This window comes from Aneurinibacillus sp. REN35 (assembly GCF_041379945.2).
Taxonomy (GTDB): domain Bacteria; phylum Bacillota; class Bacilli; order Aneurinibacillales; family Aneurinibacillaceae; genus Aneurinibacillus.
Map to the genome: position 1 here is coordinate 1 of NZ_JBFTXJ020000012.1, position 57,671 is coordinate 57,671.

Genomic DNA, 57,671 nt, shown 5'->3' on the forward strand with positions numbered 1-57,671 from the left:
AGATATATTTACTCGCACACATCGAGTGTCACTGTTCAGTTTTCAAGGAACTTATCTTGCGCGCTTTCGCGCTGTGCCGTTTCTCAGCGGCGACTTTATTATCTTATTACACATTCAGATTAATTGCAAGCACTTTTTCAAAAAACTTTTTCGTGCAACGTATAAGATATATTTTTTACAGCGATAATTAACAATTTATCATGTCTAGAAGCAAAATACAACTGTTATTTTACGCCAGTATAATAAAAAGCGGCACAGTATTTACTGACCGCTTTTTCACTCACAATCACATGATTGATCAACTATTTTACGTGCCGCTTTTCAAGCTCCTGAAGCACTGCATCCAGCGAAAGCTTTTGTTCACGCAGCAGGACGAGCAGATGAAACAGCAAGTCAGCCGCTTCATACCTTAATTCATCATGGCTGCGGTTTTTTGCCGCAATAATAACCTCGCTCGCCTCTTCGCCTACCTTCTTCAGAATCTTATCCACGCCTTCTGTAAACAAGTAGGTCGTATATGATCCTTCCGGCATCTCGGCTTCACGCTTGGCAATCAGTGCCTCGAGCTGGTTGAAAATAGCGAAGCGGTCTTCTTCCACTGCCTGACGATCCTCGTTACCGGACAGCAGCGAATCCGTAAAGCAGGAGTATACATTTTTATGACAGGCCGGTCCGTTTGGAATGACCTTTACAACAAGCGCATCACGATCACAGTCATACAAAACATCGATCACCTGCTGGGTATTACCTGATGTTGCTCCTTTATGCCACAGTTCTTGGCGCGATCGGCTCCAAAACCATGTCTCACGCGTTTCCAGTGTTTTCGCTAGCGACTCCTTATTCATATAGGCAAGCGTCAGTACCTCTTTGCTCTGTGCGTCCTGAACAACTGCCGGTAACAGGCCGTTCTCATCGAATGTAATACTCTCCAAATCCATTTATATCGTCTCCTCTACCATACGCATCTCGATGTTTTTATCATGCAGATATTGTTTGACTTCTTTAATGGATGTTTCTTTATAATGAAAGATCGATGCAGCCAGGGCTGCATCTGCTTTGCCCTCCACAAACGCATCATAAAAGTGCTCTTTTGAGCCTGCGCCGCCGGATGCAATCACCGGAATGCGCACCGCTTCCGAAATGGCTCGCGTCAAGGCGAGGGCAAATCCGTCTTTTTGACCGTCGCAGTCCATACTTGTCAAAAGAATCTCACCTGCACCCAGCGCCTCGACCCGTCTGGCCCACTCTACGGCATCCATTCCGGTCGCCTGTCGGCCGCCATGTGTATAGACTTCCCAGCCTTCTCCATTCTCACGCGCCTTGGCATCGATCGCAACGACAACGCACTGACTGCCGAAGACTTCAGCGCCTTCCTGTACAAGCTCTGGTCTTTTCACTGCAGCCGTATTGACCGATACTTTGTCTGCACCTGCGCGTAGAATTCGGCGCATATCATCCACTGTATTAATGCCGCCGCCTACCGTAAAAGGAATGGTCACATTTGCTGCCGTTTCCTCCACTACTTCTACCATGGTCTCCCGTCCTTCATGTGAAGCGGAAATGTCGAGAAACACGAGCTCATCGGCACCTTCTTCGCTATAGCGCTTGGCCAGTTCCACCGGATCACCCGCATCCCGCAGGTTGACGAAGCTAACACCCTTAACGACACGTCCTTCTTTTACATCTAGACAAGGAATGATTCGTTTGGCCAGCATGTCAGATCCCCTCCTGTATGCGCTGCAGCACTTGCGGCAGCTGAACGCGATCCGTATACAGCGCCTTTCCGACAATAGCGCCGCCCACTCCCTCCGCTGCATAGCGCGCCAGCTCTACGATATCCTGTTCGACGCTTACACCGCCGGATGCGATGACATCCTTGCCTGTAGCCCGGGCTAATTGCACAATGGCCTCTGTGTTCGGTCCTTCCAGCGTACCGTCACGCGATATATCTGTATAAATAAAGGTTTCCGCTCCCTTGGCAATCAGCACCTTTGCCAGTTCTTCCGCCGTCACTTCTGATGTCGTCAGCCAGCCGTGCGTTGCCACGTAGCCATTCCTCGCATCAATACCAATCGCAACCTTATCTCCATACTTCGCTAACACCTGCTCGGTAAACGGCTGATCCTGAATCGCGGCCGTACCAAGGATAACCCGGCTGACACCGCCCTCGATATACCGATCAATGTCTTCCATGCGCCGCAGCCCGCCGCCGATCTGTACGGGCACATCCAGTGCACGTGCAATATCCAATACGATGCCATTATTCACAGGCTGTCCTGCCTTGGCACCGTCCAAATCAACGAGGTGAATCCACTCGGCTCCCTGCACGGCCCACTGCTTCGCCATCTCCACAGGTGAATCGCCGTACACCGTCTCCTGATTGTAATCGCCCTGCAGCAGGCGGACGCATTTTCCGCCGCGAATGTCGATTGCAGGATACACAATAAAACTCATCTCTCTACTCCCTCTCCATCGATCTATCGTTTTGTTGACGCCGTCTCACATAACTTCGCAAAGTTCTCCAGCAGCTGCATGCCAACCGTTCCGCTTTTCTCCGGATGGAACTGCATACCGTACACATTTCCCCGGCCGACAATGCCCGGTACTTCCTGATGATAATCAGCCGTGGCCAGAAGCACCGGACGGTTTTCTTCTGTAGGCTGGAGAAAATACGAGTGAACGAAATACACGTATCCTTCCTCCACCCCGGAAAAAATGCGGTTCTTCTGTAAAAAGTCCAGCCGATTCCAGCCCATATGCGGAATTTTATAATCGCCGGAGAAGCGAAGCACCCGTCCCGGAAGAATGCCCAGACCTTCATGCTCGCCGTGCTCCGTACTGCTGGCAAACAACAGCTGCATCCCAAGACAGATGCCGAGCAGCGGCTTCCCACTGGCCGCAAATTGACGGATCGGCTCCTCCAGGCCGCGCTCTTTGAGGTTCTTCATCGCATCGCCGAACGCGCCAACGCCGGGAAGAATCGCGCCTTCCGCCTGATTTAACGCTTCCTCATCCGATACGAATGCATACTCATAGCCGAGCCGCTCCACCGCTTTGCTTACGCTGTGAAGATTGCCCATTCCATAGTCGATAATCGCAATCATGTTTACAACATCCCTTTCGTTGACGGGACCCCTTTCACCCGCGGGTCAATCATCGTCGCTTCATCCAGTGCACGGCCCAGCGCTTTAAACACCGCTTCGATCATATGGTGCGTATTGTGTCCGTAATGCACAATAATATGAAGGGTAATGCGTGCTTCAAGTGCCAGCTTCCAGAAAAACTCATGGAAGAGCTCCACCGGGAAGTTTCCTACATTCGCGGAGGGAAATTCGGCACGGTATTCAAGATGCGGCCGGTTGCTGATATCGACGATTACCTGACCGAGCGCTTCGTCCATCGGCACAAATACGCTACTGTAGCGTTTGATGCCTTTTTTGTCACCAAGCGCTTCACGGAACGCCTGTCCAAGACAGATGGCGATGTCCTCTACCGTATGATGGTAATCGATCTCGATATCGCCTTTTGCCTGTACATGTAAATCAAATTGTCCATGCTTCGTGAACAAATCAAGCATATGATCAAGGAAGGGAACATCGGTTGCAAGCTCTGTTTTCCCCTCGCCATCTACATTAAATCGAAGCTGAATATCCGTTTCATTCGTTTTGCGTGCAATCGATGCTGTTCTCATTGCCTGTTATCCTCCTGTTTCCGTTCGTTATCTAAACGGACCGCAATGGCCCGTGCATGCGCTTCTAACCCTTCCTGACGGGCGAGCGCAACGATTTTATCTCCATGTGCCAGCAAATCCTGAAGGCTGTATGAGATGAGGCTTGATTTTTTCAGGAAATCATCCACATTTAGCGGCGAGGAGAAGCGCGCCGTACCATTGGTAGGCAGCACATGATTCGGCCCAGCAAAATAATCGCCAACAGGCTCCGAGCTGTAGGCACCAAGGAAAATTGCGCCCGCATTTTTAATCTGTCCAAGGTAGGCCATCGGGTCCTCTACCATCACCTCAAGGTGCTCTGGTGCCAGGCGGTTGACAACATCCAATGCCTCAGCCATGTCTTCGACAATGCAAATCGCCCCGTGATTACGAACAGAAGCCTCCGCGATATCTCTGCGCGGCAGGGAAGCAAGCTGTGCCTCCACTTCCTGCTGCACGGCCTGCGCCAGCTCCCGGCAGGTTGTCACCAGAACGGCCGAAGCCAGCATGTCGTGCTCAGCCTGTGAAAGCAGATCAGCGGCCACATAAACCGGATTGGCGGTTTGATCTGCCAATACGACGATCTCGCTCGGACCTGCGACCATATCAATATCGACCAGACCGAACACCTCACGCTTTGCCAGCGCCACATAAATATTGCCCGGCCCCACAATTTTATCGACAGGCTTAATCGTTTCCGTTCCATATGTCAGCGCCGCAATCGCCTGTGCGCCCCCTACTTTATACACTTCCGATACACCCAGCTCATCCGCGGCAGCCAATACACCTGGATTGACTTTCCCATCCTTGCCGGGAGGCGTTACCATCACGATTTCTTCCACGCCAGCCACTTGTGCAGGAATGGCATTCATCAGCACCGAGGATGGGTACGCTGCCGTTCCGCCCGGCACATACAAGCCTACGCGCTGCAGCGGGCGAATCAACTGCCCGAGCATCGTCCCCGATTCCCGGGTCGTCATCCATGATTGACGCATCTGTCGGCTGTGATAATCGCGGATGTTTGCCGCGGCTTCCCGAATCGCTGCAAGCACGGTCGGATCCAACTCTTCAAACGCCTGACGAAATTCCCCTTCCGTCACCCGCATGGAATCCAGTTGGATGCGATCAAATTGCTCGGTAAAGCGAAGCACCGCTGCATCCCCTTCTTTTTTTACCGCCTGTAAAATCTCCAGCACCACAGCACGCTGCGTTTCCGTTCCCGCTTCCACATCGCGGCGGGTCGAAAAATTCGCGGCTTCCACAATCTTCATCATGACTTACCTCTCCTCTACAATCGAAGCGAATTTCTCGTATATGTAATCCACTGCTTCATTCTTCATCCGATAGCTTACCCGGTTGGCAATCAGTCGGGTTGTAATCGGCATAATTTCTTCCAATTCTACCAGACCGTTTTCTTTTAACGTGCGTCCTGTGGAGACAATATCGACGATCCGGTCCGCCAGGCCGATGAGCGGAGCCAATTCAATGGAGCCGTTGAGCTTAATGACCTCCACCTGCTGGCCCTGTTCACGAAAATATTTGGAGGCAACGCGCGGATACTTGGTAGCGACGCGCGGCGCAGCCGTGCCGGACGGCTTCCAGTCAGGCAGCCCTGCCACGGAGATGCGGCAGCGGCTGATCTGCAGATCGAGCAGTTCATAGACATTTCGGCCCTCTTCCAGCAGCACATCTTTTCCGACAACGCCAATATCGGCCACTCCATACTCCACATAGGTCGGTACATCGGTCGGCTTGGCAAGAATGAAGTCCAGATTGGCTTCCGGAACCGGCACGATCAGCTTGCGCGAATCATCAAATTCTGGGGGAAGCGGAACGCCGGCTTTGCGCAACAGATCGGCCGCTTCTTCAAAGATTCGTCCCTTTGGCATTGCAATGATGAGCTTTTCCTGTGCATTTACTGCCATGTCGCTTCCTCCCCTGTCATATCGATAACTTCAGCATATTGCGAAAAATCAACCTGGTTTGATTCTTCCTTCCGCTGCGTGATCACGACCGTATTGTCCTGCGCACGCAAAGCTCTGGCCTTCTCCAGCGCTGCGCTGCGCTGTTCTGCGCGGTATAAAATAAGAAACCGCCTTGCCTTCTCCATCTGATAGTCTGCCGCCTCCAGCAGGCTGTCCATCTGTATCGCGAACCCGGTCGCAGGACACGGGCGTCCGAACTGTGCCAGCAGCCCGTCATAACGGCCACCGGTGCATATGGAGAAGCCCTGATTCGCCGCATAGCCCTCAAATAAAATACCTGTGTAATAATCAAGATTGCTCAGCAGATTCAAGTCTAGCAGTACATATTGATCCACCTGGTAGGCTTCCAGCGCCTCCCACAGCTCACGCAGATTGCGAACCGCTTTGCGTGCCTGACCGTTCACTGTTATGGCTTCAGCGCGCTCTAACAATTCCTTGCCTCCGCGCAGCTTGAGCAGCTCGCATAAGCGGGACGTCCCTTCCTCGGACAGTCCCAGCCCGTGCACATACTGGCGGAACCCTACGTAATCCCGGTTATACAAATATTCCTTGAGCTTCTCACAGTCATCTTTCTCTTCTACGATCTCTTCTAATAATCCTTCTAAAAATCCGATATGTCCAACCGCAATCTTGAACACGGAAACACCGGCCGCCTTCAGCACGGACACTGCCAGCGCAATCGCCTCAGCATCGGCATCCACCGACGCCTGGCCGATGCACTCGATCCCAAGCTGCGTAAACTCGGCATTGCGGCCCGCTTCATTTTTCTGTGCTCGGAATACATTGGCCGTGTACATGAGGCGCAGCGGCAGCGGCTCCTCCTTCATCAGCGAAGAAGCGACCCGGGCAATCGGCGCCGTCATATCGGGACGAAGCACCACCGTCTTCCCCTCGCTGTCCAGCAATTTAAACAATCTATTATCAAGCGTGGCGCTCGCAGCGCCGACGGTATCATAGTACTCAAGAGTCGGTGTACTAATTTCACGGTAGCCCCACTGCTGCATGCAGCCTTTGACCTGGCCCTCCAGCCAGCGCTGCTCTTCCAGCACATCAGGTAGAATATCCCGCATGCCCAACGGCTTCTCAAACCCCAACGGTTTTGACATCCTGCTTTCCACTCCTCGTCTTATCCTTTACTATGGTAGAGAACTAAAGGATTTTCTTGTTGAATGTAGTCTAACACTCCCATTCTTATCCGTCAACCACTTCTGTTAAACCGTTAAAATTGTAAGCGCTATCTCTTTTTGCATAAAAAAAGCGAACCGGTTTCATACCGATTCGCTCGTGTTTTCATGCTTCTACTCCGATAGATTGCCCGCCTGTCTGATAATGCGCATGGGGTTACCGCCAACAAAGGCGCCTGCCGGCACATCAGCATTGACAAGAGTCGCCGCCGAGACGACCGCACCGTCACCGATCGTCACGCCGGGCAGAACTGTAGAATTGGCGCCGATCATTACGCCGGAGCCGATCTTCACATCACCTAGACGATACTCCTCTATCAAATACTCATGCGCAAGAATGGTTGTATTATAACCAATGATGCTGTTTGAGCCGATCGAAATGCGTTCCGGAAACATCGTATCCATCATCACCATTAAGGCTACGGCTGTATTTTCGCCCACCTTCATGCCAAGAAAGGTGCGGTACATCCAGTTCTTCAGCGGCATCCAGGGCGTATAGCGCGCAAGCTGCACGACAGCAAAGCATTTCACTACTTTCCAGAAACTTATTGTCTTATACAATTGCCATAATGAATTCGCTCCCTGAACCGGATACCGCTCCGTCTGTCGTTTTGCCATAACCCACCCCTTACGACTGACGAATCGGCTGCTTCACAATCTGAATCAGATCGCTCATATCATTCAGCAAATAGGTCGGGTCAAATGTGGATAAAAAGGACGCGCCCTTCAAGCTCCAGGCCACACCTGCTGACGAGATGCCCGCATTGTGTGCGGCTTGAATGTCGTACTGGCTATCTCCTACCATCAGGGTACGTGCCGGGTCTGCTCCCAGCGCCCGCATGGCTTTCTCCACCGGCTCCGGATGCGGCTTATGATTCTCTGTATCCTGATAGGAGACGAACGTATCCATGTACTTATCCAGACCAAACAAGCGCAAGCCCATCTCCGCTGTTTTCCGCTGCTTGGTCGTTACAATGCCCATCTTGATGTCCATCGCAGCCAGCTGCTCGATCGTCTCCAGCACACGCGGAAACTCTTCCACCAGCTCGTCATGCACCTGTTCATTATGTGCGCGGTATACCTGAACCAGCTCTTCCGAACGATCCGGTCCGAACAGATCCATCTGGTCATAAAGGGGCTTGCCCATATGAGGAATGATATCTTCACGCGTATACTTACCTGGATAAAACTTCTCCAGCGTATACATAAAGGACGTTAAAATCAAATTATTCGTATCAATCAGCGTACCATCAAGGTCAAACAATACATATTGGTAACGATGCATGGAACCCCTTCTTTCTTTCTATAAAATCTCTTTTTCCTAGCCTTCCCCATACCGTTTCTTTGCAACGCCTGTTTTTCTCAATACCACCATCATGACGAGAGCAAGCGCGATCAGAACAAGGCTGATTACCTGTGCAATGCGCAGCGTGTCCGTAAGCATTAAACTATCTGTCCGCAGCCCTTCTACAAAAAACCGTCCGATGGAATACCAAATCACGTAGCTGAGGAACAGATCCCCACGGCGCAGTGCGACGACACGACGAATCGTAATCAGCAGAAGGACGCCCAGCAGATTCCATAACGATTCATACAAGAACGTCGGATGATAGTAGGAATACGTATTCGTAAGTGGATCAAGAATGTACATCTGATCAATGATAAACTGTGGCAGATGCAGGCTCTGCAGAAACTCCAAACTTACCGGTCCACCGTGCGCTTCCTGATTCATAAAATTGCCCCAGCGGCCAATTGCTTGTCCGATCAGCAGGCTGGGCGCAACAATATCAGCAATCCGCCAGAAGGAAACCTTTTTCACACGCGAATAAATGTATGCGGTTAATACCGAGGCAATTAACGCCCCGTGAATGGCGATGCCCCCCTGCCAGATCGCAATAATCTCACCGGGATGCGAGCTGTAATACTCATCCCAGCGGAAGACCACATAATAGATGCGAGCCCCGATAATTGCTGCGGGGACTGCATACATCACCACATCCATAATCGTTTCCGGGTCCATGCCGACCCGCTTCGCTTCGCGCAGCGCCATTAATAACCCAACGAGCGCTGCCGTTCCAAGAATAATCCCGTACCAGTGTATAGATAAAGGCCCCAGCTGCAGGGCGATCGGATCCAATGCCTTTGGCATATTCAAAAACCCCCTCGTTAGATGTCTTCGACTGCGTCTTCAATTGTATCGGTCAGTTTTTTGCTGAAGACGACCGCAGCGTTATAGCCCATGCGCTTCAGGCGGAAGTTCATGGATGCAACCTCGACAATCACCGCAAGATTTCGACCCGGACGTACTGGAATGGTAATCTGAGGCACTTCCGTATCCATAATTTTTATTTTTTCATCGTCCAATCCAAGACGATCATACATCTTATTCGGGTCCCAAATTTCGAGACGAATGACGAGCGAAATTCGCTTATAATTGCGAATCGCACCCGCGCCAAACAATGTCATGACGTTAATAATGCCGACGCCGCGAATCTCAAGCAAATGCTGAATGAGCTCCGGCGCGCTTCCGATCAGTTGATTCTCCTGCGTCTGGCGGATCTCCACCGCATCATCTGCCACCAGACGATGCCCGCGCTTCACCAGCTCCAGCGCTGTCTCGCTTTTTCCGATAGAGCTCTGACCGACAAGCAGCACACCAACCCCATATACGTCTACCAATACACCATGCATTGTCGTCGTTGGTGCAAGGCGGCCTTCCAAATATGTAGTAAGCTTACTTGACAGCTTTGTTGTTGGAAGAGGGGAGGTTAATACCGGAATGCCGCGTTCTTCAGCCAGATCAAGCAGCTCAGCGGGTGCTTCACACCCATGTGCAACACAAATGCATGGGGTCGCTTCTAGCAAAAGCTTATCGATCCGTTCCATGCGCTCCGGTGCGCTCAATGCCTCATAGAAGCTCAATTCTGTCTTACCGAGAAGTTGAACGCGCTCGGACGCGTAGAATTCAAAATAACCAGCAATCTCAAGCCCCGGACGGCTAATGTCGCTTACGGTAACTTCACGGCGTAATCCAGACTTGCCGCCCGCCACTTTCAGTTGAAAATGGTTAACAATGTCGCGTACATGGGTCTTTTTCAAACCTTCCACCCTTTCTCTCTAAAATCATACCTTATTGTATCATATCGCTTGTGTCATGTTGAAAGAAAGAGCAAGTGATTGAAGCAAATCATCACGCCTACAAAAATAAAGAGACGGCTCATCGCCGCCTCTTTACAGGACCGCATGTATACCAGCCCTGCGTTAGTTGCTATTTCAATAGATCATGACTGTATCTGCAGCCGAGCCTCCGAGCGCTTACGGTCGCGCTCAAGTACAGGGGCCAAGTATTGTCCTGTATACGATTCATCTACTTTCACGACATCCTCTGGCGCGCCTTCAGCTACGATCATCCCACCACGGCTGCCCCCATCAGGACCTAAATCAATGATATGGTCAGCAGTCTTAATCACATCAAGATTATGCTCAATCACCAGGACACTATCTCCCGCTTCCACCAGACGCTGGAGAACTTTGAGCAGACGATCAATGTCATCGATATGCAGCCCCGTTGTCGGCTCATCAAGAATATACAGCGTCTTACCATTGCTGCGACGGTATAACTCGGATGCCAGCTTCACACGCTGGGCTTCTCCGCCTGAGAGCGTCGTAGCCGGTTGACCTAATGTAATATAGCCAAGACCTACATCATACAGCGTCTGAAGCTTGCGCTGTATGCGCGGAATATGCTTAAAGAATTCTAATGCATACTCCACTGTCATCTCCAATACGTCAGAGATATTCTTGCCTTTATAACGCACTTCAAGCGTCTCGCGGTTATAACGTTTGCCATGACATACCTCACAAGGCACGTACACATCCGGCAGGAAGTGCATCTCAATCTTAATAATTCCATCGCCCCGACACGCTTCACAACGACCGCCCTTTACATTAAAGCTGAAACGTCCCTTTTGATAGCCGCGCATTTTCGCTTCATTCGTCTGCGCGAACAAATCACGGATATCATCAAATACACCGGTATAGGTAGCCGGATTGGAACGCGGTGTACGTCCGATAGGAGATTGGTCGATGTCAATCACTTTATCAAGGTGCTCAATCCCCTCAAGCTTGCGGAACGCCCCCGGCTTCTGCTTTGACTTGTGCAATTCGCGAGCAAGCGACTTATGCAGAATCTCGTTAATGAGTGTTGACTTCCCAGAACCGGATACCCCTGTCACACACGTAAAGACACCGAGCGGGACTTTGAGCGTCACGTTACGAAGGTTATTTTCTTTGGCTCCCACAATTTTGACCCATTTGCCGTTCGGTTGGCGACGGTCGAGCGGCACGGGAATGAACTTGCGGCCGCTCAAGTACTGGCCGGTCAATGAATTCTCATCGTTCATTATTTCCTTAGGCGTACCTTTTGCGACAATCTTGCCTCCATGTACACCGGCGCCTGGCCCAATATCGATAATGTAATCCGCTGCAAACATCGTATCTTCATCATGCTCGACGACAATCAATGTATTACCCAGATCACGCATATGCTCCAATGTCTTGATGAGACGGGCATTATCCCGCTGATGCAGCCCTATGCTTGGCTCATCAAGAATATAGAGCACGCCCATGAGGCTTGAGCCAATCTGTGTAGCCAAACGAATCCGCTGCGCCTCTCCGCCAGACAACGTCCCGGCCGCACGACTCATCGTCAAATAATCCAAACCGACATCAACAAGGAATTGCAGACGTGCTTGGATTTCTTTTAGAATCAAGCGGGCGATCTGCACTTCCTTCTCTGTCAGCTTGAGCTGATCGAAGAATTCATGCGCCTCGGTAATCGAGAGGTCTGTTACATACGCTATGTTTTGTTCGTTAATCGTTACCGCTAATGCTTCTGCGCGAAGACGATGCCCCTTACAGGTCGGGCATTTCTTCTGACTCATGTATTGCTCCAACTGCTGACGCACATAATCCGATCCGGTCTCCCGGTAGCGCCGCGCTACGTTATTGACCACGCCTTCGAATGTCATGTGCGTATCCCGCACGGTCGAGCTGAAATCACTCTTATAGCGGAAGTGGAGTTTTTCTTTGCCGCTGCCATATAAAAGCACGTGCTGCTGCTCATCCGTTAGCTCTTCAAACGGCGCGTCCAGATCAATTTTGTAATGCTTAGCTACACTGGCAAGAATTTGTTCATAATAATTCGATGTGGAGCTGTTCCACGGATCAAGCGCTCCTTCGTTCACGCTCTTGGAACGATCGGGTACGATAAGATCCGGGTCGACTTCAAGCTGACTGCCCAGCCCATCACACTTCGAACACGCGCCAAACGGGCTATTAAATGAAAACAAACGCGGTTCAAGCTCTTGTATACTAAAGCCGCAGACTGGGCAGGCAAGATTCTGACTGAACAGAAGTTCTTCCTCTCCCATAATATCAACAAGCACACGGCCCTCTGCTAAACGTAACGCGGTCTCTAGCGAATCGGCCAGACGGCTTTGGATGCCATCCTTTACTACAATTCGGTCAATGACAACTTCGATAGAGTGCTTCTTGTTCTTCTCAAGCTTAATCTCTTCTGATAGATCTCGCACATCACCATTCACACGAACACGTACATAGCCCTGTGTGCGAATCTCTTCAAGCAGCTTGACATGCTCGCCTTTGCGTCCTTGTACAAGCGGAGCTAGAATTTGCAGACGCGTCTTTTCCGGATAAGCTAGAATACGGTCCACCATCTGTTCTACCGTCTGAGCGGTAATCTCTACCCCGTGCTCCGGACAATGCGGCCGGCCGATGCGCGCAAAAAGCAGGCGAAGATAATCATAGATCTCCGTCACCGTACCAACTGTCGAGCGCGGATTACGGCTCGTCGTCTTCTGATCAATCGAAATGGCAGGAGACAGACCTTCGATCGAATCGACATCCGGCTTATCCATCTGTCCTAGAAACTGGCGTGCATACGCGGACAGCGACTCAACGTAACGCCGCTGCCCTTCCGCATAAATCGTATCAAATGCCAATGAAGATTTCCCTGAACCGGACAGGCCGGTCAGCACGACAAACTTATCGCGTGGAATCGTAATATCTATGTTTTTTAAGTTATGGGCGCGCGCGCCCTTAATTGTAATATTTTCGCGGCTCATTCCTTCTTCATCCTTCCGCTTTCATCTCAAGAATTACATCACGCAGCTCAGCCGCACGTTCAAAGTTCAGCGCGCGGGCCGCTTCCTTCATTTCGTCTTCAAGACGCAGGATTACTTCCTTCTTCTCTTTCTTGCTCAGCTTGCTATACGCCTTCTGCGGCAAGTATTCTTCCTGTTCCTCAGCCGCCTTCGTCGCCTCGATGACCTCGCGCACCGCCTTACGGATAGTCTGCGGCGTAATCCCATGCTGCTCGTTATATGCCTCCTGCCGCTCACGCCGACGGGTAGTCTCCTCAATTGCACGTTCGATTGAATGCGTCATTTTATCCGCATACATAATAACATGACCATTAGCGTTACGCGCTGCTCGGCCGATCGTCTGAATTAATGAACGCTCATTGCGCAGGAATCCTTCCTTATCCGCATCGAGAATCGCGACAAGCGACACTTCAGGTATATCTAACCCTTCCCGTAAAAGATTAATCCCAATCAACACATCAAATGTCCCTACCCGTAAATCACGAATGATCTGCATTCGTTCGATCGTTTTAATGTCAGAATGCAGATACCGAACCTTGATGCCGACTTCCTTCAGGTAATCGGTCAAGTCCTCGGACATTTTCTTTGTCAGTGTTGTAACAAGCACGCGCTCTCCCTTGGCGATCCGGTCATTGATCTCACCGAGCAGGTCATCAATTTGACCTTTTGATGGGCGGACATCAAGCGTCGGATCGAGAAGTCCTGTCGGGCGAATCACCTGTTCGACGAAATCAGGAGCCTGCTCAAGCTCATACGGACCCGGTGTTGCGGATACGTATACGATTTGCTTGATATGCTTCTCAAACTCCGCGAACCTAAGCGGGCGGTTGTCCGCAGCCGAAGGCAGACGAAAGCCATGCTCGATCAGCATGTCCTTACGGGCTTTATCCCCGTTATACATCCCGCGAATCTGCGGCAGTGTAATATGCGACTCATCCACCATAATCATAAAATCATCTGGAAAATAGTCGAGCAGCGTATATGGTGTCGCTCCTGCAGGCAGGCCGGTCAGATGGCGTGAATAGTTCTCCACACCAGAGCAGTAGCCCATCTCCTGCAGCATCTCTAGATCGTAGCGCGTACGCTGCTCAAGCCGCTGCGCTTCCAATAACTTGTCATTCTCTTTTAAATAAGCGAGACGCTCTTCCAATTCCGCTTCAATACTTTTGACGGCCCTCTCCATCTTATCCTGCCCCGTCACAAAGTGAGAGGCCGGGAAGATGGCAACATGCTCCCGTTCAGCCAGCACTTCACCGGTCAAGACATCAATCTCCGTTATGCGATCAATCTCATCGCCGAAAAACTCAACACGAACCGCATGCTCGCTGTTAGACGCCGGAAAGATCTCTACAACGTCGCCACGCACCCGAAATGTGCCGCGCACAAAATTAATATCATTACGATCGTATTGAATATCGATCAGTTTGCGCAGCACATCATCACGATTCTTCTCCATTCCCCGCCGCAATGATAAAAGCAGGGAACCGTATTCTGTCGGCGAACCCAAGCCATATATGCAAGATACACTCGCAACAATAATGACATCGTTGCGCTCAAACAACGCACTGGTCGCTGAATGGCGCAGTTTATCGATCTCTTCATTGATGCTGGCATCCTTCTCGATGTACGTATCTGAGTGTGGAATGTAAGCCTCGGGCTGATAGTAATCATAGTAACTTACGAAGTATTCGACCGCATTATTGGGGAAAAACTCTTTAAACTCACTAGTAAGCTGTGCGGCGAGTGTCTTGTTGTGGGCAATCACAAGCGTTGGCTTCTGTACTTTGTTGATTACATGGGCCATCGTGAACGTCTTACCCGTTCCGGTCGCCCCAAGCAGTGTCTGATGCTTCTTCCCATTCAAAATCCCTTCTGACAACTTCTTTATAGCGGTAGGCTGATCCCCCTGTGGTTGATACTCAGAGACCAACTCAAATGTACTCTTCAGCTTTTCCAAGGTTTCACCTTTCCTTCGTCAGTATGCTGCATTTCATTATATCACAATCACATATACGAACATATGCTTTCCATAATTTTTTTCGAACGTAAGTTCTCTCAATACAAGTCACTCTTTTCTGTATACCCATTTACGTGCCGATGCACTACAAAAAACGCTGCTGACCCTATTCGTCAGCAGCGTTTTATCGTCGTTTCTTAGTCGTTTCTTCATTCTGTAAGATTAATTCCACGAATCCAGCGATATCCTGCATAGGTTCCGGCAAGTCCGCTTACTACACCAAGCAGAATAACGGGAAGCGGCTGGTAGGGTCCGTTGAAGGCGGCCATCATAATGCCTAGCGTAGCAATTGCCCCAACCCATATGTTCAGCGACACGCGGGAAATGATTGCGGCGAGAATAAATGGAACGATCAGCGCGATAACATATTTTATGATCATAATGATACATCCTTTCCCTGCTCGAGGGGCATGTCATTGGATCCAGCGTTACGGCTTGTCCGGATTTTGCGGAACAATCCAAACAACTTCCGGTATCCGAGTTCCACATACTCATTTGCCGAAGCATCAGGGGCAACAATCAATCCTAGCTGATGATGATCTCCTTGGTATACCGAACGCTGGACATATTTGATATGTCCTTCTTTATTCATTACTTCCATTTTACAAAAAGCCGATTGCTGCTGCAATGCAGGGTAAATCTCTTCTTTTCCATTGATTTCGTTACCGTTAATCCGCATGATTACATCACCAGTAACAATTTCCATCTCATCCGCCGGGCTGCCAGGCACGACGGCTAATACGCGCACCCCTCTCTTCAACTGAACGTAGAGCGGTGTATGCACGCGGCGCTGCCATTCGCCATAAATACGCAATCCTTCATGTCCAAGCAGCGCTATTACTCCACCGAGTACAGCGATAGGCAGCCATAAGGTACCGAGATAAGCTAGAAGCAATAAGCCGACACCAAGCCAGATAATCACCTTTCCTGCCCGCTGTGCTTTATCATGTGGTGTAGACAATACAGCCAAATCCGCATACCCCATCACCGAGGGAACAGGAAGAAGACTTAAGCCTGCGACTCCTGCATAGAACAGCGGCCATAGACTTGAGTCACCCGGCATGTAAACCGCTGCGCTCGATGCGTCACCCACAATGAATACGCCGACTGGAATCAACCAATATTTCTGGATTTCATACCCGCCGACCACACGCCCGCGTTCGCTTTTGATAAGTACAGGAGATAATCCCTGCTTAGGTACAAGCCGCACAAGCAGACCTTCAGCGATATGCAGCACTGCCACAAGAGCAAGAATCGCCGGAATATCAACCGACTGAAGCCAACCAAGTACCTTCTGCCCAATCCCGCTTATGTTCGCTGAGGGGATGAGCTTTGAAAGTGTCGAAAGCACGATCAGCAGACCACCGCTATAAGCAAAAGACAAAAAGCGAATATGCACCAAAGCCAGCACAGCGCTTAGTCCCCACAACAACAGCACATCATGATACGAAGGCGCCACACCTAGAGCAAGCAGCAGAACAGATGCCGCAATTCCGGCCGCCGCCCCGAATAATAACGCTCGCACCAGCTCTCCCGCTCCCGAAGTAATCCGCGCATGAAACAGCTTACGCTCCTGTATGATCTGCTTTCGGTAGGCCCATAATAACAGCAACGCAAATACATACAGCGCCGGGCTTATCAAAAACTTTGGTATAAGTAGTAATAGATCAACGATAAATCCTGACCAATCCTTCATCTCTATCCTCCCGATCAAAAAATCGAGCAATCAACACGCCTATATCCTCTCTTCTTCATCATAGCCACTATCAAAAGAAAAAACCACAGCATAAAGGCCGTGGTTGTATAATTCGATAAAATATGAGGTGAACCCTGCTTTTTTTCTAATTTGCTTCCCTGGATATTACTTCAAGCGCAGCTTGGAGCTGTAAATCATTTTTTGGATCTTGTATGCGTTTAATTAGCTCTTCTTGCATTGCGCCTGCTGTAGCCTTATCCACCTTTCCGGTGACCGAAAGCTGGTGCAGACTCTGGAATGCCTTGACCGCCGTCTCGGTACGGCTATCGAAGTATCCATCCGTCCTTCCCGGCGGCTGGCCTATACCTTTAAGAATTAATTGAAGATTCTTCACATCCGAGCCGTTCATATCACGTGTAAGCTCTGTTTTAGTAGGCAGCGGAGCCGCATTGAAATAATCGGGCTGCTCAATCTTTACATCCGGAGCGATCCCTTTCTTATGAATCCAGGTTCCGTCCGGTGTTAGCCATTTTGCGACCGTAATCTTAAGCTGGCTGTCATCTTCAAGCGGCATCGTATTCTGTACCGTGCCTTTACCAAATGAGTTGATGCCAACCACTTTAGAGCCGCTGCCCTGCAGTGCCGCAGCAAGAATCTCAGACGCGCTGGCGCTGCCTTTATCCGTTAATACAACAACCGGATATTTGACATCACCTTTTTCAGAGCGGAATACTTCTTTCTTGCCATCGCTATATTGCACCTGTAGAATAATGCCTTTGTTTGGTACAATCTGATTTCCAATCTCCACTACCGAATCCAACAGCCCGCCAGGATTTCCCCGCACATCAATAAGAAGCCCGTTGATATTCTGCTGCTCTAGCTTCTTTAATTCTGTGGAAAAGTGCTTGGCCGTATTCTCGGAAAACTGTGTAATCTCCAGCTTTCCATATTTCTTACCATTCTTCTCCATCGTCTCTCCGTATACGGTCTCGATTGGAATATTATCACGTACAACCGTTACATGCATAGGCTCTGATAAGCCTGGACGAATAATTTCAAGCTCTGCCTTCGTGCCTTTCGGTCCACGGATATGCATGACAGCATCGCTTAGACTTAGCCCCTGCAGACTCTTATTATTGACCTTAAGAATTTGGTCTTCCGGACGAAGCCCGGCTTTCTCAGCCGGCGAGCCTTTGAACGGAGATACGATCGTCACCTTCTCATTTTTAAGTGTAACTTCCGCTCCGATCCCTTCAAAGGTCGATTGCAGCGACGAATTGAAATCTTTTGTTTCCTTCTGATTCATATAATCAGAAAACGGATCATCTAGTGTCTTGACCATGCCTTCGATTGCGCCATCCACCAGTTCCGTTTTTCCTTTTTTCTCAAGCGCTGCATTGTCTATCATTTGATACGCTTCATATATTTTGGCTAAATCAGGGTTCTGATTTGCAGCCTGTTTCTGTGCGTCCTGTCCCTGCGGCGTATTCTTCTGCGAACCTGAAGCCTGTCCAAGAAACTTCTGGGCCGCAAGCGTAACAATGCTCGTAGAGACAATCAGCAGCAAAACAATAATCGTAAGCGTACGGCGTTTTATATACAAATACAAACACCACCTTTATACACAAGATACGGGAAGCGGGCATACCTTACGCCGTCCACTTCTAGTTCATCACTATATTTATGAGGCAAGCTGTCAGATTAGAAGCAGAAAAGCGAACCTAGCCACCACGCTTAGCACATTGCCTTTCCTTATCTATCTCTTCCATATTTATCCTCATTTTATTCATATATAACATAGGACGGATATATCAAAGATATATCCGTCGCTAACGTCATTAAAAGAAAGACAAAGGATTCACTTTTTGTCCATTCTTAATTACTGTCAGATGCAGGTGCGGTCCGGTCGAGCGGCCCGTTGAACCCACTTCTGCAATTTTTTGTCCGGCACTTACCTTCTGCCCTTCTGATACAACAATACCACCATGGCGAATATGCGCATACAATGTGCTCAAACCGTTACCATGATAAATCACTACCGTATTCCCATACCCGTTCATGTAGCCGGTAGAAGCTACCACACCATCCGCCGTCGCATAGATCGGCGTGCCTTGTGGCGCTGCTATATCCGTTCCATCATGGAACTTTCTTGTATGAAGAATCGGGTGTATCCGGTACCCGTAAGACGAAGACAGACGCCCGCCTGCGATCGGCTTCACGAATTGTCCGCCTGAATACTGAGGGTCCGGCGCCCAGCTTCCCGCATCGGAAGAGGATGCAGCAGCCGCGCGTCGCGCTTCTTCTTCCGCTCGGCGCTGTTCATCTATCTTCTGCTGTAGCTGATTGACCAATTCAAGCGATGCTTTTTCCTGATCTTCTTTAATCTCCAGCAATTCGCCCTCTTTTGTCCGAAGCTCATTAAGGATACGTTCACGCTCTTGCTTCTGTGCATCAAGCTTAGCTGCAAGCTGCTGCGCTTCTGCCTGCATGGATTTTAAGCTTTTGAGCTGGTCTTCAATTTGTTTTTTCTTCTCCGCGATGATATCACGATCGCGCTTATTATCTTCGAGAATGGTTACATCCTGATCCACAATTGATTTTACAGCGTCTAGACGTTCAAGAAAGTCGCTGAAGTCCTGTGAGCCTAGAAGTACTTCAATATATGAGATATCGCCCGCTTCATAAATCGCAGACACCCTTGTTTTCAACAGCTTGTCACGCTTCTGTACGCGAATAATCGCTTCTTGAAGCTGTTTGGCGGCTTCTTTTAATTCAGCCGTTGTTTTTTCGATTTGCTTGTTCAGCTCTTCGATTTTGGCCTGTGTTTCGTTCATTTTCAAATCAATGCTCATAATGTCTTCTTTGGTTGACTGCTGCTGATTTTGAATGCTATTGATCTGCTGATTAATTGAGCTAATCTTGCCCTTTGCCGCTTCGCTTTCTTTTTTGATTCTTTCAATTTCCTTTTGTACATTTGATACTTGATCAGCCTGGCTGACCGCCGGAGTAATTCCGGTAAATAAAATAGTAGCTGCTAGCGGAATCAGGAACTTTTTCGCCATCTTTTCCTCCCCAGACCCTCTTAATTTTTTATATGCGTAAGAACCGACGTACGGACATTAAGCTTCCCCAGATACCGATGAATGCGCCGATCCCAAGCAGAATAAGAGAAACCTGGAATGCAAGCGGATAGACCGGGAGTAAATCTAAGAAATAAAGGGCGAGCTGCTGTTGAACGAAATCGATCAAATAGCCGTACCCTACTGTTAAAATAATAATTGGTAGAATCGCACCCATAACACCCATCAAGGCTCCCTCAACAAAGAAAGGCCAACGGATAAATCCATTCGTGGCACCTACAAGCTTCATAATCTCGATCTCTCGCCGACGTGCAACAATGGTCAGCTTAATCGTATTGGCGATTAAGAACATCGCAGTGAATGCCAGTGCGATAATAAATGCAACAATCACAAAGCGTACTACGTCTGTAATTGCGAATAGTTTTTGTGTCGTCTGCTCAGCGTAATTAACCTTCTTCACACCGTCGACTGCTTGAATCTTCTTGGCTAGCGCTCCGGTTTGCTGCGGTGTCTTTGCTTTGACGATAAATGAATCAGGCAGCGGGTTCTCTTTTTCTAACCCATTGAACAGCGTACCCTTCTCACCAAAGCTCTTCTTTAAATTCTGAAGCCCTTCCGCTTTTGGAACAAACGTTACTTCAGCGGCTTCAGATAGCTTATTAAGCTGTTCTTCCACTCTTTTTGCCGTCGCCTGATCAGCCGTTACGTCAAGCGAGACACGGATCTCTACCTGCTTTTCTACGGTCTGGACAAGGTGCTGAATATTCATTGCCAACATTAAAAAGACGCCGAGAATTAACAGTGTGATCGTCACGGCACTAACCGAGGCAAAGGTCATCCAACCGTTCCGGCCCAAATTCTTAAATCCTTCGCGCAGATGGCGGGATATAGTGCTACTCTTCATAGCCATACTCCCCTCTCTGCTCATCGCGAACAATTCGTCCGGCTTCAATCGCAATGACGCGCTTGCGTACACTGTTTACGATGTCTTTATTGTGTGTTGCCATAATAATAGTTGTCCCGCGTCGATTAATTTCAAGCAGCGTCTGCATAATATCCATCGACGTATCCGGATCTAGATTCCCGGTAGGCTCATCGGCGATAATCAAATCAGGATTGTTTACAATCGCACGAGCAATCGCCACACGCTGCTGTTCTCCTCCGGATAGCTGTTCAGGTAATGAACGTGCTTTATGCTTTAAGCGAACAAGATCTAGCACTTCCATCACACGCGGTTTAATCTCTTTCTTCGATGCTTCAATAACTTCCATCGCAAATGCAACATTTTCATAGACTGTCAAGCGCGGAAGCAGCTTAAAATCCTGGAATACAACACCGATCTTGCGGCGCATATACGGGATTTGCTTTTCCTTCAATCGGCTAATATGCGAGCCGTTGATGACAATCTGACCCTTCGACGACTTTTCTTCTCGATACATCAGTTTAATAAAAGTTGACTTTCCCGCACCACTTGGACCGACTACATAGACAAATTCACCGTCTTTGATATAAACATCAATTCCCTGGAGTGCTACGGTTCCGTTCGGATACGTTTTCCATACATCCTGCATTTCTATCAAATACATCACCCAAACTACATTGTTTTATATTATTTCCTTGGAAATGACATCATTCAACAATAAACACCCTATCTATTATACCACTTGTCGAGCAAAACGCATGAATAATAGCACATTATTTTCGACAATTTTCTAGCAAAAAAAACATCCCCTTCCTGTGAAAGGGGATGATCTTACCGATAATCATTATTTCTTTCATATCCTGCCAGATCGTCTGGTTTATATCACAACGCGGCAGTCTATTAACTTTCTATACATATTTCTTCTAGAAGAGCTGGACGTCAATTTTTTGCAGATGATCGTCTATCCATTGCTGTGTGTGTGCAAGCTCAACAGATGCATTGGCAATCTGAATCTCCACCTGATTTTTGGCCGTACCACCCAGTACATTACGGGCATTAACCACATTTTGCGGATCAAGGGCAGTATAGATGTCGTCTTCAAAAAGCTCCGAGAACTGCTTGTACTCATCAAGGCTCATATCAAGCAGGTATTTGCCCTGCTCAATGCAGTACAGTACGCTCTTACCTACAACCTCATGCGCTTGGCGGAACGGCATACCCTTGCCTACCAGATAATCGGCAAGGTCTGTCGCATTCGAGAAGTCCTGGGCTACAGCTTGACGCATATTCTCTTTCTTAACCTTCATCGTACGAATCATTGGAGCGAACAGGGACAGCGCACCATGCAGTGTCGCCACCGTATCGAACATGCCTTCTTTATCTTCCTGCATATCCTTGTTATATGCGAGCGGCAAGCCCTTCAACACAGTAAGAAGTCCGACTAGATTACCGTAGACACGTCCTGTTTTTCCGCGCACCAATTCCGCCACATCCGGATTTTTCTTCTGCGGCATGATGCTTGATCCAGTACAGAAGGCATCATCTAACTCAACAAAGTTGAACTCGTCACTCATCCACAGAATCAACTCTTCGCATAGACGCGAGAGATGGGTCATAAGAAGCGAGGAGTTGGACAGGAATTCCACGATAAAATCACGGTCGCTCACCGCATCAAGACTGTTGGTGTATATTTTGTCGAATTTTAGCTGTTCTGCTACATATGCACGGTCAATTGGAAATGTTGTGCCTGCCAAAGCGCCTGCACCAAGCGGCAGTACATTGATACGCTTCCAGCTATCCATCAACCGCTCCGCATCACGCTGAAGCATGGCATAGTACGCCATCAAGTGATGCGCAAAGAGAATCGGCTGTGCTCTCTGCATATGCGTATAGCCTGGTAAAATCGTATCCGTATTAGCCTGTGCCTGTTCAAGCAGCGCCTCTTGCACTTTGGCTACCAGTTCCGTAATCTCAACGACGCGCGCGCGAAGATACAGGTGCATATCGGTTGCTACCTGATCATTACGACTGCGTCCGGTATGCAGCTTCCCACCAACCGGTCCGACCTGCTCAAGCAGGAGGCGCTCCACATTCATATGTACGTCTTCATTTTCTACTGTAAATTCTACATCTCCGGCTTCGATCATCGCTGCAACCTTTTTTAGCCCCTCGGCAATGGTTGCCGCTTCTTCTTCACCGATGATGCCGCACTTACCGAGCATAGACACATGGGCAAGGCTTCCTGTAATGTCTTCTCTCCATAGCTGCTGGTCGAATTGAATCGATGCTGTATATTCTTCTACAAGCTTATCTGTCGCTTTGGTGAACCTTCCGCCCCATAGCTTCATAAAATGCAGGCGCTTCCCCGCGCGATACCGAACCGCGAAGGAAAGCGCCTCCCTCCTCTCTCTTACTGCTTTTCAGTTTCTTCTATAATATAGACCGCAGTCATACTTACGCTTGCTCAACAGCTTCTTTCTTATCGATCACAACCGTTTTTGGCGTATGATCCAATTGATCTTTATTTGTTTGAACGAATACTTTTGTCTGCAGACCCCACAGTTTAACGAATCCAATCGCTGCTTGGTGATCGAATGTATCTTCGGCGCTGTAGGTTGCTAAGTTCTCATCATACAGAGATGATGCTGATTTTCTGCCGACAACAATCGCATGGCCTTTGAACAGCTTCACGCGGATCGTGCCTGTTACGAATTTTTGCGTCTCTTCCACAAATGCTTTAAGCGCATCTGTAATCGGTGAGAACCACAGTCCTTCATAGATAACCTGCGAGATTTTTTGCTCAACGATCGGCTTGAATTGCGCTACTTCACGCGGCTGCGTCAAAAACTCCAACTCGCGGTGTGCCAAAATCAGCGTAATCGCACCCGGTGCTTCATATACTTCGCGGGATTTGATGCCCACAAGACGATTCTCCACATGATCAATACGACCAACCCCATGCTTACCTGCGATTTGGTTAAGCTCAAGGATTAAAGTGGACAGGTTCATCTGCTTACCGTTTAAAGCGACCGGCTTGCCCTGTACGAATTCGATCTCAATCTCTTCCGGTGTATCCGGCGTATCTTCAAGATGGTTTGTGAGGTCATATGCGCCTTTTGGCGGTTCGTTCCACGGGTTCTCCAATTCTCCACACTCGCACGCACGGCCCCATAGGTTCTGGTCGATGCTGTATGGATTATCAAGATTCACCGGGATCGGAATATTGTGCTCCTGTGCATATTTAATCTCTTCGTCGCGGCTCATGCCCCATTCACGTACAGGCGCCACGATTTTAAGATCAGGATTCAGAGCCGTAATAGAGACGTCAAAGCGTACTTGATCGTTTCCTTTACCTGTGCAGCCATGCGCTACCGCTACCGCACCTTCTTCTGTTGCGATGTCAACTAGCACCTTCGCGATCAGCGGACGAGAGAGCGCAGATACAACCGGATATTTACCTTCGTACATTGCATTGGCTTTCAATGCCGGTAAAACAAATTCATCCGCAAACAAATCTTTCGCATCCACAACGTAGGATTTAATCGCTCCAACCTGGATTGCCTTGTCGCGTATGAAATCCAGATCCTTTCCTTCACCAACGTCTAGAGCTACTGCAATTACGTCATAATTATATGTTTCTTGAAGCCATTTAATCGCTACTGATGTATCTAAACCGCCTGAATAGGCCAGAACCACTTTTTCTTTTGCCATAATGTAAATCCTTCCCTTCGTGCCTCGCACACAATTTATTCTCTATGCAACATTATGCATCTTTATTAATAAAAATTCAATACCCTTTTTGAAAAAAATTTGTTGGCAGACAAAAAAGGCGTCTTAGCTTTTTTCTCCTTCATCTTCTGATTCGATCAGCTTCTGCATGGCACGTGCATCAACATCAATTACCAGGTCGGCTGCATCTTCTTTCATAGAAGAAGACATCTGCCCTAGCCGCCGATTGACTTCACCAAACAACGTACCCGATTCATACTCTCCCTGCTCATCACACATACCGGCAGCGACCCCGGTCAGAATTTCGATGCCCTCTTCAATCGTGCGGACCTGCCAGATATGGAATTGTCCCGCTGCGGCTGCTTCTACAATCTCTGGACGCAGCATTAAATTCTTTACATTTTGGTGCGGAATGATGACACCTTGCTCCCCGTTTAAGCCAAGCGCTTTGCAAACGGCAAAAAACCCCTCAATTTTTTCATTTACGCCGCCAATCGGCTGAATCTCACCAAACTGATTAACAGAGCCTGTTACCGCAATTCCCTGCTTGATCGGAATGTCGGATAGAGAGGACAGAAGCGCATACAGCTCTGTGCTGGACGCACTGTCTCCATCAATCATGCTGTATGTTTGCTCAAAAGTAATGCTGGCCGATAACGGCAGCGGTTTATCCCGGGCGAACTTCCCAGCTAAGTACCCACTTAAGATAAGCAGTCCTTTATGATGGAACTGCCCGCTCAGCGATGTCTCCCGCTCAATATTGATAATCCCCTGACGGCCGATGAACGTGCGCGCGGTTATACGATGCGGCTGGCCGAATGTATAATCTCCTGTCTGCAGCACCGCCAATCCGTTGATTTGGCCTATTTTCTCACCTATTACATCGACCATAATCGTGCCTTCTTCTATCAGCTCACGCATCTTCTCATCCATACGATTCGCCCGGTATTCCTGCTCGGCCAGCGCCTGATATACATGAGTGGCTTCTACAATCACCGCGCCCTCTTCTTCCGCCCAGAAGCTTGCCTCGACAAGAAGACGGGTTAGGTTATGGAAATCGGTTGTAAGCTTACGCTGATCACCTGCGAGCCGCGCACTATGATCCAAGAGCGCAGCCAGCGCGCTGCGATGAAACGGCAATAGGTTCTGTTTGTCTCCGTAGCTGCGGACAAATGCCGCAAATGCATGATAATGCTGTTCGTTCTTTTTCATATCGGTGTCGAACTCTACTTTTACCTTGAACAACTTCGGAAAATCTTCATCCAATTCCGACAATACATGATAGATATACGGGCTTCCAAGCAGAATGACCTTCACTTCAAGCGGAATCGGCGCAGGCTTAAGGCTGCTTGTTGCAATCAGCCCGTGCTCTTCCGATACGTTCTCAATGCGCATGCTGCCTGTCTTAAGCATCCGCTTCAGGACATGCCAGGACAGTGGATTACGCATTAGCTCAGCAATCTGCACGATAAGATACCCGCCATTCGCTGTATGTAGCGCACCGGGTTTAATCATCGTAAAGTCCGTCGTCATCGCTCCGAACGTGCTGCGATATTCCACTCGGCCAAATAAATTATAATAGGTCGGATTGCTTTCAAACACGACCGGCGCACCTACCGCCAGGCTATTGTCTACGAACAGATTAACCTTATAGCGCCTAAGCCCCTCTTCCTCGCTGTGCTGCAACAGACGCGCCATCGGATTTGCTTCCTCGGAATTCTCCTTGAAAAAATGGTGATTCTCAATCACATCTTCTTCATATGCCTGCAGGTACTGTCGTACTTTCTCGTCCGTATAAAGCGCTGTAACCGGCGCAAATATGTGCTGTAGAATGTGACGTACTGAATCTTTATCTAAACGGGCAACCTCCTGCTCCGCTTCCTTCTCCAACAGTTGAATCTGTCGTACCGAATCCGCTACCTCCTGCTCTAGACGCTTGCTCTTCTCCTTAATCTCCTGGCGGGATACATCCGGCAGACGGCTATATTCTTCGTTGCTGATCGGCTTGCCAAATAGGAGCGGAATGGTTGCAATGCCGCCTTCCGGGGTTCGCTCAAGCGAGAAATGCAACTCACGCGCCAGCTCATCCATTCGCTTCCATACTTCCTGCGCTCTTTTCTCAAAATTTCGCATAATAAAGCGACGGTGCTCCTGATAATCATCGCTTGCAAATGCAGCGCGGATCTCCCGCTCAACCGTGCGCAAAAGCTCGTCCATTGTTGTCTTGAACGATTTGCCTTCTCCTGCGGGAAACGATAGCGCTAACGGCCGATCCGGGTGCAAAAAGTTATATACATAACACCAATCATCCGGCGCAGATCCTCCTTCTGCTGCCTGTTTTGCTTTTGCCCGCGTATATGTTGTACGTCCGGTACCCGGAGGCCCCGCAACGTAGAGGTTATACCCTGCCTTTTTAACCTTCAGTCCGAATTCCATGGCTCGTACAGCACGGTCCTGACCGATGATTCCGTCCTGGAGCGGCTCGATCTGCGCCGTTGTTTCACAAGGAAACGCTTCCGGCGGTGTCGTTACACGCAGCTTGTCTAACGGTACTTTTCTTTTCTGTATGTCTTCATTTCCTACTCGTTTGAACATTTCAGCTCATCCCTTCCGGCGTGCACGTTTATCCTCTCCATCATAATAGATCAGATCAAAAACCTCTACACATGTTTCTGCGCTGTACGTTATCGTAGAACAAAAAAAAACAAAACCGATAATTCTTCCAACTGTCTATGGGAATTTGTCCCCTATTGACAGAAACTTCACTTTATTACTTTCCGCCCTTTCAGTAGATGGGATTTTTAGCCGATATGTATAGTAGCATGTTCAACTGTATAATCATTCTCATGACATATTTTCGAAAAAAAACCAAAGCGAGGAACACCCTCATGAAAACGATAGAAGAAATATGGACAGAAACACTGGAACTTCTACAGAAAAAAATGTCGCGTTCTAGCTTCGAAACATGGATTAAAGGTCTTAGCATCCAGAAGTTCGATACAAAAAAGCGAACGGTAACCATCAATGCCGAAAATGAATTCACCCGTCAATGGTTGGAGACTCGCCTCAAGCATATTCTTGAAGATGCCATTCACGAAGTGACGGGAGAGCCGTATGCGATTTCTTTTGCCGTGCGGGTAAAAACATTTATGCGCTATAGTATGGAGCAGGTGCCGACCCGCGTCGATCCACATGAAGAACACGCTCGCCAAAACAGCGACATGCTGCAGCAGATACTAAAAGAGCTGCAATCCCTGCACCAGCGCTTCGATCGTATGGAGACGGAGCTTACCGACATCAGAAAAGAAATCAAGGCAGCCAACAAACCGACCAAAATTCCACGGCCGCTGCAATAAACTCAATGGATTCCATATTTATTATAGAATTAAAGATATGTTACACTATAACCAGGCAACTGATTCTGAAGTGAAGGGAGCCGGTATGGTGAGTCTGAACAGCGAAGGCAGCATACTGAAGAAGAATTATGTACATGAAGTAGCTGTCTATTTAAAAGAACAGAACGAAGAACTTGGAAAGAAGATCCTTGCCAAAACAATCAAACAGATGGATTTAGAACTTCAAAATAAAGATGAACAAATTCATGAAGGAAGCTTTTCTAAGCTGATCGAACAGATTGGAAGCTCACTCTTATCTACAACAGATGAGCCTATCACTAATCATGGAAACTACGATACACAGAACTACTTTTTTCAGCGGGGCGTCGCGCTAAAAGATACGGTCGCTATTCTCTCCGAATTCCGCCTGTGTCTATTCGATGAAGTGGATCGGTTTATAACCAAGATGGATATTTCCAAAGAAGACATCCTCTTTATTTATCGTCGCATCACCCGGACATTCGATAACACCCTAAAAGCGACCACAGTTCAATTCAGCAAACTTCGTGATGACATCCTGAAAGAGTCGATGAACGCTCTAGCTGCACCCATCGTTCCTATCCAGCAAGGAAAAGCAGTACTCCCACTTATCGGTCACATTGACACATATCGGGCCAATCATATTATGAACACCATAATCCCAAAAGTAGCCGAGATGAAAATTAATTGTCTAATTATCGACTTCTCCGGTATCCAGGTAATCGATTCATTCGTAACAAGCCACTTGTTCAAAATTACAGCTACGCTTCGCCTGCTCGGCATTAAGGCGATGATTACAGGGATTCGCCCTGTATTGGCCGAGACTGCCGTGCGGATTGGCATTGACCTATCTGATATCGAAACATTTGCTACCGTACAACAAGCACTGGAGAGCATTGAAAAAGAAAAGCCTGTCGAGCGTTAACCTTGTTCGGCTCCTTATAAAGAACACCCCCGGCTCAATTGGAGTCGGGGGTGTTGTCTATTAGAGTCTATTTCATTAATGCGACCAGAATCGCTTTCTGTGCATGCAGACGATTCTCTGATTGATCGAATACGACAGAACGCGATCCATCAATAACGCCAGCCGATACTTCTTCACCACGATGCGCAGGAAGACAATGCATAAAGAGTGCATCCGGATGGGCCTTTGCCATCAATGCTTCATTCACCTCAAAACCTGCGAACTTCTGCAAACGTTCCTGCTGCTCTGCTTCCTGCCCCATGCTTGCCCATACATCCGTATAGACGATATCGGCGTTCGCCACCGCTTCTATCGGGTCGTTCGTGACAAGTACAGATACACCCGTTTCTTCAGCGAATTTCTTCGTCATCTCTGTAACACCGGCATCCGGCATATAGCCGCTCGGAGATGCAACGGCAACATGCATCCCCACTTTTGCAGCGCCGATCATTAAGGAATGAGTCATGTTATTGCCATCCCCCACATAAGCCAGCTTCAGGCCTTCAAGGCTTCCTTTATGCTCAATGATGGTCTGGAAATCAGCCATAACCTGACATGGATGCTGCAGGTCCGTCAATCCGTTAATGATCGGAATTGATGCGTGTTCTGCCAGTTCTTTGACCATCTCGTCTGAGAACGTACGAATCATGATGCCATCAATATAACGGGAGAGCACCTGCGCTGTATCCGGAATCGGCTCACCGCGTCCAATCTGCAAATCACGGCCGCTCATAAACATCGCCATACCGCCCAACTGGTACATGCCAACCTCAAAGGATACGCGCGTACGGGTCGATGCTTTATCAAAAATCATGCCCAGCGTCTTACCGGCTAGGTGCGGATGTGCAATGCCCTGTTTTTGCTCTTCTTTCAGCGTTGCGGCCAGATCCAGCAAATACAAAATTTCATCCTTTGTATAATCGGAGAGACACAGAAAGTCTCTTCCCTTTAATTGGTGTGTAATGACCATCTATTTCACAAGCTCCTTTCGTTTTGCGGCTTGCAGGTATTCGCCAAGATCTACCACATCGCCTGCCTCATATCCATGTACAGCAAGATAAGAAGCGAATGTATCAAGGAACGTAAAGCACGGAATATTGAGCGCAAGAGCCAACTGCCGCAATTCAAATCCAAGACGGCCGCGCTTATTGCCGAGCGTCGGCGTATTAACGAACGCTTTAATCGAACGGCTAGCGCAGATCGCCTTTGCCTGCTCCTGTGTTTCAATAATTTCTTTAACGTCTACCCCATGTTCTGTAAGGAGGGCGGCTGTTCTCGGTGTAGCGATGATCTGTATGTCCAACTCTTTAAGCGTATGGATATGCGGGATAAACGGCTCCTTATCCTGATCCGATAACGAAAGGAGAATCGTATCGCCTTTGATCAGCCAATCGCAGATGCCTTCCTTCCAAGCAATGGCCTTAGCGATTGCTTCCTCAACCGAATGACTTAGCCCGATGACTTCGCCGGTTGATTTCATCTCCGGCCCAAGGGCTGGATCAACCCCATTTAGCTTAATGGTAGAGAAGACAGGACCTTTTACTGCATAGAATGGAATGCGTGGCAAAATGCCTGTACCATATCCCATATCTGTAAGCTTCTCGCCCATCTGCGCCCGCGTGGCCAGTGCAACCATTGGCACTCCAGTCACCTTGCTGACAATCGGAACCGTCCGAGAGGCGCGCGGATTCACTTCTAATACATAGATCGTGCCTTCCGTGTCGATAACCAACTGAATATTAATGAGTCCGGATGCCTTCATTTCTCTAGCGATTAAAGCGGCGCTTGCGCCAATCTCTTCACGCTGCGCATCTGTAAGCTCCGGTGAAGGAAAGATCGCCATACTATCCCCTGAATGGACGCCCGCACGCTCAATATGCTGGAAGATCCCAGGTATTAGAATATTTTCTCCATCGCAAATCGCATCCACTTCCACTTCCATACCTGACACGTATTTATCAATCAAAAGCGGGAACAGCGCACCGGAAGATGTATACCGGTTCCAGTCTGCAAAGTATTGATCCAGCTCTTCCGGGTTGTTCAGCACAGCCATGCCTCGACCACCGATTACATAGGATGGGCGAATCAGCACTGGATAGCCCAATTCCTCAGCGACAAGATGCGCACCCTGCTGACTGTTGACACCCTGCCCCGGAATATGCGGGATGTTGAGCTTACGCAGCATCTGATAGAATAGCTCGCGGTCTTCAACCATGTCGATCGCATCAACTGATGTGCCGTATACATGTACACCGGCCTTTTGCAGTTTATCTGCTAGGTTGATTGCCGTCTGGCCGCCGAACTGTACCATTACGCCGTCCACCTGTTCCTTTTCAATTACATTCAATACATCTTCAAGCGCCAGCGGTTCAAAGTACAACTGATCTGCTGTGTTGTAATCGGTTGATACCGTCTCTGGATTGTTGTTGATGACGACAGCTGAGATTCCGTGCTTGCGCAGTGCTTTGGCTGCATGCACCGAGCAGTAGTCGAACTCAATCCCTTGACCGATACGGATCGGGCCGGAACCAAGTACAAGCACTTTCTTGCCGTCCTTCTGTACAGGTACCTCATCGCGTCCCTGCCATGTTGAATAATAATACGGTGTTGCAGCAACAAATTCAGCCGCACATGTATCGACCAGCTTATAAGCCGGAACTATGCCCCATTCCTTCAATCCGGCACGCACTTCCTCGAAACTAACTCCGCATAGGCTTGCAATCGTGCTGTCAGCGAACCCGCGCAGCTTCACTTCTTTTAGAAGCTCAGGAGTCATCTTACTCCAGCGCACATCTTTTAATGTATTTTCCAATGTAATGATGCGGGCGAGTGCGTGTAAGAAGAAGCGGTCAATCGCTGTCTTCGCATGCAGCTCCTCCACACTCATACCACGGCGCAGCGCTTCGGCAATGTAGAAAATACGCTGATCGGTCGCATCGACCAATTCCTGCTCCATTTCCTCTTCAGTCGCATCCTTGATATAGGACATCTCAAGATGATGAGCGCCGATTTCCAAGGAACGAATGCCCTTGAGCAGTGCGCCTTCAAGCGTACGGTCAATCGACATAACCTCGCCGGTCGCCTTCATCTGCGTGCCGAGCGTACGGTCCGCATGCGGGAACTTATCGAACGGCCAGCGTGGAATTTTGGCGACGACATAATCAATCGCCGGTTCAAAGCTTGCATACGTGTAGCCTGTAATGGGATTCACTACTTCGTCTAGATGATAGCCGAGCGCAAGCTTCGCCGCAGTGCGGGCAATCGGATATCCGGTGGCCTTGGAAGCGAGTGCTGATGAACGGCTCACACGCGGATTCACCTCGATAAGATAATACTGATCACTGTGCGGGTCTAATGCATACTGTATGTTACAGCCGCCAACCACACCCAGCTCACGAATGACCTTGCAGGCAACCGAGCGCAGCATCTGATATTGGCGATCGGTTAATGTTTGCGAAGGCGCGAACACGATGGAGTCACCTGTATGAACGCCCACCGGGTCAAAATTCTCCATATTACATACGATGATGCACGTATCGTTTGCATCACGCATTACTTCATATTCGATTTCTTTCCAGCCTTTAATGCTGCGTTCTATAAGAACTTGGTGAATCGGACTGGCATTCAATCCACGCTTTGTCACAGTACGCAATTCCTCTTCATCGTTGGCAAAGCCGCCACCTGCACCACCAAGCGTATAAGCTGGACGGACGATAACCGGATAACCGATCGAAGCGGCAAAGGTTACCGCATCCTCTACGGTGTTCACCGTCTCGCTCTCGGGAATCGGCTCACCGATCTCCTGCATCATCCGCTTGAATTCTTCCCGATCCTCACCGCGGATAATCGTATCAAGCGGTGTGCCGAGCAGCTTCACATCATACTTCTCTAGCACCCCTGCTTTTGATAACTCCACCGCCAGATTCAGGCCAGTCTGTCCGCCAAGCGTAGGCAGCACACCATCCGGGCGCTCTTTAGCAATAATTTTCTCTACCGCTTCCACTGTCAGCGGCTCCATATAAATACGATCCGCTACTTCCTCATCCGTCATGATGGTAGCCGGATTATTATTCACAAGAATGACTTCGACGCCTTCTTCACGCAGCGCTAGGCAAGCCTGAGCACCAGCGTAGTCAAATTCGGCCGCCTGCCCGATAATGATCGGACCGGAGCCCAGTACGAGTACTTTATTAATATCGGGCAATTTAGGCATAGCTCTTCTCTCCTGTTACCTGGCATTGTTGAATAAATTCAGCGAATAAGTAGCCCGTATCCTGCGGGCCAGCATGCGCTTCTGGGTGGAACTGCACAGATGCAATCGGCAGCGTCGTATGACGTACGCCTTCAACCGATTTGTCATTTACATTGCGAAAGGTCAGCTCTAACGGCGTCTTTGCCAGCGAATCTTCCTTCACGACATAGCCATGGTTTTGCGACGTAAGATAGACTTTTCCGGTGCGCATATCTTTAACCGGATGGTTGCTGCCCCGGTGTCCGTATGGCAGTCGCTCCGTATCGCAACCAAAAATAAGCGAGATCAACTGATGACCAAGACAGATGCCCATCGTCGGATAGCTTTCAATGATTTTCTTAAGTTCTCCAAGCTGCGGAGTGATCGCCTTGGGATCTCCAGGCCCATTGGACAGAAATACGCCGTCAGGTTCAATGGCCGCAACCTCATTGTATGTTACGTCATACGGCAGCACACTTACTCGACAGCCGCCGTCCACTAAGTGCTGTAGGATTGATTTTTTATATCCGTAATCAATCAATGCTATATGAGGTCCCTTATTTTTCATGCCGTATTTCTCGATACTGGCTACTGATACACCCGGCACTACATGGCCAGCCGGCTGCGGCGTAAAGTCCGCGAGCTTTTCTTTGTCTGTCGTCAGCAAGCCGTATACTTCGCCGTGTGTACGTACGATATGCGTAATGGCGCGTGTATCAATGCCAGATAAGCCGCCGATCCCATGCATTTCGGCAATTTCGGCCAGCGAACGGGTGCCTTCGTAGTGGCTCGGTTGCTGACACAGATCCCCCACTAGAAGCGCTCTGCAAGCAGGCTTCATACTCTCATAATCCCGCTCATTGATGCCGTAATTACCGATTAACGGATACGTAAACGTGATGATCTGACCGGCGTATGACGGGTCTGACAGCACTTCTTGATAGCCCGTCATCCCTGTATTAAATACGACTTCTCCCGTGCAATCCTGCACGCTGCCAAACCACTCGCCTTCAAATATGTCGCCTGTATTCAATACGAGGTATCCTTTCATCCCTTCCACTCCTTTATGCTAAAAAACTGAAACCATTCTGGCTCTGCAATACTACACCGCTTGCGTTACTTCATACAGTACTGTAGATAGCGTCTGCACCGCGTGATCTATCTCTTCTTCCGTAATGGTAAATGGCGGAAGAAGTCGCAACACATTCGGTCCTGCCTGCAGCAGCAAGACACCCTGCTTGCGCATGGCGGCAACCACCGAAGAAGCTTCCATCGTAAGCTCGATACCAATCATCAGGCCTCTGCCGCGCACGCTGATAATCTCACTATGCTGTGCTGCCAATTCATTCAATTTATTTGTGAAATACGCGCCCCGCTCTTCTACCTGGGCGAGATAATTTTCTTCCTTCATTGTCTCCAATGTAGCAAGTGCTGCCGAACAAGCCAGCGGATTGCCGCCGAATGTCGTCCCATGCGTACCCGGGCCGAACGCTTCAGCCAATGCTTCCTTACCGACAATAGCCCCGATTGGAAAACCGCTGCCAAGCCCTTTGGCGATCGTAATAATATCCGGTTCCATATCATAATGTTGATAGGCAAACCATGCGCCCGTACGACCGATACCGGTCTGTACCTCATCAACAATCAACAGGAGATCATGTGCTGCACACAGTTCTTTGATATGGGCGACAAAGCCTTTGTCTGCCGGATGTACGCCGCCTTCACCTTGTATCATCTCTAGCATGATGGCACATGTTCTATCCGTGATGGCCGCACCGAGCGCCTCTTTATCATTATACGGTACTGTAATGAACCCCTCTGGCAGCGGATCAAACCCGTCCTTGACTTTCGCCTGTCCGGTCGCTGTAAGCGTTGCGAGTGTCCGTCCGTGAAACGACTGCGCAAACGTAATGATTTCATATCGTTTTTGCTGCTTGACCTTCTGCATATAACGCCGGGCCAGCTTAATCGCGGCTTCATTCGCTTCAGCACCGCTGTTGCAGAAGAAGGCCCGATTGCCGCATGTAAGTGAAGTCAGCACCTCCGCCAGCTTTTCCTGCACAGGAATCTCAAATAAATTCGAGCAGTGCCACAGCGTATCAAGCTGCTCCTGCACTTTTGCTTTTACCTGCTGCGGAACATTGCCAAGCGACGTAACCGCAATGCCTGCAACAAGGTCGAGGTAGCGGTTGCCCGCTTCATCCCATAGATAGCTGCCTTCTCCTTTTACGATACGAATCGGCCAGCGACCGTAATTCGGAAATAAGTGACTCATTGTGCACTCACTCTGCCTTTCCTCACAATTTTGGTACCAACAGCTTCACCAGCCGCCACCCGTGTAAGAATGCCCGGTTCATATCCATTAATAATCAGCACCTCTTCTACTGCGTGGTTGAGCGCATCCAGTGCCGCCCGTACCTTCGGAATCATGCCGCCATAGATTACACCATCTGCGATCAGTTCGTTGATTTGGAATTCATCAAGCTCTGACAGCACTTCCTTTGTTCCATTGTTATCCTGCATTACACCCGGCACATCCGTAACCATAATCAGCCGCTTCGTGCCAACCGCACCCGCTACAGCACCAGCCGCAGTATCGGCGTTAATGTTATAGATCTGTCCTTCTACATCCATGCCAAGCGGTGCAATGACCGGAATAAAGCCTGATTGACTAAGCGCAGTGATTAACGTGGGATCTACCAGCCGAATCTCTCCTACATATCCGAGATACTTCGGTCCCTGCACCACAGTAATGGTCGCTCCATCGATGCCGCTAATACCAGCGGCACGTCCACCCGCTGCTTGAATACGGCTGACCACCTGCTTATTCGTCTGCCCAATCAGCACCATCTGCGCTACCTGCAGCGTCGCGGTATCCGTCACGCGGAGGCCGTCTACGAATCTAGGCTCAATCCCCATCTGTGTAAGTGTTGCCGAGATAGCCGGTCCGCCCCCGTGTACGATTGTCACGACCTCTCCTCTCTTCTGCAGCGCTGCTATATCTTCAAAAAAAGAGGCGGGCAGATTCTCTAGTGTGCTGCCGCCGCATTTAATTACCAGCTGGTTTGCCATTCTCTCTCCCTCTTTTCACGTATGGTATGTACGTTTACGGATACACCGGGGTAAATGCAAGACCTGTCGTCTCCGGAAGTCCGAACATGAGATTCATATTCTGTACCGCTTGCCCTGCAGCACCTTTCACCACATTATCAATGACCGTGAGTACAATGACCCGGTTAACTCTCTCATCCACATGCCAGGCAATGTCACAATAATTTGAGCCGTATACTTCTTTGGTCTTCGGGTACGCGCCCGGACGAAGCCTTACAAATGGCTTTCCTTCATATGCTTTCGCAAATGCCTCACCGATCTTCTTCGCATCCGCACCCGGGCGAAGTGCTGCATATGCCGTTGTGAGAATCCCCCGATTCATCGGTACAAGATGAGGTGTAAAAGAAATCAGCGCCTCTTTGCCTGTGAGTTGGGTTAGCGTCTGCTCAATCTCCGGAGTATGTTGGTGTTTTCCTACTTTATAAGCGGAGATACTCTCGTTTACTTCACAGAAATGAGTCCCGAGCGAAGCGCCTCGGCCTGCACCGGTTACACCCGACTTCGCATCTACAATGATAGAAGTTCCCTCAATTACATCTTCTTGTAAAAGCGGCAGCAAACTAAGCAGCGTCGCTGTCGGATAACACCCTGGGTTTGCCAGCAGATTCGTCTGTGCGATCGATTCTGCATTCCATTCCGTTAGACCGTATACAGCCTGATCAATGTACGATTGTGCTGCCGTTTCCTTACCGTACCATGCCGTGTACAATTCCGGTGTAGCAAGTCGGAAGTCACCGGATACATCAATCACTTTTAACGTACCATCCAAAAGTTGTGGGACGAGCTTACCGCTTACGCCCGATGGGGTGGCGATAAATACTACATCCGCTTCGGCTTTTATGCGTTCGCAATCGATCTCTGCCAATTCATCTGTAAAAATATGTGTAAGGTGCGGATATACATCCTGCATCGTCTTGCCGGTTTGTGAATTTGAATATACAGCTGCAATATGTGCTTCGGGGTGTGTAAGCAGCAAGCGAACAAGCTCAACTCCACTGTATCCCGTTGCTCCGATAATGGATATATTCACGTTCGTAGCCTCCATTTTTCCTGTCTCCATTAAGTTATGAATTATTATACGTCTTGAGGAATAATAATTCAATAGTCTTTTTGCATACCTATGCACCTGTTTGTTTATTTCATAAAAAAAGAGCATATCCGCCTCATACGGAAATGCTCTCGTTCAGTAGTATGACATCTGCATTATTTCTTCGTGATTAACCAATCGGCTAAAACCTTCGCATCAGCTTCGCTGACCAGACCGCCTGGCATGCCGTTTCTTCCTTTAACAATAATCGTCTTAATCTCATCAGCGCTTTTATATTTACTGCCAACCTTTGTCAGATCAGGGCCAACACCGCCCTCCAGGTTCTGACCATGACAGGAAATACATTTCCCCTGGTAGATCGCCTGTGCGTCCTTCTTCTCGCCGCTCGGTGTACCGCCAGCCTGCTCACCCTGCTGCGCCGGCTGCTCTGCTGCGCCACCCTGTTCTTTCTTTGCTGTGCCGCAGCCAGCAGCCAGCATAAGCACAAGCAGCATACTGCCTATGATAGTTGTCCATTTCTTCATAGAAAAAACCTCCCTTGATCATGTCGCATGTCACATGCTTAGTATGATCAAGAGAGGGGAGTTTCATAACTATCCTAGAGCAGTTCTTTCGCTTTAGCGGCAATATTCTCGGCTGTTAGGCCGTATTTTTGCAGCAGCTCATCCGGCGTACCGGATTCACCAAATGTATCTTCCACGCCGACACGGCGAAGCTTGGCCGGATGCTTCTCACACAGCACTTCCGCCACAGCCGCACCCAATCCACCGTAGATATTGCACTCTTCTGCCGTAACAATTCCTTTGGTTTCCTGTGCAGCTTTAATAATGATTTCTTCATCAATCGGCTTGATGGTCGCCATGTTGATTACGCGTGCTGCGATGCCTTCCTGAGCCAGCAATTCAGCCGCTTCTACTGCAATATGTACCATCACACCGGTAGCAATGATTGCAACATCATTTCCTTCACGAATTTGCACACCTTTACCGATCTGAAATTCGTACGTATCATCAAATAACACCGGCACGCTCGGACGTCCCATCCGAATATACATCGGCCCATATGTATTCGCTGCCGCATGAATGGCCTTCTTCGTCTCTGTCGCATCTGCTGGCATAATTACCGTCATGTTCGGAATCGCACGCATTAACGCAACGTCTTCGACTGCCTGATGCGAAGCACCGTCTTCACCAAGCGTTAGTCCCTGATGTGTAACCGCAATTTTCACATTGAGATTCGGGTAGCACACAGAGTTGCGAATCATATCTGCTACACGCAGCGAACCAAACAGCGCGAAGGTGCTTGCAAACGGAATTTTACCGCAGGTCGCCATGCCTGCTGCCATGCCGATCATATTCGCTTCCGCAATCCCTACGTCAAAGAAACGCTCCGGAAACACTTTGCCAAAATCCGCTGTCTTCGTAGACTTTGCCAGATCGGCATCAAGTACGACAATGTCCGGATTCTCATGCCCCAATTCAACAAGAGCCTGTCCGTAGGCATCACGCGTTGCGATTTTCTTTACCGTTGTCTTCTCCATTATTGTGCTCCCCCTTGTGCGCGCAGTTCCGTAAGCGCTTGTTCCAACTGCTCGGCATTCGGCGCCGTACCGTGCCAGCCGCATGCGTTCTCCATATACGATACGCCTTTACCTTTTACCGTATGGGCGACGATGAACGTTGGCTGGCCTTTCACCGCTTTCGCTTCTTCAAACGCTGCGATGATTTCTTCCAGATTATGTCCATCAATCTCGATCACATGCCAGTTGAATGCGCGGAACTTATCAGCAATCGGGCCAACATTCATGATATCTTCTACGTTCCCATCGATTTGCAGATGGTTATAATCAAGAATCGCCACAAGGTTATCGAGCTTGTAATGTCCTGCCGCCATTGCAGCTTCCCATACCATGCCTTCCTGAATCTCCCCGTCGCCAAGCAGCGTATACACCCGGTAGTCACGCTGATCTAAACGACCCGCAAGTGCCATACCATTCGCTGCGGACAGTCCCTGTCCGAGTGAACCGGTGCTTTGTTCCACACCTGGCAGCATCTTTTTGCTCGGATGTCCCTGCAGGCGCGAATTGATTTTACGGAATGTAGCCAGCTCTTCTTTGGGCAGATAGCCTTTCTCAGCTAGCGCCGCGTACAATACCGGACTCGCATGTCCTTTACTTAGAACAAAACGGTCACGATCCGGGTCATTCACCTTGTCGGCTCCTACGTTCATCTCATGAAAATACAGTACGGCTAAGATATCAGCCGCTGAAAGCGAGCCGCCCGGATGGCCGGAATTAGCTGCTGCCACCATTTTTACGATTTCCTGACGCATATTGTTCGCATGCTGTGCAAGCGATGCGATTGTCTCCTCTGCAATTGCCGTCATTCTCTTGCCTCCATCTACCCAAGTTTTTATATAGACATCTCTTTGCACAGTTTTTGTCCCTATCGCAAAAAGAACGCCGATATGTCGTATGTAATCCTATCAAGCATCCGCTAACTGTGACGGAAGCCTTCGCCAAGCACCTCATTCGCATCGCTTACGATAACGAAGGCTGCCGGGTCAATTCGCTTCACAATCGTTTTGAGCCGAGCGAGTTGGTTCTGTGCCACGACACACATTAATACGGGCCGCTCTTCGTCCGTATAGCCGCCATGCGCGGCCAGACGCGTCACGCCCCGGTCCATCTCATACAAAATCGCATCACGAATTTCATCTCGCTGATTCGAAATAATAAATGCCATCTTCGCATAGCCAAGTCCCACCTGTACTGCGTCAATGGTCTTCCCGGTAATATAGAGCGTAATGAGGGCATACAGCGCCTTCTCCGGGCCGAATACAAAAGCCGCAGTCAGTACTACCAACCCGTCAATAGCAAGCACAGCCACACCCAGACTGAATCCAAGATAGCGATGCAGAATTTGTGCCAGCAGATCCGTTCCTCCGGTCGATGCGCCCGCTCGAAACACAAGACCAATTCCTACACCGACACCAACACCCCCATATAACGCCGCTAGCAGCGGTTCATGGGTAATCGTCTGCCAATTCTCTGTCATAAGAACGAACAACGGCAGCACAAATGTGCCGTACAAGGTCTTCACTCCAAATTGACGGCCCAACACAAAAAAACCGATAATAACGAACAAAAAATTAAGCACCCACTGCGTATATGCCGGACGAATGCCGAACAAATAGCCTGTGATAATGCTAATGCCGCTCACACCACCTGAAGCAATCTGAAACGAGTTCAAAAACAGATTGAATGCCACAGCGACGCAAAATGCGCCTGCCGTAAGCAGAACATACTGTTTGATTCCTGTTATCCATGCAGGAGGCTTTGTATGAGTCGTTGCTGTTCTCTGGCGCATGTCCACTCATTCGCTTTCCTAATAAGGATGTCATGCATATACATCATTCATAGATGGAAAAAAGACGCGCTGGCATCTTCCTCCATCTATGCATGATAACTCTTAGCACTTGCACGAAGACACATACGTTTATGATTCTGTCGAATGACCCAACTGCTGGCGCAGATACGCATCAATAAACGGTGTCAATTCACCATCCATAACAGCCTGCACATTCCCTGTTTCATGATTTGTGCGATGGTCCTTTACCATACTGTATGGATGGAATACATAGGAGCGGATCTGGCTGCCCCAGCCGATCTCTTTTTGCTCACCGCGCAGCTTCGCGGCTTCCTCTTCCTGCTCCTGAATTTTGCGCTCATATAATTTGGAGCGCAACATCTTCATCGCCTTCTCGCGGTTTTTGATCTGCGAGCGTTCCGTCTGACAGGTCACGACAACACCGGTCGGCGTATGCGTAATCCGCACGGCCGAATCGGTCGTATTGACGTGCTGTCCGCCTGCCCCGCTGGAGCGGTACGTATCGATCTTTAAGTCATCCGGCTTGATATCAATCTCAATATCATCGTCAATCTCAGGTACGACATCACACGACACAAACGACGTATGACGGCGGCCCGACGAATCGAACGGAGAGATGCGCACCAGACGATGCACACCCTTCTCCGCCTTCAGATAGCCGTATGCGTTATGGCCTTTGATCAACAGCGTGACGCTTTTTACACCGGCTTCCTCACCCGGCAGATAATCAAGCGTCTCCACCTTGAAATTCTGCTTCTCCGCCCAGCGGGTATACATACGCAGTAGCATATCCGCCCAATCCTGCGATTCGGTACCACCCGCACCTGGATGAAGCTCAAGGATCGCATTTTTCTTATCGTACGGCTGGCTTAACAGAAGCTGCAGCTCATACTCATTAAGACGCTGCTGCAGCGCTGTCGTTGCCTCCACAATATCGGGAATGAGCGACTCCTCCGCCTCTTCGGCGTACAGGTCCATCATCACTTCAATATCTTCGTACTCGGACTCCATCTCTTCAATGGCTGTCACCGCATCTTTTAGCGCATTCACTTCACCGATGATTACCTGTGCCGCGTCATTATCGTCCCAGAAATTCGGTGCTGCCATCTTTTCTTCTAAGGCCGCAATTTGCTTTTGCTTGCCAGGGAAGTCAAAGAGACCCCCTGATCTCCGCCAATCGCTTGCCGATGGCTGTCATGTGCTGCTTTGCTTCCGTTAGTGGCATGCTCTATTCCTCCTGGCCGCAGCAGTTCTTATACTTCTTCCCGCTGCCGCAGTAGCACGGATCATTGCGGCCAATTTTCGGCTCTTGGCGGCGTACCGGCTTCTTCGGTGCAGGTTCGCCGGAATCCGTCGGTGCCATCGCCTGACCCTTTGCTACTTCCTGACGCTCCAGATTGCTGCCGATATTTGCTTTCATAATATATGTCGCGACTTCTTCTTCGATGCTCGCGATCATCTGATTGAACATCTCATAGCCTTCCATCTGATACTCACGCAGCGGATCGGTCTGGCCGTAAGCACGCAGGTGAATTCCCTGACGGAACTGATCCATCGCATCGATGTGATCCATCCACTTGCTGTCCACAGCGCGCAGCACGACAACCTTCTCGAACTCGCGGAAGTCTTGTTCTTCCATTAATTCTTCCCGCTCCGTATACAGCTTCTCTACAAGGTTGCGGAACACTTCCACAATCTCTTCGCGGTCCTTGCCCCAGATCTCTTTCTTATCAAGCTGACCTTCAAAGAGGAATGAACCGTTGCAGTGATTGAGGAGCGCATCGAGATCCCATTCCTCTTCCACCACTTCATCTGGGCAGTGAATGTCAATCAGACGCTCCACATGCGACATGATCATGCCGATGACTACATCGCGCAGCGAATCAGACTCCAGCACTTCACGACGCTGCTTATAGATTACCGTACGCTGCTGATTCATTACATCATCATACTGCAGGACGACGCGGCGCATATCGAAGTTCGCACCCTCTACGCGCTTCTGGGAGGATTCAATCGCACGAGATACCATCTTACTCTCGATTGGCATATCTTCTTCCATACCAAGACGGTCCATCATGCCCATGATATTCTCGGAGCCGAATTTGCGCATCAGCTCATCCTCAAGTGAAATAAAGAACTGCGAAGAACCCGGGTCCCCTTGACGTCCAGCACGACCGCGCAGCTGATTATCAATGCGGCGGCTCTCATGGCGCTCCGTACCGATAATATGCAGACCGCCAAGTTCGGCGACACCCTCGCCCAATTTAATGTCCGTACCACGGCCCGCCATATTAGTTGCAATCGTAACTGCGCCGCGCTGACCGGCCATGGAGACAATCTCTGCCTCACGGTCATGCTGCTTGGCATTCAGTACTTCATGGCGGATGCCTTTCTTCCGCAGATGGGCTGAGATGAGCTCTGATTTTTCAATAGAGGTCGTACCTACAAGCACCGGACGGCCTTCTTTATGATGCTTCTCCACATCTTCGACCACGGCACGGTATTTGCCGCGTTCTGATTTATAGATCGCATCCGGCTTATCTTCACGGATAACCGGTTTATTGGTTGGGATTACGATAACATACAGTCCATAGATCTTCTGGAATTCTTCTTCCTCTGTCTTCGCTGTACCTGTCATACCACCCAGTTTCTTATACATACGGAAGTAGTTCTGCAGTGTAATCGTCGCAAGCGTCATGCTCTCGTTCTGTACCTGCAGGCCTTCCTTCGCTTCAATCGCCTGATGCAGACCGTCGCTATAGCGGCGTCCCTGCATGAGACGACCGGTAAATTCATCGACAATAATGACCTCACCGTTGTCCACCACATAGTCCGTATCACGCTTCATCATCACACGTGCCTTCAGTGCAATATTGACATGGTGGTTGAGCAGAATATGCTCGGTATCATACAGATTATCGATATTAAATGCACGCTCAACTTCAGCCACACCTTTTTCAGTAAGTGCCGCCGAGTTCGCTTTAATATCAATCGTATAATGCTCTTCTTCTTTTAAACGCGTCACAAAGCGGGCAGCGACATGATACAGTTCAGTCGATTTTTCCGCTTCTCCTGAGATAATCAGCGGGGTACGCGCTTCATCGACAAGAATACTGTCCACCTCATCGACAATACAATAACTCAACGGGCGCTGTACCATCTGTTCTTTATACAGCACCATATTGTCACGCAGGTAATCGAAGCCAAATTCGTTGTTCGTACCGTACGTAATATCGGCGGCATACGCTGCGCGCTTCTCATCCGGCGACATTCCGTTTAAGTTCACTGCCCAGCTTAGTCCGAGGAAGTTATAGATCTGACCCATTTCCTCAGCATCACGTGCCGCCAAATATTCATTGACGGTAATGACATGCACACCATTCCCAGCGAGCGCATTCAAATAAACCGGCAGCGTTGCCACCAGCGTCTTTCCTTCACCGGTACGCATCTCAGCAATCTTGCCTTCATGCAGCACCATACCACCGATTAACTGCACATCATAGTGGCGCATGCTAAGTACACGGCGACCGGCTTCGCGGCAGACCGCGAACGCTTCATACATGATATCATCCAACGTCTCGCCTTTTGCGAGCCGCTCTCTAAACTGTTCGGTTTTATCGCGCAGTTGTTCATCTGTCAACGCCTGCATTTGCGGTTCCAACGCATTAATCTTCTCGACACGCTTGTACAGCTTCTTTACATCGCGTTCGTTGGAATCGCCTATCATCTTTTTCAGTATTCCTAGCATCGGGTATCCAATCCCCTTCCAATCTTCACTCTTCCTTGCTAGTTGAACGGTTGGTCCGCTCTAAATTTTAATTTTAACAGTATCATAAGGGGTTGACAAGAAATATAGAATATTATGGGGAGGCATAGATCATACCAAATATTCACTGTCTGCACATACCCTATCTCATGCAAAAAAAGGCGCCCGAGAGCGCCTTTCATCTGCATCTATACAGTTGTTACACATTCTCCGGCTCAATTAAGCCAAAACGTCCGTCTTTACGGCGATAGACAACATTCACTTCTTCCGTCTCTGCGTTGCTGAACACGAAGAAATTATGGCCTAACATGTCCATCTGCAGCACGGCTTCCTCTGCGTCCATTGGCTTTAAATTGAAGCGCTTCGTCTTCACGATATGGATGGAGTCATCTTCCTCCACCGGCGCTTCTGCACTTTCGATGATTGGTTCCGCATCCACAAACATAGCGCCCTGTTGGCGATATTTGCGATTCACCTTCGTTTTATGCTTACGAATCTGGCGCTCTAACTTCTCAACGACCAGATCAATTGCCGCATACATATCGCTGTTCGTATCTTCAGCGCGAAGAATCACTCCCGGCATCGGGATCGTCACTTCTACTGTATGTTCGCCGCGCAGCACGCGGAGCGTTACATTGCAGGAGAATGAGGAAGTATTCTCAAAGTAGCGCTCGAGGCGACCGATTTTTTTCTCTACATAGTCTCGGAGTGCAGGAGTTACTTCGATATTTTCACCACGGGTGTTGTATTGCATATGGATACTCCTCCTTTCATCTATATCTATATATTCCCCTTTCTCGACTGATAATCCTTCTTTATCCGACATTTTTTTACCATCTTTTGCGAACTTTTTGTGACGTTGCGGCAGCACAGTATAGACCAAAGCTTCATCATACTGCCTGTATCTACAATAAAGCATCAAACTACCGTCAAAAAATCAACTACAAAAACAGCTATCAGAATATGGTATAAATAAGAATAAGGAAGATTTTACAAAGGGGGAATAGAAGATGACGCTTGTGCCTACATCTTATGAGCTCATTGGGCGCATCCTACATACAGACATATACAATGAAAAGGGAACGCTGCTGCTGGGCGCAGGCAAAATGCTCACTGCCAAAGACATTGATGCGATGCTCATCAACGGCGTATTTGAAATTGCGGTCAAAGGAGCAGCCGAGCCGTCAATACCAATCGATAACATCGCCCCGCCACTCCTGCAGGAAATCGATCAAGCATGGAGTTATGCGCCGGAAATGGCTGTGATCTATAAGGAAACGTTATCAGGTATCAAAAGCCTGCTTGAAGAAGCACAGAATGGAGCCCAACCTAACGTACAGGACATCGTAGCCCGCTTCTCCCCTCTTCTGACCCACGCCTTAGAGAACCGGTACGTTTTCCATCCGCTTCACACACTTAAAGGCAAAGATGAATATACGTACCGCCACAGCATCAACACCGGCCTTCTCTCAGGTCTCATCGCGCGCCTGCTCGGTTTGCCGGATGCGGTATGCATGGAAGTCGGTGTCGCCGGATTGTTCCATGATATCGGCAAACTGGAGATTTCCGATGATATTCTTAACAAGCCTACAGAATTAAATGAAGCGGAACGAGAACACATGCACCGTCATACACAATACGGATATGCCCTGCTGCGCAAAATCCCTAATCTTCCCCGATCCTTTGCTGATGTCGCCCTGCTTCATCACGAGCGGCTCGATGGATCTGGCTATCCGTTTGGACTGAAGCATGAGAATATTCCACTGTCGGTTCAGATCGTATCAGTAGCAGATAAGTTCGATGCACTTGCATCCGATCGTGTATATAAGGCGAAGGTGTCACCCTTCGAAGCGGCTGCTGTGCTATGGAGTGCTCAATTTGCCGGAAGGATGAATCCTGCTGTCGTCACACCGTTCGTGACATATATTCTAGAGTCATATGTGAGTTCGCGGGTGCGCTTATCGAACGGAGAGGAAGGCGTAATTGTGCGGTATAGTCTGCAAGATCCGTTGCGCCCGCTCGTGCGGATGGACAGTGGAGACTTTCTTGAATTGGATAGAATGAGGGAGATTATAATTACTGAAGTGCTCTAACAATTTTTAGGTAATACTGAAAAACCCCTGAGGAAATTTCCCTCAGGGGTGTAATTATCATTCGTTGTATGTGGATCTACCTTGATTCCATTACTTGGAAAGGTGATGCATATTACAACTTAATAACGTTTGCTGCTTGAGGTCCACGAGCGCCTTCAACGATTTCGAATTCAACGCTTTGTCCTTCTTCAAGCGATTTGAAACCTTCGGATTGAATAGCAGAGAAGTGTACGAATACGTCGTCTCCATCTTCGCGTTCGATGAAACCATAACCTTTTTCAGCATTAAACCATTTTACTTTACCTTGCATCAAATACATCCCTTTCCGTCAATAAAATATGAGAACATGTTATCGTGTTATCGTGGTTCCCACATCTAGAATATACCACTACATTCAAGGACAAGTCAAATTAAATCAGTCGACGAAACCGGCAGTTATTCGACAATTGCGAAAAGAGTGCTTCTTTCCTAATCCGTTGCAAATCGCTTCTCTAGATACGCCACAAAGCGCGAAATGATGAGGGTAAGGATCAGATATACCACCGCCATCGTGAGGTACGATTCCCAACGGGCAAAGGTTGATTTCGCTGTCGCATAGCCTGCATAAGCAAGCTCCGGTGCCGCAATAACCGCAAGCAGTGACGAGTCCTTGAGAAGTGCGATGAATTCATTGCCGAGCGGCGGAATCATCCGCTTAAATGCCTGAGGCAGGATGACATGGCGCATTGCTTGTCCACTGTCCATCCCCAGCGAACGCGCCGCTTCCATCTGACCACGATCAATGGATTGAATCCCTGCTCGGAAAATCTCCGCGATATAGGCCCCTGCATTCAGGGAAAGCGCCACAAAACCTGAAAACACAGCGGATGGCGGCTCACCACCTATAAACAATGCCCAAAGCTCCGGAATGGCCGCAAAGTGAATCAATAGAATCTGCACAAACAGCGGTGTGCCTCGAAACACAGTTATGTATGCTACGGACGGCCAGCGCACCAACGGATTTTTCGATAAACGTCCGAGCCCAAAAATCAATCCTAGAATCGTTCCTACAAAGACCCCAACAGAGGTGAAAAGAATCGTATATCCTACACCGCGGATAAACATCTCACGGTATTCGTAAATGACACTCCAATCCAATACGTCCACAGCCTTTCTTTGTCACTTTCCTATGCTACCAATGTAAACAGGCGAAAAGTGCGCGGGAACTTGTCCGCGCACCCTCTTTATGCATAACGTATTCATTATACCGGATAAACATACGGATGCCTAGTTCTTTTTTCGACTTTCTTTATTTTTAGCTCACCCGCTTCTTCTCACCTTATTCCTTATTTCTTCTCTTCACCAAAATATTGCTTGAAGATCTCATCATACTTACCGTTTTCTTTAATTGTCTTCAGCCCTTTATTGATTTCCTCTACTAGCTGCGTATTGCCTTTCTTCACCATTAAGCCATACTGTTCAGGCACAACGTTCGGATCTTTTACCGTCTTATAGCCTGCCTTGCCGGAATTCTTAAGGAAATCATTCAGTACCGCATTATCAGCTACTACCGCATCAACACGCTGGGCATACAGCTCTTCTACTGCGGATGGCGTATCATCAAAGCCTTTAAGTTTTGCATTGCCTTTGCCTAAGACCTTCTCGGCAAGAGCCGCACCTGTCGTACCACTCTGTACCCCAACACGCATATCCTTAATATCTTCAATCTTCGTCACATTGGCGCTCTCCGGTACCATAATCAACTGGAAGGCATCAAAGTACGGATCAGAGAAATCATATTTCTTCTTGCGCTCATCATTGATCGTAATGGCAGAGATTCCGATATCACGCTTGCCTTTATCGATGTCTTCAAAAAGCGGGTCCCAACCTGCATGCTCAATCTGTAATTCCCAACCATTCACTTCTGCAATCGCCTTTACGATATCCATATCAAAGCCCACCGGCTTGCCATCCGGTCCCTGCTTCTCAAACGGCGGGTATGCCGCATCTGTACCGACCTTGAGAACCTTCTTCTCGCCGCCGGAAGCCGCCTCCTTGCCCGCTTCCGCCTGCCCGCTTGCAGGCTTGCTTGCTCCCTTATCTCCGCCCCCGCATGCCGCGACCATGACGGCAAGCAGCACTAGCATGAACGCAGATAAAAGCGCTTTCATCTGTTTTTGCTTTTGCATCGTGTCCAGTGTCCCCCTTTTGTCCATTTGTTTGTAGATAATAATGTTTGATTTAATTATAAGGAGTGAACTAGGCAAATACAATTAAAAAATATAAGAATTAATAGAATTTTTATAGTTATTTTATTCCTTTATCGCTTTACCGCAAAATATTAAAGGGATAAATACCCAAAAGAAAAGCCCGAGAAAGTCGAGGAATGACTTTACTCGGGCGTTAATGATAGATCGTAAGTTTAGCCTTTGAGAAGCTGCAGAATGCCCTGCGGCAGTTGGTTAGCCTGTGCAAGCATCGCGGTTGCTGATTGGTTAATGATATTGAGCTTCGTGAACTCGGTCATCTCTTTCGCCATGTCTGCATCGCGGATGCGGGACTCGGCGGCTGTCAGGTTTTCGTTCGCCTGCGTGATGTTGTTTACGGTGTGCTCCATACGATTCTGGTATGCACCAAGCTTAGAGCGAACTTCAGATACTTTGTCGATGGCGCTGTCGATGATCGCAATCGCATTGGAAGCCGACGTTTCATCTGTCAGCTTGAACTTGTCAATCCCAAGTGCCTTTGTACGGATATCTCCGATGCCAAGCGAAACAATCTCGCCTGCATTCGTACCGATCTGGAAGGTTACGGATGAATCGGACAGTGTTTGACGAACATCAATATTTAGAGCCGTTTCCCCATTGGAGAGGACGCCTGTGCCAAATGAGATGCCTGTTCCTTTTAATTCAACAAACTTCCGATCATTATCGACAAATTGATGGGCGATGATTTTGTCATTACTATCTTTTAAAATGACGCTAGTCCGATCAAGCTCACCAATTTTAAACGAATGGTACGGAATTTCCGGTGTAGTCGGCAGGACACCACCACGCTTCACATATCCGGAAAGGGAGTTAGTAAAGTCAACAGTAAGTCCAATGCTTTTATTATTAGCATCTTTAAAATCGATCGTCGGTTGTCCAAAAACTACATCTGTAGCTGAAGCAATGGCTGCTCCACCAGTTTTAGGTACTACATTTAACGTATATGTCGTCTCTTGAGTAAATTTACCCGAAGTTGTTGGTGCAGTAATCCCTAAATCAGTCGTTGTACCAAGCGAGCTCCCTGTTGGACCATTTCCTGCTGCATTTAAAAGATATACTTTGTCATCTGTGTCATCTACCCAATAATGTCCATCTTCCAACTTAGAGTCTGTTAAATCTACTCCAGCATCATTGTCTTTATCACTTACTTGAGCCGTCAATTCTACCTTATAATCTCCCGTTTCCAAAGTCGTATCAGGAGAAATTAAAAAGTTCTCTAAGCCAGTTTTATACGTATCATCAATCTTACTCATATCAAGGACTTTACTTTTTGTAACGACAGACATGCTGTAAATATCCTGCGGCAGCACGCTCGCTGCGTCTACCTTAATATCTTTTAGTCCTTTACCACCTGTAGAATACGTGACATTGCCATATAATGAACGAATATCTGCATTCTCAGACAGGCTGCCATTCAGCAGCTTCTTCGTATTGAACTGTGTATCATTTCCTACACGATCAATTTGTTCACGAAGCTGATTAATCTCATCCTGAATAACGCCGCGATCCACTTCCGTTAATGTACCGTTCGCAGCCTGGACAGCCAGCTCTCGCATACGGGACAGCATATCATGCACTTCTCCAAGTGCACCCTCCGCTGTCTGAATCAGTGAAATCCCATCCATCGCATTCTTCTCTGCCTGCTGCAGGCCACGGATCTGACCGCGCATTTTTTCGGAGATCGCAAGACCCGCCGCATCATCGGCGGCACGGTTAATACGCAGACCGGACGATAATTTCTCCAATGCTTTCCCTGTTGCAAATTGGTTTTTGCTAAGCTTCGAATATGCATTGAGCGCTTGAATATTATGATTGATACGCATGTATATTCACTCCTTCTTTCCCCAGTTATCTATTTTTTCAAATGAACTTCTTGTTTTTCCATCTCATAGTGATAGACCTCGTGCTCCATTTCACGCTGCTGATACGGGTTCATTCTTACAGTTGGCTTGCGAACCGGAGTCGACAGAGGCGCTGTGGTTGATGTCACTGACTCGCTTGCTTGTGGTGCATTGCTAGTGTTCGTATTCCCTCTCTGCTCTTTGTCCTGCGCAGCACGCTCCATAGCCGTCGTCCATGCATCATCGAGAATGCGGACCAGACGCCGCACCTCTCTAAGAATATCTATATCTTTTTTTAGATTCGCTTCGCAAATTCTATCAAATAAATACTTATATAGAAGCTCTAGCTGATCCGCCAGCACGCCTGCTTCATATTTAATCCCAAATCCTAAGCGGGTCAGAATCTCATTACAGTGCTGCAGCACCTGATTCGCTTCTAGATAGCGACGCTGCGGCAGCAGCATAATCGCTGCGTCCAGCTTTTCAAGCATCTTCTTATACAACAATGATGTGATTAATTCGGGCCTGTCATGAATATCGCTCAATTCCACATTCTGCGGAGTTAGGATATCGTCCATTACGATTCCTCCCAGGTTATAGCCACAATTTCTTTGCTACTCTAAATATCGGCTATTTGCGCCAAATATTAAGTTAAAAACTGAAAAAAACGTCATTCTTCTTATGAATTATTCTATATTTCGAATGCTTTGCAGCAAATCATCCAAGCTGATATCTTCTTCCTCTTCTTCGGACTCCCCGTCCCAGTACGGCGTCTGCCTAAGCGTCCGCAGGTTCTCTACAGGAGAGACAGGCATAGGGGGAGCACCCACGCTGGCCCGTCGGACGAGCAGCAGCACTTCTGCGACTACCTGGTATAGCTGAGGCGGCACATTACTGCCCAGATCTAGATTCAGCAGGTTTTCAAGCAGCAGGCCATCCTCCTGCATCGGAATATCGTGCTCCTTCGCCTTCGCAATGATCTTCTCTGCCACCGCTCCGCGCCCTTGCGCGACAATTGTCGGCGCTTTGTCATTCTCCTTGTCATAACGAATGACCGCAACCTGCGAAGGCTTGTCTCCCTTCTGCGGCCGGCGCTGAATATGTTTGTACATCATATCGAGAAATCCAATCCTTCCTGTCCGGATTGCTGAATCGCACGACTTCTGGCGAGCGCCGTGTCCACGGTCGGCACTTCCTGTACACTTGCCTGTTTTTCCTGTCCAATCGGAGTAAATGTCACGCCATTCATCCGATACCCCATCTGCTGCAGCGCCTCCTCCATCTGTGGAACATACGGTCTAAACACCTCATCTACCTGCGGATGATCGTTCTGTACGCGAATCGTCATCTCCCGATTCACTACCATCACCGATACACCTGTCTCACCGAACTTCGGCGTATCAAGGAAAAAGAATAAGCTGCAGTTCTCCCAATCCATTTGCTGTCCATTGTTGCGGGCATGCACCTGAAGCTCGGCCGTATGCATCCCTTCCTCCCATGGAAGCGGAAGCTGAATTTGCATGGTCTGAATCGGTGCGGTAGGCTCTTGTCTGGATAGAAGCTGCTGACCGGTAATATTGGATAGTGCCTGTTCCATCACTTCTTTTGCTCGTGGTGTAAGTGATCTTTCCATGCCATCAAGCAAATACGATTTCATGGAGTTTGGCGGTGCATCCGCTCGTTCATGGAACTCTCCGCCAAATCGTCCACTGCCTGCTTGCGCCATTCCTTCACGGCGCATCAGCCACTCCATCGCTTCCTTCTCATGAGTGTAGCCGACACCGCGCATCATCTCCTGTACCCCCCGTCCCGTCAACGTTCCATCCTGCCAGGATTGTCCATACGTTTGGAATGGGCTGCGCATCTCACCGTCCAGCGTTGTTTTCGAGAAGAAGCGTTCCACTTTCATATAGGAAGGCTGCCAATGCAGCTTTTCCAGCTCGCCTTTCACACGTTGGAAGAGCTGCAGGGCTTCATCCTGCCTGCCCTTATCCAGCATCCCCTTGACCTGCTGAAGCTCTCCGCTCATCTTCAATACACTATGCTCGAATTCCATATCCGCAAACAGCGCGAACTCTCCTTTATTAACCAATCGATTGACCATCTCAATAGTTGGCTCTACGATGCGCTGAATATACGAAGATGCCTGTGGAGTCTTCTGTTGAAGAAACTGGCTCATGCGCTCTACATTATTGACAATTTCTTTCTTCAACTGCGCAAACTCCTCGCCCACTTCACGTAAGTAATCGGGAATATACTGTGTTACACGCTCAAAATTCGCTGTCTGCACGTTCGTTAACGCAGCCATGCGTTCGCCAGCTTGTGTCAACAGTTGTTCGAGTTCATTCATGCCTTCCAGTATCGTTTCCGGGCGATACGCACCATCTACTACATCCGCTTCGATACGTTGTAGGAACTGCTCCATCTGCCGCACTTCCTGCTGTGGCAGCTTCTCACGCTGAGCCGCCTGCCGCAAGGATACAGCCGCATCTCGTACAATCTGCTCTGGACTACGTGAAGTGCTCAATGCCTCCAGCGGATTTGCCGTTCCCATTCCCTTACCTAAAGCCGCTGCCAGCTCCTGACGCGCCAGACCGACCAGGCTTCCCAGTTTCATGAATGTCTCACTTACTGGACGCAGGAAATCCCCTGCATTATCCGCACCCTCGCCTAAACCATTGGTTAATGGGTTGGTTCTATCCGCTGCAGCTTCGGCGATCGGAAGCTTAAACATCTTCACCAGCGTATCCAGGGTTTTCTCTACCATTACTTTGGCTTCCATTCCCTTACCTACTGCCTCATAGCTCATCGACATACGCAGGTCTTTCACAATACGGTTCATCATCGCCTGCAGGTCTTTTTGCAGCTGCGGACTAAGCTTTGCTTCTCCGAGAACTTGCTCGACTGCTTTCTGCAGGTTATCAATGCCGCTTCTCGTCACCTTACCTGAAAGCCTAAGATCCAGCACAAGATTAGCTAGATCCTTCAATGCACTGTTTTCTGTCTTTGGCGCTTCTCTAACCTCCTGTGTAGGAGTGCTCGGCTGCTGCGGAAGCTTTGCGGCTGCTTCCATACGTGCTAATTCCTGCTTTATTTGCTTTAGATTATTGCTTATATCCGTTGCTCGTACTGTGTCGGCTATCTTTTCCGGTGAGATGTATGTTTGGCTGCTGGGAGTATTTTTGATAAGCTGGGTGACTTGTTCTACCGTTTGCTGGAGTTTTATACGTACATGCTCCGGCATGTTCTTCACTTCAGGATTACGCTGCATCTGTTCAATCAATTGCGTAAGCTGTTCTTTGCGAATCGGCTGCTTCAATTGGAGGACCTGCTGCAGCGTGTCTACTTGGCGAATAAGAGAGTCCCCTTGCCTGCTTGTAGCAACAGCTGATTCCGCTTGTGCCGCTGCTCGTCTAATCTGAGTAGCGGTTTGTGCTATGTCCTGTGCACGCACTCTCTGTGCCAGTTTATCTGAAGCAATCGTCTCCTGTTTTCCTGCTGCTTCCTTTATCGTCGATTCAACCTGTTTTATAATATGTGCCACATTTTGTCGAATCGGCTCACTTATTTTGCTCGCCTCTACGGATCGTTTCATCTGGTCAGCTAGCTTTTGCAGCTGCTCCTTGTTTACCGGTCGTCCACTTTCTACAACTTTAGCCAGAAGATCAAGCTGCTGTGAGAGCTTTTGCTCTGGCGCAACTGTTCGGACTTCTCTGTTCCCATTTGCAGCGTTAGTACGTTGCGTCTGTGTCGGCACAAGATCAGGCGCTTCCTTGGCAAGATCTGATACGATCTTATCTAGAGACGGCCCATGCAGCGCACGAAAGACCGCTTCATAGCTTTTGGGTGTTACCGTGATTTTCTTTTGCGCCATGATCGAAAGGGTATCAAGCTTTTGCTGTACAACTCCTTCCCCATTCTGCATGACCTGTTGAACTCGCTGCAGTACCTCTTTTGAGACGGGTACCCGCTCGGCAAGTAATCTGGACACAGCTTCTCTCATATCCACAGTCACTTTGACACCTGCATCTTTTAGTACACGCTCCGCCTCTGCTTCAAGTGAAGCGGAGCTTCCTCTTTGAGGTGGAGCGGAAGAGGTAGATACGGCACGCACATGTATCGTATTGCCTTTTATGTCTGTAATCTGAACAGGGACTTCCCCTTTTGTAGGTACCCCTTTATCAAAGATCGCATTGTATTGTTGTCCTTTTATCTCAATGACCGCCTCATTCGAGGACAGACGCTGCTTTACCGTTGCGCTGACTACCTCGTTCTGGCGCACATCTGCTGGTTTTCCTGTATTCTGTGCTGTCTGTGTTCCGGGCGTAAAACCTGATATTTGCACGTGTGCTTCCACCTTTCCGTACGGTACTGTTCTATAAATAATATCGGATAAAACAGGCGAGAACTGTAATCATCATTCTTATAAAAAAGCCCCTTTTCCCAGCTTACTGCCAGAAAAAAGGGCGATTTCTTTAGTTCTTTTTATCGAAGAAAATGCTTGGCGGATGTGCATCTTCATCCATATAACCTTTTCTAATAATAGTTTTTTGGCGCTCGGCCACAGATAAATTCTGCAACTTACTATAAAGTGGCAAAAGCAGCGGATCAATCTTCTCACGTATCTGCTTAATGCCAGATATGATTTCTTTAAACTCTTTTTCTTGCTGAGGTAAAAATGGAGACTGCTGCGCGTCAATTTTATCAATGAGCTGGATAATTCGCTCGCATTTTTCTACTCGTTCTAGAAATTGCTCTGCTTCTTCTTCTTGTAAATGTTGAAGCTGCAGTAACGTCTCAACCTTCATTTCCTCAAGTAACTGCTTCTTCTTTACATATAAGTTCTCGTTCATTATTCTTTCCTTACATTATTATTTCGCTGCAAACTGTTGTGCTAACCAGCCACTCTGCGAATTGTATTTGCTCATCGCTTTTTCCATCGCAGTAAATTTAGCATAATAGTTATTCTCTTTTCGAATCAGTCTATCTTCTGTATCGTCAATTCTTTTATTCAAATCAAGAATCCTTTTACCAAACAAGCTACTATCAGTAATTGCACTTCCACTTGCACCAGCCTTTTCAATTAGCAATTTTGAAGATTCTTCAAAATTAGCTGTAACTCGATGAATGAGACCAGTCTTTCCGCTCTTTTCATCACTAGCTGACTGAATGAACAGGTTTTTTACTGCTTCTGGATCTTCTTGAAGAACTTTTCTTAGTTTTTCCTCGTCTACTTGCAGCTTTCCTTGATCTTTGTACGTATTTGACTTAATGCCAATGGAAGCAAGCGAATTATATTTACTACCATTATCAACTGTTCCACCCATCTGCAGACGTATATTCGATGCCAGTGCTGATAGAGTGCCATCTCTGCGTAATAATCCACTTTTAGCTTTTTGTTCCCATTGCTCGATCTGCTTTTCACTTAGTGCTTCTCGCTCTTCATCAGTAAGTGGTTTAAAGCTTCTGTATACTGGCTCATCAATTACTTTATTCAATTTATCTAATATCTCATTATATTTATTAATAAATTCTTTAATATTTTTGATTTCTGTTTCAATATCACGAGAAACAGTTGTGGTGACTTCTCCAATTTGCTTAAAGTTATAGTTAAGTCCAAAAACAGTTGTATTATTAGCTGGAGTCTCAATAATTTCTCCGTCATTATAACGAAATTGTGCATCTTTTCCTAATGCTTTTACTGGAATGTTTGCATCAAAAGAAGCTCCGGATACACCTAACTTGCTCAATGTATCTTCATTAGATGAAGAAATTTTTACAACCTTACCCGCAGGATGCGTAATCTCAATTTTTGTTCCATTTTTACTGAAAACCTCCCCTTCCGAGGAGAATGCTTTTTTCATTCTCGCTAATATAGTGTCTACGTTATCCGCGGATGTAACTTTGATACTTTTTTCGATATCTCCGACCTTTAAAGTTATGTCCCTTCCTAAGGCACCAAACTCAGCAATATTTGCAAAATCTATTGTTGCACCAGCTGCAAGTTCCTTTTCATATTGCTTGATACCTAGCTTTTGAAGTGCCTCCGCACCACTAAGTGTAAATGTTGACTTAGTACCTGTTTCTTTTGAATTTATAACAAATTGATTCAAAGTTTCATCATAAGCAGCAGATACACCTAAGCTTTTTCCCTCAACTGTAGCAGTATTAATTTTTGTGACGATATCTTTCATCGTATCTTCAGCTGCAATCTCTATATCCTTACTTTTTCCATTAATATTAATAGTGAGAGTTGCAGCCCCAGAAGGAGTAGATAAACTTGGCTTTCCTTCCAGTTTTGCTAACTCGGCAAGTTGTAAGACTTGCATCTTATGATTTCCTTCAAGCGATTCTGCAGTGCTAGTGACATTTACCTTATTAGCATCAGAAGATACAGCATTAAATGTTCCATATGTTTTAGACAGCTTCATATCAAGCAACGTCTTACGAAATGTAAAGATATCTGTATTCCATTGACGATACATCTCGCTTTGCCAGGTTAAAGATTGACGTTGCTGTTTCATTTTATTAACTGGCATACGCTCTGCCTGCATCAGTTGCTTAACCAGTGACTCGGTATCCATTCCTGACATCAGACCACTTAAACGATTTACGGGCATTCTTTCTTCCTCCTATTAAACTTTTTTATCTAAGAAAAATCCAATCATTTCCTTTAACTGTACACGTAGATCTAGTACATACTTAGGCGGAACTTCTTTGACAACTTCATGTGTAATCTTATTCTGAATGACTGCATACCAATCTCCGCTTTTTTCATGAAACTTTAGCGCTAATCCTAAATCAAGCGTTGAAAATAAGGTGTCAGCCATTTTTTCTAGTTTTTCACGTTCATGCTCTGTAGCAGCACCTTGTTCTTTCATATCTTCATTTGATTTTATACCTTCAATTGATACAAACTGTTCTTTGGTTGATACATCCATGGAGTCCTGGGAAACACTTGAAGGTCTGTGAAGCATTCCTGCGCCTACAAAATTATGTGTAAGATTAGTTCGAAATTCTGACATAATGTTTGTTCCTCCTTGTATCATTGCATTGTTACTTTTAATATCGGATAATCCGCTTTAAATAATAAGCTAACAG

Annotated in this window: 49 protein-coding genes; 3 read left to right on the top strand and 46 right to left on the bottom strand. The window is 48.2% G+C overall.

Annotated features, from left to right (window positions below; all coding sequences use genetic code 11):
* Positions 1-302 precede the first annotated feature (302 nt).
* From hisIE to AB3351_RS18395, 23 genes are all read right to left on the bottom strand, one after another.
* Entirely contained in the window at positions 303-938 is a 636-nt protein-coding gene (gene hisIE, locus AB3351_RS18285) for a bifunctional phosphoribosyl-AMP cyclohydrolase/phosphoribosyl-ATP diphosphatase HisIE (protein ID WP_371148593.1), read from the bottom strand.
* The gene (hisF, locus tag AB3351_RS18290) at positions 939-1,715 is read right to left on the bottom strand and encodes an imidazole glycerol phosphate synthase subunit HisF (protein WP_371148594.1); all 777 of its coding nucleotides are present in this window, start codon (positions 1,713-1,715) and stop codon (positions 939-941) included. It lies immediately after the preceding gene.
* A gap of 1 nt (position 1,716) precedes the next feature.
* Complete coding sequence (gene hisA, locus AB3351_RS18295) at positions 1,717-2,454, bottom strand: 1-(5-phosphoribosyl)-5-[(5-phosphoribosylamino)methylideneamino]imidazole-4-carboxamide isomerase (protein WP_371148595.1); 738 nt, start codon at positions 2,452-2,454, stop codon at positions 1,717-1,719.
* Positions 2,455-2,477: 23 nt separating this feature from the next.
* Positions 2,478-3,104: an imidazole glycerol phosphate synthase subunit HisH gene (gene hisH, locus AB3351_RS18300; RefSeq protein WP_371148596.1), complete on the bottom strand. Its 627-nt coding sequence runs from the start codon at positions 3,102-3,104 to the stop codon at positions 2,478-2,480.
* A gap of 2 nt (positions 3,105-3,106) precedes the next feature.
* Positions 3,107-3,691 carry an imidazoleglycerol-phosphate dehydratase HisB gene (gene hisB / locus AB3351_RS18305; RefSeq protein WP_371148597.1) on the bottom strand — a complete coding sequence of 195 codons (585 nt, stop codon included), beginning with the start codon at positions 3,689-3,691 and terminating at the stop codon, positions 3,107-3,109.
* Positions 3,688-4,980, bottom strand: coding sequence for a histidinol dehydrogenase (hisD, locus tag AB3351_RS18310; protein ID WP_371148703.1), 1,293 nt, complete (start codon positions 4,978-4,980; stop codon positions 3,688-3,690). Before hisD ends, hisB begins: the two co-directional genes overlap by 4 nt.
* A gap of 6 nt (positions 4,981-4,986) precedes the next feature.
* Complete coding sequence (hisG, locus tag AB3351_RS18315) at positions 4,987-5,634, bottom strand: ATP phosphoribosyltransferase (RefSeq protein WP_371148598.1); 648 nt, start codon at positions 5,632-5,634, stop codon at positions 4,987-4,989.
* Positions 5,625-6,800, bottom strand: coding sequence for an ATP phosphoribosyltransferase regulatory subunit (locus AB3351_RS18320; RefSeq protein ID WP_371148599.1), 1,176 nt, complete (start codon positions 6,798-6,800; stop codon positions 5,625-5,627). The genes hisG and AB3351_RS18320 overlap by 10 nt, the downstream gene beginning before the upstream one ends.
* 192 nt (positions 6,801-6,992) lie before the next feature.
* Complete coding sequence (locus tag AB3351_RS18325; protein ID WP_371148600.1) at positions 6,993-7,496, bottom strand: acyltransferase; 504 nt, start codon at positions 7,494-7,496, stop codon at positions 6,993-6,995.
* Between the two features lie 10 nt (positions 7,497-7,506).
* Positions 7,507-8,163, bottom strand: a complete 657-nt coding sequence (gene ppaX / locus AB3351_RS18330) for a pyrophosphatase PpaX (protein WP_371148601.1) — start codon at positions 8,161-8,163, stop codon at positions 7,507-7,509.
* A 36-nt stretch (positions 8,164-8,199) separates the two neighbouring features.
* Positions 8,200-9,027, bottom strand: coding sequence for a prolipoprotein diacylglyceryl transferase (lgt, locus tag AB3351_RS18335; protein ID WP_371148602.1), 828 nt, complete (start codon positions 9,025-9,027; stop codon positions 8,200-8,202).
* Between the two features lie 17 nt (positions 9,028-9,044).
* The gene (hprK, locus tag AB3351_RS18340; protein WP_371148603.1) at positions 9,045-9,977 is read right to left on the bottom strand and encodes an HPr(Ser) kinase/phosphatase; all 933 of its coding nucleotides are present in this window, start codon (positions 9,975-9,977) and stop codon (positions 9,045-9,047) included.
* Between the two features lie 182 nt (positions 9,978-10,159).
* Positions 10,160-13,024: an excinuclease ABC subunit UvrA gene (gene uvrA, locus AB3351_RS18345; RefSeq protein ID WP_371148604.1), complete on the bottom strand. Its 2,865-nt coding sequence runs from the start codon at positions 13,022-13,024 to the stop codon at positions 10,160-10,162.
* 7 nt (positions 13,025-13,031) lie between these two features.
* Positions 13,032-15,011, bottom strand: coding sequence for an excinuclease ABC subunit UvrB (gene uvrB, locus AB3351_RS18350; RefSeq protein ID WP_371148704.1), 1,980 nt, complete (start codon positions 15,009-15,011; stop codon positions 13,032-13,034).
* Positions 15,012-15,229: 218 nt separating this feature from the next.
* Entirely contained in the window at positions 15,230-15,460 is a 231-nt protein-coding gene (locus AB3351_RS18355; protein ID WP_371148605.1) for a DUF2198 family protein, read from the bottom strand.
* Positions 15,457-16,776: a PDZ domain-containing protein gene (locus AB3351_RS18360; protein ID WP_371148606.1), complete on the bottom strand. Its 1,320-nt coding sequence runs from the start codon at positions 16,774-16,776 to the stop codon at positions 15,457-15,459. The genes AB3351_RS18355 and AB3351_RS18360 overlap by 4 nt, the downstream gene beginning before the upstream one ends.
* Before the next feature lie 145 nt (positions 16,777-16,921).
* Entirely contained in the window at positions 16,922-18,379 is a 1,458-nt protein-coding gene (locus AB3351_RS18365; RefSeq protein WP_371148607.1) for a S41 family peptidase, read from the bottom strand.
* 235 nt (positions 18,380-18,614) lie between these two features.
* Positions 18,615-19,838 carry a murein hydrolase activator EnvC family protein gene (locus AB3351_RS18370; protein WP_371148608.1) on the bottom strand — a complete coding sequence of 408 codons (1,224 nt, stop codon included), beginning with the start codon at positions 19,836-19,838 and terminating at the stop codon, positions 18,615-18,617.
* Positions 19,839-19,866: 28 nt separating this feature from the next.
* Positions 19,867-20,760 (bottom strand): permease-like cell division protein FtsX, encoded by an 894-nt coding sequence (gene ftsX / locus AB3351_RS18375; RefSeq protein WP_371148609.1) that lies wholly within the window; start codon positions 20,758-20,760, stop codon positions 19,867-19,869.
* Positions 20,750-21,436, bottom strand: a complete 687-nt coding sequence (gene ftsE, locus AB3351_RS18380) for a cell division ATP-binding protein FtsE (protein WP_371148610.1) — start codon at positions 21,434-21,436, stop codon at positions 20,750-20,752. Before ftsE ends, ftsX begins: the two co-directional genes overlap by 11 nt.
* Before the next feature lie 265 nt (positions 21,437-21,701).
* The gene (gene argH, locus AB3351_RS18385; RefSeq protein ID WP_371148611.1) at positions 21,702-23,126 is read right to left on the bottom strand and encodes an argininosuccinate lyase; all 1,425 of its coding nucleotides are present in this window, start codon (positions 23,124-23,126) and stop codon (positions 21,702-21,704) included.
* A gap of 106 nt (positions 23,127-23,232) precedes the next feature.
* Positions 23,233-24,489, bottom strand: a complete 1,257-nt coding sequence (locus AB3351_RS18390) for an argininosuccinate synthase (protein WP_371148612.1) — start codon at positions 24,487-24,489, stop codon at positions 23,233-23,235.
* Between the two features lie 123 nt (positions 24,490-24,612).
* A complete protein-coding gene (locus AB3351_RS18395; RefSeq protein WP_371148613.1) occupies positions 24,613-27,102 on the bottom strand; it encodes a Lon protease family protein in 2,490 nt (829 codons plus the stop codon).
* A 293-nt stretch (positions 27,103-27,395) separates the two neighbouring features.
* On the opposite strand from AB3351_RS18395, the gene AB3351_RS18400 reads away from it, so the two are divergent.
* Both AB3351_RS18400 and AB3351_RS18405 read left to right on the top strand, forming a co-directional pair.
* On the top strand, positions 27,396-27,863 hold the full coding sequence (locus tag AB3351_RS18400) for a DnaA N-terminal domain-containing protein (RefSeq protein ID WP_371148614.1): 468 nt from the start codon (positions 27,396-27,398) through the stop codon (positions 27,861-27,863).
* 37 nt (positions 27,864-27,900) lie between these two features.
* Positions 27,901-28,806, top strand: a complete 906-nt coding sequence (locus AB3351_RS18405) for an STAS domain-containing protein (protein ID WP_371148615.1) — start codon at positions 27,901-27,903, stop codon at positions 28,804-28,806.
* 67 nt (positions 28,807-28,873) lie between these two features.
* Here the strand turns inward: AB3351_RS18405 and argF are convergent, their stop codons facing one another.
* The 13 genes from argF to hpf form a co-directional block, all read right to left on the bottom strand.
* On the bottom strand, positions 28,874-29,815 hold the full coding sequence (gene argF / locus AB3351_RS18410) for an ornithine carbamoyltransferase (protein WP_371148616.1): 942 nt from the start codon (positions 29,813-29,815) through the stop codon (positions 28,874-28,876).
* Positions 29,816-33,058: a carbamoyl-phosphate synthase (glutamine-hydrolyzing) large subunit gene (gene carB, locus AB3351_RS18415; RefSeq protein WP_371148617.1), complete on the bottom strand. Its 3,243-nt coding sequence runs from the start codon at positions 33,056-33,058 to the stop codon at positions 29,816-29,818.
* The gene (locus tag AB3351_RS18420; protein ID WP_371148618.1) at positions 33,051-34,127 is read right to left on the bottom strand and encodes a carbamoyl phosphate synthase small subunit; all 1,077 of its coding nucleotides are present in this window, start codon (positions 34,125-34,127) and stop codon (positions 33,051-33,053) included. Before AB3351_RS18420 ends, carB begins: the two co-directional genes overlap by 8 nt.
* A gap of 51 nt (positions 34,128-34,178) precedes the next feature.
* Positions 34,179-35,351, bottom strand: coding sequence for an acetylornithine transaminase (locus AB3351_RS18425; protein WP_371148619.1), 1,173 nt, complete (start codon positions 35,349-35,351; stop codon positions 34,179-34,181).
* A complete protein-coding gene (gene argB / locus AB3351_RS18430; protein ID WP_371148620.1) occupies positions 35,348-36,148 on the bottom strand; it encodes an acetylglutamate kinase in 801 nt (266 codons plus the stop codon). The genes AB3351_RS18425 and argB overlap by 4 nt, the downstream gene beginning before the upstream one ends.
* Before the next feature lie 34 nt (positions 36,149-36,182).
* Positions 36,183-37,232, bottom strand: coding sequence for an N-acetyl-gamma-glutamyl-phosphate reductase (gene argC / locus AB3351_RS18435; protein WP_371148621.1), 1,050 nt, complete (start codon positions 37,230-37,232; stop codon positions 36,183-36,185).
* 158 nt (positions 37,233-37,390) lie between these two features.
* A complete protein-coding gene (locus AB3351_RS18440) occupies positions 37,391-37,759 on the bottom strand; it encodes a c-type cytochrome (protein ID WP_371148622.1) in 369 nt (122 codons plus the stop codon).
* A 74-nt stretch (positions 37,760-37,833) separates the two neighbouring features.
* Positions 37,834-38,775 carry a transketolase family protein gene (locus AB3351_RS18445; RefSeq protein WP_371148623.1) on the bottom strand — a complete coding sequence of 314 codons (942 nt, stop codon included), beginning with the start codon at positions 38,773-38,775 and terminating at the stop codon, positions 37,834-37,836.
* A complete protein-coding gene (locus AB3351_RS18450; RefSeq protein ID WP_371148624.1) occupies positions 38,775-39,620 on the bottom strand; it encodes a transketolase in 846 nt (281 codons plus the stop codon). The genes AB3351_RS18445 and AB3351_RS18450 overlap by 1 nt, the downstream gene beginning before the upstream one ends.
* Positions 39,621-39,730: 110 nt before the next feature.
* Positions 39,731-40,603, bottom strand: a complete 873-nt coding sequence (locus tag AB3351_RS18455) for a YitT family protein (RefSeq protein ID WP_371148705.1) — start codon at positions 40,601-40,603, stop codon at positions 39,731-39,733.
* A gap of 129 nt (positions 40,604-40,732) precedes the next feature.
* A protein-coding gene (gene prfB / locus AB3351_RS18460) for a peptide chain release factor 2 (RefSeq protein ID WP_371148625.1) occupies positions 40,733-41,849 on the bottom strand; the annotation gives its coding sequence in 2 pieces (ribosomal slippage) (positions 40,733-41,776 and positions 41,778-41,849; 1,116 coding nt in all).
* Positions 41,850-41,852: 3 nt separating this feature from the next.
* Positions 41,853-44,372: a preprotein translocase subunit SecA gene (gene secA / locus AB3351_RS18465; RefSeq protein ID WP_371148626.1), complete on the bottom strand. Its 2,520-nt coding sequence runs from the start codon at positions 44,370-44,372 to the stop codon at positions 41,853-41,855.
* 217 nt (positions 44,373-44,589) lie between these two features.
* Entirely contained in the window at positions 44,590-45,144 is a 555-nt protein-coding gene (gene hpf / locus AB3351_RS18470; RefSeq protein ID WP_371148627.1) for a ribosome hibernation-promoting factor, HPF/YfiA family, read from the bottom strand.
* Between the two features lie 256 nt (positions 45,145-45,400).
* On the opposite strand from hpf, the gene AB3351_RS18475 reads away from it, so the two are divergent.
* On the top strand, positions 45,401-46,483 hold the full coding sequence (locus AB3351_RS18475) for an HD-GYP domain-containing protein (protein WP_371148628.1): 1,083 nt from the start codon (positions 45,401-45,403) through the stop codon (positions 46,481-46,483).
* 112 nt (positions 46,484-46,595) lie between these two features.
* On the opposite strand, the gene AB3351_RS18480 is transcribed toward AB3351_RS18475, so the two are convergent.
* The 10 genes from AB3351_RS18480 to AB3351_RS18525 form a co-directional block, all read right to left on the bottom strand.
* On the bottom strand, positions 46,596-46,793 hold the full coding sequence (locus AB3351_RS18480) for a cold shock domain-containing protein (protein ID WP_371148629.1): 198 nt from the start codon (positions 46,791-46,793) through the stop codon (positions 46,596-46,598).
* 158 nt (positions 46,794-46,951) lie between these two features.
* On the bottom strand, positions 46,952-47,587 hold the full coding sequence (locus tag AB3351_RS18485) for an amino acid ABC transporter permease (RefSeq protein ID WP_371148706.1): 636 nt from the start codon (positions 47,585-47,587) through the stop codon (positions 46,952-46,954).
* A gap of 221 nt (positions 47,588-47,808) precedes the next feature.
* Complete coding sequence (locus tag AB3351_RS18490; RefSeq protein WP_371148630.1) at positions 47,809-48,651, bottom strand: basic amino acid ABC transporter substrate-binding protein; 843 nt, start codon at positions 48,649-48,651, stop codon at positions 47,809-47,811.
* A 233-nt stretch (positions 48,652-48,884) separates the two neighbouring features.
* Positions 48,885-50,552, bottom strand: coding sequence for a flagellin N-terminal helical domain-containing protein (locus AB3351_RS18495; RefSeq protein WP_371148631.1), 1,668 nt, complete (start codon positions 50,550-50,552; stop codon positions 48,885-48,887).
* 29 nt (positions 50,553-50,581) lie between these two features.
* Entirely contained in the window at positions 50,582-51,148 is a 567-nt protein-coding gene (locus AB3351_RS18500) for a flagellar export chaperone FliS (protein ID WP_371148632.1), read from the bottom strand.
* Between the two features lie 108 nt (positions 51,149-51,256).
* Positions 51,257-51,685 (bottom strand): EscU/YscU/HrcU family type III secretion system export apparatus switch protein, encoded by a 429-nt coding sequence (locus AB3351_RS18505; protein WP_371148633.1) that lies wholly within the window; start codon positions 51,683-51,685, stop codon positions 51,257-51,259.
* Positions 51,682-54,915 (bottom strand): hypothetical protein, encoded by a 3,234-nt coding sequence (locus AB3351_RS18510; protein ID WP_371148634.1) that lies wholly within the window; start codon positions 54,913-54,915, stop codon positions 51,682-51,684. Before AB3351_RS18510 ends, AB3351_RS18505 begins: the two co-directional genes overlap by 4 nt.
* 130 nt (positions 54,916-55,045) lie before the next feature.
* On the bottom strand, positions 55,046-55,423 hold the full coding sequence (locus AB3351_RS18515) for a hypothetical protein (RefSeq protein WP_371148635.1): 378 nt from the start codon (positions 55,421-55,423) through the stop codon (positions 55,046-55,048).
* A gap of 18 nt (positions 55,424-55,441) precedes the next feature.
* Positions 55,442-57,190: a flagellar filament capping protein FliD gene (gene fliD / locus AB3351_RS18520; protein WP_371148636.1), complete on the bottom strand. Its 1,749-nt coding sequence runs from the start codon at positions 57,188-57,190 to the stop codon at positions 55,442-55,444.
* Positions 57,191-57,205: 15 nt separating this feature from the next.
* Positions 57,206-57,595 carry a flagellar protein FlaG gene (locus tag AB3351_RS18525; RefSeq protein WP_371148637.1) on the bottom strand — a complete coding sequence of 130 codons (390 nt, stop codon included), beginning with the start codon at positions 57,593-57,595 and terminating at the stop codon, positions 57,206-57,208.
* Between the last annotated feature and the right edge of the window lie 76 nt (positions 57,596-57,671).

Excerpts from the sequence above, each read along its gene's own strand:
- AB3351_RS18425 (WP_371148619.1), bottom strand. The coding sequence starts at position 35,351 with ATGAGTCACTTATTTCCGAATTACGGTCGCTGGCCGATTCGTATCGTA.
- AB3351_RS18400 (WP_371148614.1), top strand. The coding sequence starts at position 27,396 with ATGAAAACGATAGAAGAAATATGGACAGAAACACTGGAACTTCTACAG.
- AB3351_RS18390 (WP_371148612.1), bottom strand. The coding sequence starts at position 24,489 with ATGGCAAAAGAAAAAGTGGTTCTGGCCTATTCAGGCGGTTTAGATACA.
- AB3351_RS18490 (WP_371148630.1), bottom strand. The coding sequence starts at position 48,651 with ATGCAAAAGCAAAAACAGATGAAAGCGCTTTTATCTGCGTTCATGCTA.
- hisG (WP_371148598.1), bottom strand. The coding sequence starts at position 5,634 with ATGGCAGTAAATGCACAGGAAAAGCTCATCATTGCAATGCCAAAGGGA.
- AB3351_RS18370 (WP_371148608.1), bottom strand. The coding sequence starts at position 19,838 with ATGGCGAAAAAGTTCCTGATTCCGCTAGCAGCTACTATTTTATTTACC.
- AB3351_RS18395 (WP_371148613.1), bottom strand. The coding sequence starts at position 27,102 with ATGTTCAAACGAGTAGGAAATGAAGACATACAGAAAAGAAAAGTACCG.
- AB3351_RS18360 (WP_371148606.1), bottom strand. The coding sequence starts at position 16,776 with ATGAAGGATTGGTCAGGATTTATCGTTGATCTATTACTACTTATACCA.
- AB3351_RS18455 (WP_371148705.1), bottom strand. The coding sequence starts at position 40,603 with ATGCGCCAGAGAACAGCAACGACTCATACAAAGCCTCCTGCATGGATA.
- AB3351_RS18355 (WP_371148605.1), bottom strand. The coding sequence starts at position 15,460 with ATGATCATAAAATATGTTATCGCGCTGATCGTTCCATTTATTCTCGCC.
- lgt (WP_371148602.1), bottom strand. The coding sequence starts at position 9,027 with ATGCCAAAGGCATTGGATCCGATCGCCCTGCAGCTGGGGCCTTTATCT.
- hisF (WP_371148594.1), bottom strand. The coding sequence starts at position 1,715 with ATGCTGGCCAAACGAATCATTCCTTGTCTAGATGTAAAAGAAGGACGT.
- hpf (WP_371148627.1), bottom strand. The coding sequence starts at position 45,144 with ATGCAATACAACACCCGTGGTGAAAATATCGAAGTAACTCCTGCACTC.
- AB3351_RS18450 (WP_371148624.1), bottom strand. The coding sequence starts at position 39,620 with ATGACGGCAATTGCAGAGGAGACAATCGCATCGCTTGCACAGCATGCG.
- ppaX (WP_371148601.1), bottom strand. The coding sequence starts at position 8,163 with ATGCATCGTTACCAATATGTATTGTTTGACCTTGATGGTACGCTGATT.
- hisB (WP_371148597.1), bottom strand. The coding sequence starts at position 3,691 with ATGAGAACAGCATCGATTGCACGCAAAACGAATGAAACGGATATTCAG.
- AB3351_RS18505 (WP_371148633.1), bottom strand. The coding sequence starts at position 51,685 with ATGATGTACAAACATATTCAGCGCCGGCCGCAGAAGGGAGACAAGCCT.
- AB3351_RS18420 (WP_371148618.1), bottom strand. The coding sequence starts at position 34,127 with ATGAAAGGATACCTCGTATTGAATACAGGCGACATATTTGAAGGCGAG.
- AB3351_RS18325 (WP_371148600.1), bottom strand. The coding sequence starts at position 7,496 with ATGGCAAAACGACAGACGGAGCGGTATCCGGTTCAGGGAGCGAATTCA.
- hisIE (WP_371148593.1), bottom strand. The coding sequence starts at position 938 with ATGGATTTGGAGAGTATTACATTCGATGAGAACGGCCTGTTACCGGCA.
- AB3351_RS18480 (WP_371148629.1), bottom strand. The coding sequence starts at position 46,793 with ATGCAAGGTAAAGTAAAATGGTTTAATGCTGAAAAAGGTTATGGTTTC.
- hisA (WP_371148595.1), bottom strand. The coding sequence starts at position 2,454 with ATGAGTTTTATTGTGTATCCTGCAATCGACATTCGCGGCGGAAAATGC.
- secA (WP_371148626.1), bottom strand. The coding sequence starts at position 44,372 with ATGCTAGGAATACTGAAAAAGATGATAGGCGATTCCAACGAACGCGAT.
- AB3351_RS18525 (WP_371148637.1), bottom strand. The coding sequence starts at position 57,595 with ATGTCAGAATTTCGAACTAATCTTACACATAATTTTGTAGGCGCAGGA.
- carB (WP_371148617.1), bottom strand. The coding sequence starts at position 33,058 with ATGCCTAAATTGCCCGATATTAATAAAGTACTCGTACTGGGCTCCGGT.
- argC (WP_371148621.1), bottom strand. The coding sequence starts at position 37,232 with ATGGAGGCTACGAACGTGAATATATCCATTATCGGAGCAACGGGATAC.
- AB3351_RS18500 (WP_371148632.1), bottom strand. The coding sequence starts at position 51,148 with ATGGACGATATCCTAACTCCGCAGAATGTGGAATTGAGCGATATTCAT.
- argH (WP_371148611.1), bottom strand. The coding sequence starts at position 23,126 with ATGAAGCTATGGGGCGGAAGGTTCACCAAAGCGACAGATAAGCTTGTA.
- AB3351_RS18485 (WP_371148706.1), bottom strand. The coding sequence starts at position 47,587 with ATGTTTATCCGCGGTGTAGGATATACGATTCTTTTCACCTCTGTTGGG.
- argB (WP_371148620.1), bottom strand. The coding sequence starts at position 36,148 with ATGGCAAACCAGCTGGTAATTAAATGCGGCGGCAGCACACTAGAGAAT.
- AB3351_RS18445 (WP_371148623.1), bottom strand. The coding sequence starts at position 38,775 with ATGGAGAAGACAACGGTAAAGAAAATCGCAACGCGTGATGCCTACGGA.
- AB3351_RS18515 (WP_371148635.1), bottom strand. The coding sequence starts at position 55,423 with ATGAACGAGAACTTATATGTAAAGAAGAAGCAGTTACTTGAGGAAATG.
- hisD (WP_371148703.1), bottom strand. The coding sequence starts at position 4,980 with ATGAAGATTGTGGAAGCCGCGAATTTTTCGACCCGCCGCGATGTGGAA.
- argF (WP_371148616.1), bottom strand. The coding sequence starts at position 29,815 with ATGGTCATTACACACCAATTAAAGGGAAGAGACTTTCTGTGTCTCTCC.
- AB3351_RS18440 (WP_371148622.1), bottom strand. The coding sequence starts at position 37,759 with ATGAAGAAATGGACAACTATCATAGGCAGTATGCTGCTTGTGCTTATG.
- AB3351_RS18495 (WP_371148631.1), bottom strand. The coding sequence starts at position 50,552 with ATGCGTATCAATCATAATATTCAAGCGCTCAATGCATATTCGAAGCTT.
- uvrA (WP_371148604.1), bottom strand. The coding sequence starts at position 13,024 with ATGAGCCGCGAAAATATTACAATTAAGGGCGCGCGCGCCCATAACTTA.
- ftsX (WP_371148609.1), bottom strand. The coding sequence starts at position 20,760 with ATGAAGAGTAGCACTATATCCCGCCATCTGCGCGAAGGATTTAAGAAT.
- AB3351_RS18475 (WP_371148628.1), top strand. The coding sequence starts at position 45,401 with ATGACGCTTGTGCCTACATCTTATGAGCTCATTGGGCGCATCCTACAT.
- AB3351_RS18405 (WP_371148615.1), top strand. The coding sequence starts at position 27,901 with ATGTTACACTATAACCAGGCAACTGATTCTGAAGTGAAGGGAGCCGGT.
- hisH (WP_371148596.1), bottom strand. The coding sequence starts at position 3,104 with ATGATTGCGATTATCGACTATGGAATGGGCAATCTTCACAGCGTAAGC.
- AB3351_RS18320 (WP_371148599.1), bottom strand. The coding sequence starts at position 6,800 with ATGTCAAAACCGTTGGGGTTTGAGAAGCCGTTGGGCATGCGGGATATT.
- fliD (WP_371148636.1), bottom strand. The coding sequence starts at position 57,190 with ATGCCCGTAAATCGTTTAAGTGGTCTGATGTCAGGAATGGATACCGAG.